Raw genomic sequence first — 57,671 nt, forward strand, 5'->3', positions numbered from 1 at the left:
AGGAAACCTATACCGCCGACCAGGTAGCCGGCAACCTTTCCGCCGAATGGGCCGAGCGTCTGGGCCTCACCACCGACACCGTAGTAGCCGTGGGCTCGTTTGATGCCCATGCGGGCGCCGTGGCCGGCGAGATTGAAGCCTACTCTATGGTGAAGGTGATGGGCACCAGCACCTGCGACATTGTGGTAGCGCCCACCGCCGAGGTAGGCGACAAGCTAGTGCAGGGCATTTGCGGCCAGGTAGATGGCTCCGTAATCCCCGGCATGCTGGGCCTGGAGGCTGGCCAATCGGCCTTTGGCGACCTGCTGGCATGGTTCACGCAGATCATCGACTGGCCCCTACGTACCATGCTGCCCAAATCCACGGTGATTTCATCGGAACAGATGGAGGCGCTGCGGGAGGAGATGCGCGGCAACCTGATTGTGGAGCTCACCGCAGCCGCTGAAAAAATTGACCCCGAAGAGTCGGCCGTATTGGCGCTGGACTGGGTGAACGGCCGCCGCACGCCCGACGCCAACCAAGCGCTGAAAGGTGCCATCATGGGTCTGACCATGGGCTCGGGGGCGCCGCAGGTGTTCCGGGCGTTGGTAGAAGCCATTTGCTACGGCTCCAAACAAATTGTGGAGCGCTTCGAGAGCGAAGGGATTCCGATTAAGCAGGTGATTGGCATTGGCGGCGTGGCCAAGAAGTCGCGCTTTGCCATGCAGACGCTGGCTGACGTGCTTGATCGCCCCATTAAGATTGCTACCTCTGAGCAGGCCCCGGCTCTAGGCGCAGCCATGTACGCCGCCGTAGCGGCTGGCGTCCACCCCGATGTGCTCACAGCACAGCGCGCAATGGGTAGCGGCTTTGCCGAAACCTACACGCCCCAGCCCGACCGCGTGGCCGACTACGCCACTCGTTACAAGAAATACCAGGCCTTTGGGCAGTTCGTAGAAACGGCTACCCTGGGCGACAAACAGGCCGCAGAAACGGCCACTGCTACCGCATGAGTCAGTACCAAGACCTAAAGCAAGCCTGCTACGATGCCAACATGCAGCTCCCCAAGCTGGGGTTGGTGCTCTTCACCTTTGGCAACGCCAGCGTAGTCGACCGCGAAAACCGGGTGTTTGCCATCAAGCCCAGTGGCGTGCCCTACGACACGCTCCGGCCCGAGGACATCGTGATTGTTGACTTCGCCAATAAGATTGTGGAAGGGGAGAAGCGGCCGTCGTCGGACACCAAGACCCACGCTGTGCTCTACAGCCACTGGGAGCAAATTGGTGGCATTGTGCACACGCACTCCACCTATGCCACGGCCTGGGCCCAGGCTCAGCTGGATATTCCGGTGCTAGGCACCACCCACGCCGACCACCTCACCGCCGACGTGCCCTGCGCTCCACCCATGGAAGATGCCATGATTGCCGGTGACTATGAGCACCAAACGGGCTGGCAGATCATCAACGAATTTCAACGGCGTGGTCTGACGCCTACGGAGGTAGAAATGGTGCTGCTTAGCAACCACGCGCCCTTCACGTGGGGCAAAACCGTGGAAAAAGCCGTGTACAATAGCGCTGTGCTGGAAGAAGTGGCCCGCATGGCCTACCTCAGCAGCACCCTCCGCCCCGACGTGCCCCGCCTGAAAGACTCTCTCATCAAAAAGCACTATGAGCGCAAGCACGGTGCAAACTCCTACTACGGACAGAGCTAAAAATGGAGCTGTTAGCTATTGGCTGTTGGCTGATAGCTTTTCGCCCGTTTTTGCCCATTCTATTACGTCGCTTTCAACCTTTAAAAGCTATCAGCCAACAGCTAATAGCTAACAGCTAAAAACAATGCTTGACCTCAAACAATACGAAGCCTGGTTCATCACCGGCACCCAGCACCTCTACGGCCCCGAAACGCTAGAGCAGGTGGCCGCGCACTCCCAGCAAATTGCCGCTGAGCTGGATACCAAGCTGCCCATCAAAATCGTCTTCAAACCTATTCTGAAGACGCCAGAGGAAATTTACCAGCTCATCCAGGAAGCCAACGTAGCCGAAAACTGCGTGGGCCTGATTGCCTGGATGCATACGTTCTCGCCGGCCAAAATGTGGATCAACGGCTTGAAAATTCTGAAGAAGCCACTGGCCCACCTGCATACCCAGTTCAACCGCGACATTCCGTGGGGTGAGATTGACATGGACTTCATGAACACCAACCAGTCGGCGCACGGCGACCGGGAGTTTGGGTTCATCACGGCCCGCATGGGTGTGAAGCGCAAGGTGATTGTGGGACACTGGGAAGCCGAGGAAACGCAGCGCCAACTGAGCGTGTGGAGCCGTGTGGCCTGCGCCTGGGCCGACTGGCAGGGCGGCGCGTTCGTGCGCTTCGGCGACAACATGCGCTACGTAGCCGTAACCGAAGGCGACAAGGTAGAAGCCGAAATCAAGTTTGGCTACTCCGTGAACACCTACGGCATCGGCGACTTGGTAGCGGTAGTAAATGCCGTGACCGACGCCCAGATTGACGAGCTGCTGGCTACCTACGAGCGCGAATACGAGCTGGCTGATACGCTAAAAGAAGGCGGCAGCCAGCGCGAGAGCCTGCGCGAAGCGGCTAAGATTGAGGCCGGAATGCGCCAGTTCTTGCAGGATAAGAAGGCGAAAGGCTTCACCGATACTTTCGAGGACCTCCACGGCATGGCCCAATTGCCCGGCATTGCTACCCAGCGCCTAATGGCCGAGGGCTACGGCTTCGGCGGCGAGGGCGACTGGAAGACTTCGGCCCTGGTGCGCGCCATGAAAGTGATGGGCGCCGGCCTACCCGGCGGCAACTCCTTTATGGAAGATTACACCTACCACTTCGCACCCGGCAACAACCAGGTGCTGGGCTCGCACATGCTCGAAATCTGCCCTACCATTGCGGAGGGTAAGGTGCGCGCCGAGATTCATCCGCTAGGCATTGGCGGCAAAGCCGACCCCGTGCGCCTGGTATTCAACTGCCCCGCCGGCGAAGGCCTGAACGCGACCATCGTGGATATGGGCAACCGCTTCCGCATGATTGTAAACGAAGTAGAAGCCGTAGCGCCCGAGCACGAACTGCCCAACCTGCCCGTAGCCCGCGTGCTCTGGAAAGTGAAGCCGGATATGGCTACTGGCGTAGCTGCCTGGATTCTGGCTGGTGGTGCTCACCACACGGGTTTCAGCCAAAACCTGACGGTAGAGTACTTGGAAGATTTTGCGGAAATGGCTGGCATTGAGTTTCTCGTAATCGATGCCGATACAAAATTGCGCAATTTCAAGAATGAATTACGCTATAATGAAGTAGCTTTCGGGGGGCGTTAGGCCCCTCGGCTATTCACTCACTTTCCTACCCGTTTTTAAATCCGCATGCAGAACACCTTTAACACGTTAGATTTATCCATCTTTCTGCTCTACATAGTGGGCATTGCGGCCTATGGCTTCTATGTCTACAAGAGCAAGCAGAAAGCTCAGATGACCACTCAGGACTACTTCCTAGCGGAGGGTTCGCTCACGTGGTGGGCTATCGGGGCGTCGATGATTGCCTCCAACATTTCGGCAGAGCAATTTATTGGTATGTCGGGCAACGGGTTCCAGGTAGGGGTGGCCGTGGCAGCGTACGAGTGGTTGGCGGCTATTACGCTGATTGTGGTAGCCGTATTCTTCATGCCGATTTACCTCAAGCAGAAGATTTACACCATGCCGCAGTTTCTGGAGCAGCGCTACAACGCTACTCTGAGCCTGATTATGAGTATCTTCTGGCTGTTCTTGTACGTGCTGGTCAACCTCACATCCATTCTCTACCTCGGGGCGCTGGCCATCAGCAACTTGGTAGGCGGTGGCGAAAGCTTCCACCTGATTATGGTAGCCCTAGCCGTGTTTGCGGTAATCATCACCCTTGGCGGCATGAAGGTGGTAGGCTATACCGACGTAATCCAGGTGGCCGTGCTCATTGTTGGTGGTCTGGCTACTACCTACTTGGCCCTCACGCTGGTAAGCGAGCGGTTTGGGCTGGGCCACGATGCCGTTGCTGGTTTCAACGCCATGATGAGCGATGCTGGTGACCACTTCCACTTGATGTTTGACAAGCCCACGGCCGACACGCCGCAGGTGGAGATCAACAAGTACCTGATGCTGCCGGGTATTGCCATGTACGCTGCTGGTCAGTGGATTGTGAACCTGAACTACTGGGGTTGCAACCAGTACATCACGCAACGCGCCCTGGGTGCCGATCTGAAAACGGCGCGTACCGGTATCCTGTTTGCCGGTATGCTGAAGCTGTTGATGCCCGTGATTGTGATGCTGCCCGGCATTGCCGCTTACGTGCTGCACAAAAACGGCGGTCTGCAAGGTGAAATGGCTCCCGGTGGCAACTTCAACGCCGATAACGCCTACTCAGCCATCCTGACTTTCCTACCCAACGGCCTGAAGGGCTTGTCGTTGGCGGCCCTCACGGCTGCCATTGTGGCCTCGCTGGCTGGTAAGGCCAACTCCATTTCTACTATCTTCACGCTCGACATCTACAAGCGCTACCTAAAGCCCGAAGCCGACGAGAAGCAACTGGTATGGATTGGTCGCCTGACGGTGATGGCGGCTACCGTGATGGCTATCGGCCTCACTTGGAAGGACTTGCTGGGTATTGGTGGTGAAGGCGGCTTCACCTACATTCAGAAGTACACAGGCTTTATCTCGCCCGGTATTGTGGCTGTGTTTGTACTGGGGATGTTCTGGAAGCGCACCACCGCCCAGGCTGCTATTGCCGGGATGTTGGCGGGCTTTGTCCTGTCGGTATTCTTCAACAACTACGCCGTATCCGTATTCGGCCCCGAAACCATTCTGTATTCAGCCTTCCCCAATGGGCATGGCAGCTACGAAATTCCCTTCCTGATTTGCATGGGCCTCTCGTTTGCCTTCACGGCTGCTCTGATGATTGGGATGAGCCTGCTCGGTCCAGTTATTAATCCGAAAGCTTTGCACCTGGATCGGAGCCTGTTCCGGGTAAGCCCCAGCATCATGACGCTGATTGTCATTACCTTGCTGATGATTACGGCGTTGTACGTCAAGTTTTGGTAAACTCCGCCTAGCTGTATAAAGCCCCGGCGAAACGACATTTCTCTTTATAGAATGTCGCATTGCCGGGGCTTTTGTATCTAAAAAAGTTGTAATATCGCTTTCAAGGAAACTAAAGCTTCTGCTTAACCCTTACTCACACCTATGACTGCTACTCCCACTCACTCTTTTTCTCGCCTCGCGAAAGCAGCCCTATTCGGCGGGCTTTTTTTTGTTGGCGCCACACAATCGATTGCGCAAGCACCGACTACGATTACGGTGCAGGTCAATAAGCCGGTAGCACCAGTGCCGAAGAATATGTTCGGCCTGTTCTTCGAGGACATCAACTTTGCGGCCGACGGCGGCTTGTACCCGGAGCTGGTGAAGAATAAATCCTTCGAAACCGACGACAAACTCATTGGCTGGAAGGCCATCAAAGGCGGCTCGGCCCTCACCGAGTATATCGTGCTTAGCGAGCAGCCCATCAGCAAATCGAACACGCATTATCTGCGCCTGACCGCTCGCACCAATAGCCCCGATGCCGGCCTCACCAACGAGGGCTTCCGGGGCATGGGCGTGAAGCAGGGCGAAGACTACAACTTCTCGGTGTATGCGCGGCGCGGCCCCGGCAGCATCAGCGGCTTGACCGTGACGCTGGAAGATGAGAAAGGACAGGCCCTGGCTCAAACCAAGGTAGGCGGCCTCACAAACGAGTGGAAGCAGTATACCGGCGTGTTGCGCCCCAGTGCCACCAGCGGCAAAGCGCACCTGAAAATCACCGTGGAAGGTGCCGGCACCGCTGATCTGGACGTGGTATCGGTGTTTCCGAAAGATACTTGGATGAAGCGCCCCAACGGCTTGCGCACCGACTTGGTGCAGCTGCTGAAGGACATGAAGCCTGGCTTCCTGCGCTTTCCCGGCGGTTGCATCGTGGAGGGCCGCACGCTGGCCCAGCGCTACCAGTGGAAGGAAACTATCGGCGACGTGAACTCCCGCGCTTCGCTGATTAACCGCTGGAACACCGAATTTACGCACCGCTATACACCCGACTACTACCAGTCCTTTGGGCTAGGCTTCTTCGAGTATTTTCAGCTGGCCGAAGACCTGGGTGCCGAGCCCCTACCCATCCTGAATATCGGAATGGCCTGCCAGTTCAACTCTGCCGAGCAGGCGCCCCTGAGCGCCACGACGCCCGGCGGCCCAAGTGCTGTAGTAACTGGCGCCGAAGCCCACAACCACGCCGACGACATCGACCTGGATACCTTTATTCAGGATGCGCTGGACTTGGTGGAATTTGCCAATGGCCCCGTGACGAGCCCCTGGGGGGCCAAGCGCGCCGCCATGGGCCACCCAGCGCCCTTCAACCTGAAAATGATTGGCGCTGGTAACGAGCAGTGGGGCCCGCAATACATTGAGCGCTACAAGCCATTCGTAAAAGCACTGAAAGCGAAGTATCCAAACATTCAGCTGGTAGCCAGCTCTGGCCCCGATCCGGGAGACGAGCGATTCAAATTCGCTACCGCACAGTTTCGGGAGCTGAAGGCCGACCTGATTGACGAGCACTACTACGCTAAGCCGGAGTGGTTCCGCCAAAATGTGGGCCGCTACGACAACTACCCTCGCACAGGTCCCAAGATCTTCGCTGGTGAGTATGCCGCGCAAAGTGTAGCCATTGCCAGCCCCGAAAACAAGAATACCTGGGATTGCGCCATTTCTGAGGCTGCATTTATGACGGGCCTGGAGCGTAACGGCGAGGTAGTGGAAATGGCGTCCTACGCGCCGCTGTTTGCCCACGTAGACGCGTGGCAGTGGACGCCCGACATGATTTGGTTCGATAACCTGAACTCTTATGGCACGCCCAGCTACTACGTGCAGAAGCTATTTAGCCTCAACAAAGGCACCACTATTCTGCCTGTGCAGCTGCCCGGCAACGCCAAAAACGGCCAAGACAACCTGTTCGTGAGTGCCGTGACTGACGACCCGGCTGGCGACGTGGTAGTAAAGCTCATCAACTACTCCACCACCGCCCGCCCCGTGACCCTGAACCTGGCCGGAGCCAAGAAGGTAGGGAAAACCGGCAAGGCTATCGTAATGGCTAGCAACGATTTGCAGATGCAAAACAGTCTGAAAGAGCCCATGAAGCTGGCTCCTAAAGAGGAAACCTTCCGGGTAAGCTCGGGTAGCGCAGTAAGCTACACGCTGGCGCCCAACTCCTTCACGGTGTTGCGCATCCCTGGCAAAAAGTAAAGAGGGTAGGGGCCAGCATCTTATGCTGGCCCCTTCTTTTTTCCTCGCAGTATATCTGTTACTTTCCGCAATCCACCAGCCCTAGTGATTCATTCCACCAAACGTATCCTAACTGCTTTGCTGTTGACTGGCAGCACTGCGACTTTCGCTCAGAAAACAGCGCCTACTTCCGACTTCCATCAGTGGGCGCCTACCCCACCCATGGGCTGGAACAGCTGGGACTGCTACGGCCCTACCGTGACCGAAGCCGAGGTGAAGGCCAACGCCGATTACATGGCCCAACATCTGAAAAGCAGCGGCTGGGAGTATGTGGTAGTGGACATTCGTTGGTACGTGAGCAACGACAAAGCCCACGGCTACAACGAGAAAGACCCCGATTTCAACATTGACGAGTACGGGCGGTTTGTGCCGGCCGTCAACCGGTTTCCATCGGCGGCGGGCGGCAAAGGCTTCAAGCCGCTGGGCGATTATCTGCACGCCAAGGGACTGAAATTTGGCATTCACATCATGCGGGGCGTGCCGGTAGTGGCTGTGCAGCGCCGCCTACCCATTCTAGGGAGCAAGGCCACCGCGGCTGATATTTACGCCAAGGAAGGGCAAGCCGCGTGGCTGCACGATATGTACACGGTGGTGGCGGGCCGGGCCGGTGCGCAGGAGTATTACGATTCCCTATTTAAGCTCTATGCCAGCTGGGGGCTGGATTTTGTGAAGGTAGACGACCTCTCGGAGCCCTACCACGCACCGGAAATAGAGATGATCCGGCGGGCTATTGACAAGTCGGGTAGGAAGATCGTGCTGAGCATGTCGCCGGGCGAAACACCCGTTGCCAACGCCAAGCACGCTCAGCAGCATGCCAATATGTGGCGTACCGTGGGCGACTTCTGGGACAGCTGGGAGCAGCTGAAAGAGCATTTTGACGTGTGTAACCGCTGGAATCCTTACCGCCAGCCTGGTGCCTGGCCCGATGCCGATATGCTGCCGATGGGCCGCCTGGGCATTAGGGCCGAGCGCGGCGACGACCGCATGACGCGCTTCACCCGCGACGAGCAGTATACGCTGATGACGCTGTGGAGCATCTTCCGCTCTCCACTGATGTTTGGCGGCGACCTGCCCAGCAACGACCCGTTTACGCTGTCGTTGCTGACCAACAAGGAGGTATTGAATGTGCTGAACACCAGCACCAACAACCGCCAGCTATTCCGCCGCAACGACCTAGTGGCCTGGACCGCCGACGACCCGAAAACCGGCGCGAAGTACCTGGCCGTTTTCAACGCCCAGGACCAAGACTTGCTGCCAGCCAGTGCTGCCGCGTGGAACAGCGGCACCATCAGTCGTCAGACGCCCGGCCAGAGCAAAGCGCTGGATGTGGACCTGAAAGGTGCCCGCACGCTCTACCTCAACGTGCGCGATGGTGGCGACGGCAGCGCCTGGGACCACGCCAACTGGCTGGCGCCTACCCTCACTGGCAATGGCAAAACGCTGGACCTCAATGCCGTGCCGTGGAAAACGGCATCGGCAGGTTGGGGCAAAACCACCGTCAATAAAAGTGTGTCGGGTGGAGAATTGGGGGTAGGAGGGAAGACCTACGCGCGCGGTATTGGCACGCACGCCAACTCCATTATCGAATACGAAGTGCCGGCCGGCATGACGCGCCTGACGGGTAGCGTGGGACTGGATCAGGCCGGTGCCATGCAGAACACGGGCGGCACCATGCAGTTCCTGATCTTCACCCAAAGCCCCTACCAGCCCGCCCCCGCCGACTCGGCACAGGTGCGGGTGTCGTTGCGCGAATTGGGCCTCACAGGCACCTGCACGGTGCGCGACTTGTGGTCGGGGCAGGAACTGGTACCGGCGACGGGCGAGTTTGCGCCGTACGTGCGGCGGCACGGTGCCAAGTTGTATCGAATCGAAAAGAAATAACCCAAACATCGACCTGTCTATAAGGTAGAACGCCCGGCCGACTTGGCCGGGCGTTTTTGGTGCTAGGAGGGCGTTGTGATGCGTAATGTGAGTGCTTGTTGTTTTGCCGGGTGTATTCTCTTTACATTAACAACAAAACGGTAGCGGCTTGGGCAGATATAGTGAAACGTTTCAACACAATGATAACTACCCGGCTGGCTTCTTTTCGCATCAATTTCTAACTCTCTATAGCACAACCATGCGCACTGTTATCTGCTTCGGCGAAGTTCTCTGGGATATTCTGCCTACCGGTCAGCAGCCGGGTGGGGCGCCCTTCAACGTGGCCGTGCACCTGCACCAGCTGGGGCAACCCGTGCAGCTCATCAGCCGCGTGGGCGACGACGAACTGGGCCGGGAACTGCTGGCATTTATCAAATCGAAAGGCCTGAGTACGGCCCATGTGCAGCAAAGCCACACGCACCTGACGGGGGTAGTGAAAGCCAACGTAGACGACGCCCACGAGGTGGTTTACAAGATTGTGCAGCCCGTGGCCTGGGACTATATTCAATACGAGACGGAGCTGGCCGACCTGGTAGCCGGGGCCGATATGCTGGTGTACGGCAGCCTGGCCGCCCGCCAGGAGGATAGCCGCGAGACGCTGTACCGCCTGCTCGAAAAAGCCCGCTTCCGTGTGTTCGATGTGAACCTGCGCCCCCCGCACTATACTCCGGAAACCACGCTGCATCTGCTCAGCAAAGCCAACTTAGTAAAGCTGAACCACCACGAACTGGCCGAAGTGATGCAGTGGCTGGGCCAGGAAACCCGGCAGGACCGCGCCGACGCCATGCAGTGGCTGGCCATGCACTACCAGTTGCAGGCGGTGTGCGTGACCTGCGGCGCCGAAGGAGCGTTGCTCTACACCGGCGGCCAGCTTTACCGTGCTCCCGGCCTACCCATCACAGTGCGCGACACCATCGGGAGCGGCGATGCCTTTCTGGCTGCCCTGCTGAAAGGCTGGCTGGCCGGCGACGAGCCGGCTACTATGCTGCGCTTTGCCTGCGCCGCCGGGGCGCTGGTGGCTACCTTCCAGGGTGCTACTCCCGCCATTGGGGAGGCCGATGTAGCGGCGCTGCTGAAAACCCGCACGGAGTAGCTTGCTCGTTCCCACCCACTCTCCAAACCTGCTTATGAAATACTCGCTCTTTCTATTGCTGGCCTTTGCCGGCTTGGCGGCGTGCAGCTCCGATTCCAGAACCACGACCAGCGCTGCCACAGCTTCCGCTGCGCCAGCATATTCTGCCGCCGTGCCGCTAGCCACGCCACAATACCGCCCCGCCTACCACTTCACGCCGGCCGCGCACTGGATGAATGACCCCAATGGGATGGTGTATTATCAGGGCACCTATCACTTGTTCTTTCAGTACTACCCCAAAGGGATGGTATGGGGGCCCATGCACTGGGGCCACGCCACCAGCCCCGATATGGTGCGCTGGCAAGAGCAGCCTATTGCCCTGTATCCCGATAGTCTGGGCTATATCTTCTCGGGCTCGGCGGTGGTAGATGCCAACAACACAGCAGGTTTTGGTAAGAACGCTATGGTAGCCATCTTCACCCATCACGACCCCAAAGGCGAAAAGGCCGGCACCAGTACCTACCAGCATCAAAGCCTAGCCTATAGCCTTGATGGGGGTAAAACCTGGCAGAAGTACGCGCAGAACCCGGTTCTGAAAAATCCTGGTATCAAGGATTTTCGTGACCCGAAAGTGAGTTGGCACGAAGCCACCAAGCAGTGGGTGATGACTCTGGCTACCCTGGATCGCATCACGTTCTACTCCTCCCCAAACCTTAAGGACTGGACCAAACTCAGTGAGTTCGGTGAAAAGCTGGGCGCCCACGGCGGCGTGTGGGAGTGCCCCGATCTATTTCCGCTTACGCTCAACGGCAAGACGTACTGGGTGCTCATCGTGAACCTGAACCCCGGCGGACCCAACGGCGGATCGGCCACGCAATACTTTGTGGGCCAGTTTGATGGGAAAATCTTTATGCCTCTCAACGACAAAACCAAATGGGTCGACTACGGCCCCGACGAGTACGCCGGCGTGACGTGGAACAACACCGGCAACCGCCGCCTGTTTATGGGCTGGATGAGTAATTGGGAATACGCCAACCAGGTGCCTACCTCGCCCTGGCGCAGCGCCATGACCACCCCGCGCGAGCTGGGCCTGCGCCAGGTGGGTAGCGAAATTTACCTCACCTCGCAGCCGGCCGCCGAGTTGCGGAACATAACAGGCAAAACCACTACCCTGCAAAACGTAACGGCCAAAGCGCCCACCGACCTCACCGCCCGCCTCAACAGCACCACCGACAAGCACCGCCTGACGCTCAGCACCAAGCAGCTAGCCAGCTTTGAGTTGGTGATGAGCAACGCAGCCGGCGAGGAACTGGTACTGGGCTACGACCAGGCTGTCAAGCAGTATTTCATCGACCGCAGCAAGGCAGGCAAGAACAGCTTCAGTCCCAAGTTCGTGGGTAGGGCCGTGGCCCCGCGCCTGAGCACGGCCGTCGGCACCGAGCTAACGCTCTACTTCGATGCGGCCTCCGTGGAGCTGTTCGCTGATCAGGGCCTAACGGTGATGACCAGCATCTTTTTCGCCAATAAGCCCTTAACAGCTATCAAATTACGATCAGCAGAAGGCATCACATTTCAACAAATCAGCAGCACACCGCTGACTACTGAAGCAGCCAGCAAAGCGTCTACCGTTGGCGCACGGTAGGTAGGGTAGGCATGTAAAAGCAGACCGTCATTTCGAGCTTGCTGAGGAATCTCGCGTGCTGACAAAGGTTACTACCTATCAGCAGCACGCGAGATTCCTCGGCAAGCTCGAAATGACGGTCTGTTGCGCGGCGTCTTGTTGCGCGACGCTTTGCTTAACAGGTTTGCCGTGTACTCTACTTCGCTGGCTGCACGCCTTCCGAAGTCATTTGCACGCGCTTAAGCGTACCGTCTTTGTTGTAGTAGAGGTAGTCGATGCAGACGGAGCGGTGGTAGCTGCTGCCGCCGGTATTCACCCCGCCATTGTGGTAGATGAAGTACGATTTGCCCTTGAAATCGATGATAGCCTGGTGGTTGGTGTTGGAGTTTCCGGCTATTTCGTTCAGGATGCCCTTGTACTCCCACGGCCCGGTGAGGCTGCGGCTCATGGCATAGGCAATTTTTTCGGGGAAGCCAGTGGCGTAGCTCAAGTAGTACCAGCCGTTGTGTTCGTGCACCCAGGGTGCCTCCGTAAACTGCGGCACCTCAATGGTTTGGATGGGGCCGTCCAGCTCCGTCATGTTGGACTTGAGCTTGGCGTAGCGGCACACCGTATTGCCCCAAAACAGGTAGGCCTGACCTTTTTTGTCGATGAACACGGTAGGGTCGATGTCGTCCCAGGAGATTTTGCTCTCCGTCATGTTGTTGGTAATCAGCGCCGAGCCACGGGCATCTTTGAACGGGCCAATCGGGCTATCGGCCACGGCTACCCCAATGGCTTTGCCTGGAATGGTGCCGTGCTCTACGGCCGCATACCAGTAGTACTTGCCGTTGCGCTCAATTACCTGCGAGGCCCAGGCATCGTCTTTAGCCCAGGTAAACTCCTTCACGTTCAGCGGCGAAGGGTGTTCCTTCCAGTTCACCATGTCCTGAGAGGAGTAGCACAGCCATTCGTGCATCACGTAGCGCTCCTGCTGGGGCGGAGCCTCATCGTGGCCGGTGTAGAGGTACACGGTGTTGCCCTGCACCAGCGCGGCTGGGTCAGCGGTATATTTTTCGAGGATGATGGGGTTGCTGCCGGGTTTGCGCGGGGGTAGGGTAGCGGGGGCTTGCGCCAGGGCGCTAGTAGCGGCCAGCAGCAAGGGTAGAAAAGCGAGTTTCATGCGAGTTTTTTAGACGATACCTACTTCAGTTCCAGCACAACCACTGACTTGGGCGGTAGAGCCACCGTCAGGTTGCCGCCTTTTTTCTTAGCGCCCTTAAACTCAGCCAGCTTGAGGTTGTTCGGCTTCTCAAACGTGTTGTAGTCGCTCACGCTATTCGAAGTCAGGATACGGCCCGACACATTCTTCCAGTTCACGCCGGGTAGGGCGGTTTCCAGGTTGATGGTCTTTTTGGTGTCGAGGTTCACCAGCGAAATGTGCACCGCGCCGTTCTTATCCTTGGAGGCCGAAGCGTTCAGAGCCGGAATTTTCTCGTTGCCCATCACGTAATCGGGGCTCTTGAAGTCGAGGGGCATGTACTGCGCATCCTGGTGCACTTGGTACAGGTCGAAGACGTGGTAGGTAGGCGTGAGCAGCATCTTCTCCTTGTCGGTGAGCACCAGGGCTTGCAGCACGTTCACGGCCTGGGCCAGGTTGGCGCCCTTCACCCGGTCGCAGTGGTTGTTGAAGATGTTGAGGGTAGTGCCGGCCAGCAGCGCGTCGCGCAGGGTGTTCTGCTGATACAGGAAGCCGGGGTTGGTGCCGGGCTCCACGTCGGTCCAGATGCCCCACTCGTCTACCAGCAGCGCCACGCGCTTCTCTTTGTCGTACTTGTCCATGATGGCCGCGTGCCGGGTTACGATGTCGTCCATTTTCAGTCCGTTGCGCAGGGTGTTGAAGTACTGCTGCTCATCAAAGCCCGTGGCCGCGCCCTTGCTGCCCGTCCAGCTGCCGGTGGGTAGGGTGTAGTAATGCAGCGTGAGGCCCCACATCATGTTGGTGGGTATCTTCTTCATGCACACTTCCGTCCAGTTGGCATCGTCGCCGTTGGCGCCGCTCACAATTTTCTTCAGCTTGGTACCGGGGTAGTCGTGCGCGAAGGTGGCGTAGCGCTTATACACATCAGTGTAGTACTCGGGCGTCATGTTGCCGCCGCAGCCCCAGCTTTCGTTGCCAATACCCCACCAGCTCACCTTGTAGGGCTCGGCGTGGCCGTTCTTTTTGCGCTCCTGCACCATGGGCGTGTCCTCGTTGGAATTGAGGTATTCCATCCAGTTGCTCATTTCCTCCACCGTGCCACTGCCCACGTTGGCGGCCAGGTAGGGCTCGGTGCCCAGCATGTCGCACAGCTCCAGAAACTCGTGCGTGCCGAAGCTGTTGTCTTCCAAAGTATTGCCCCACCATAGGTTCAGCATTTTGGGGCGCTGGGCGGCTGGGCCTACGCCGTCGTGCCAGTGGTAGGTATCGGCAAAGCAGCCGCCGGGCCAACGCAGGTTGGGCACGTGAATTTTCTGCAACGCCTCCACAATATCCATCCGAATACGACCTTTCTTGGGCACATTCAGATCCTTGTCAACCCAAAAGCCCCCGTAGACGTTGCGGCCCAGGTGCTCGGCAAACTGCCCCTGAATGTGCTTACTAACAATGAGTTTGGGGTCGCCGGGCTGCACGGTCATTTGCACTGTTTGGGCAGAAGCAGCAAGAGCAGTCAGGCTAAGGCCCGCCGCCGATAATAGGTGTTTATAGCGCATGTGGTGGGTTGGTGATGGAGTAATGATTCACTGGCGAGTTTAGGTAGGCGCTACTTATTGTAAGCAGTTCGGAAAGTGCACAGTGGGCAACGCATATCGAAACTCGCCGCTGGTAAAGGTAAAACGATTTTACAATCGCGCAATCGATTGTGTAAAAAACAACCAGACCGCTGGCCGTTATTTGGTACTAACGACTGGCCAGCCGGCTGCGTCCCAGCGCATGGTTTCTATGCGCAGTTTGGGGTGTGCTTTGTCGTTCGCATCGTACCCGTGAAAAATGAGGTAGTCGGTGTTGTTGAAGGTAGCTACGGCGTTGTGACCTACGCCATACCAGTTTTTGTCGCCTTCCAATACCAGCGTGCCACCGCCTTGGTCGAGGCGGGCGCCGGTGCGGTCGAGGTAGGGGCCGCGCACGTCTTCGGCCCGGCCTACCATCATTTTGTAGGTGCTCTGCGGACCGCGACAGCAGTAGTCAAATGAGGTAAACAGGTAGTAATACTTGCCTTTTTTGAAGATAAAAGGCGCTTCAATGGCCCCGTCGCCGGGTAGGGAGTCGTTCAGCTTGGGGTCGCGGGGACGGTGCGCAATGGTGCGCCACTGTTGCGGCTCGGCGGGGCCTGTGAGGTCGGGGCGCAGTTGCACCAGCTTGATGCCGTCCCAGAAAGAGCCAAACGTCAGCCATGGCGCACCGGCCGCATCGCGCACCAGGTTGGGGTCGATGGCGTTCCACATATCCCTCCCCGGCACCGATTGCACTACTAGGCCGTGGTCCACCCATTTGAAGTCAGGGGAGGTAGGGTCTAGCGTTTTGTTGGTGGCCAGCCCAATAGCCGAGGTGTTCTTCCCGAAGGCCGACACCGAGTAGAACAAGCTGTATTGGCCGTTGGCGAATGAAATATCGGGTGCCCAAATGTGGTTCTTGAAGCCCGGAATGGCCTTCACAGCCCACGCAGGCGCCGTGGCAAACACCGGTTTCTGGGGTTGCCAGTGCTGCCGGTCTTTCGACGACCATACGGCAATGCCCGGCCCGGTACAGAACATGTAGTAGGTACCATTTTGCTGAATCATCACCGGATCGTGGGCCGGAATAAGCGGCGTTTGGGCCTGCAACTGGTGACTCAGTAGCAAAAACAGCCACAGTAAATGCTTTTTCATATATTGGTTGAGGTTTACATAAACGATTGTGTAAGGATGCTAGTTAAGTAAATTCGTTCGGGAATGCCAGCCGGCTCGCTACCCAATGTGCCGGCCAACCGGCGCCGGGGGTAGGGGCAAGTTTTACCCGCCAGCATTCCCGACATACCTATCTTTGTTTGATACAACCAAATAGGCCCCTACACCTGCTTGCACGCACGAAAGTGTAAAGTAGGTTGTATGGAACAAAACGCAGTGGCTTCAACTGACTGTAAACGCCGCAGTCACAAAAATTAGAACAGACAATAACGTATGGCCCCTCGCTCCAAGAAAATAGTGGATGCTACTAGTAGCCCCATATCCATGGCCGATCTGGCCCGTGAGCTGGGCGTGTCCATGACCACCATTTCGCGCGCCCTAAGCGACCATCACAGCATTGGCCCGGCCACCAAGCAGAAGGTGCTGAAGCTGGCCAAAAAGCTCAACTACCAGCCCAACCACTTGGCCGCCGCGCTGCGCAAGGGGCAGAGCAAGCTCATCGGCGTGATTGTGCCCTACATTGAGGGGCGCTTCTTTGCCACCGTGGTGCACGGCATCGAAACGGCTGCCAGCAAGGCGGGCTTCAACGTAATTATCTGCCAATCGAGCGAGGATGTGGCGCAGGAGCGCAAAAACGTGGAAACCCTGCTCAGTGCGCAGGTAGCCGGCATTTTGGTTTCGCTCTCACGGGATACCAATGACTTTCGGCACTTCGAGAAAGTGCGCAAGCGCGGTATTCCGTTAGTTTTCTTTGATAGGGTGCTGGAAAGTGACACGGTGAATGCCGTGGTGCTCAACGATTACGATGGAGGCTACCAAGTGACGCGCCATTTGCTGGAGCAAGGGTGCCGGCGTATAGGCCACTTTGCCGGCCCGCAGCACTTGAACATCTACCGCAACCGCCGCCAGGGCTACCTCGACGCACTGGAAAGCTACAACCTACCCCTCGACGAGCAGCGGATTGTATACTCCGATATGACGCTGGAAGACGGCTCCGAGGGCATGCGTCAACTGTTGGCCCTGCCGGATGGTGGGGTCGACGCGGTGTTTTCGGCCGGCGATACGGCTGTGCTGGGTGCCTTGCAGTTCCTGAAAAGCAAGCAGGTGGCGGTGCCGCAGCAGGTAGCGCTGGCGGGCTTTAGCAACGAAGCCTTTACGGCCATTACCGAGCCCATGCTCACGTCCGTTGATCAGCGCTGCGAGGAAATGGGGCAGGCGGCTGTGCGCTTGTTTCTGGAATTGGTGGAGTCGCAGGACAGCGCTTTTCTGCAACGGCAGGTGATTTTGCAGCCCCGGCTATTCATTCGTGAGTCGTCGTTGCAAGGCACCCCTTCTTTAGATACGCTATCAAAGCAGGCGACTAAGATACCTTGCTAAATGGTTTTAGCAGAGAATGAAGTAAGAACTTGCGGTGTATGCAAACGTTTGCATATATTGCCAGCGGAGCCTGTTGGGTTCCGTTGCCGCATCTTTCTTTATTCTCTACACCGTGACGTTTTCTCTTCTTTCCGCTGCCCGGCAGCATGCCATGTTACTGCTTGTAGGTGGCCTGAGCGTAGGCGCCTGTCAGCAGTCAACAGCGCCCACCACCGCAACTACTCCGGCGCCTGCCACTACTATTGCCAATCCCATTTTGCCCGGCGACTTCCCGGACCCCTCAGTGGTGCAGATAGGCGACACGTATTGGGCCACGGCCACTACCTCCAACTGGGGACCTGTTTTCCCGCTGTTGAAATCGAAGGATTTAGCTAAATGGGAGCTGGTGGGCCACGTATTTCCGGAGGGCCGCCCAGACTGGGCCGATTACTACTTCTGGGCCCCCGAAATCAGCCAGGAAGGCGGCAAAACGTACGTGTTCTATACAGCGCACCAGCGCGGCGGTAACTTGGCAGTGGGAGTGGCCTCGGCCGACACGCCGGCCGGCCCCTACCACGACCACGGCCCACTAGTAGGCCAGCCCGATGGCTCCATCGACGCTTTCCCGATGCGCGATGAAAACAACCAACTCTACTTGATCTGGAAGGAAGACGGTAACAGCATGAGCCAGCCTACCCCCATCTGGGCCCAGCGCCTCAACGACGACCGCACCGCGCTACTAGGCGAAAAACAGGAGCTGTTTCGCAACGATGCCGCCTGGGAAGCTGGCCTGGTAGAAGGCGTGAGCATGGTGCGCCACGAGGGCTATTTCTACGCCTTCTACGCTGGCAATGGCTGCTGCGGCAATGGCTGCACCTACGCTACCGGCGTGGCCCGCTCGCGCAACTTGTTGGGACCGTGGGAGAAATACAGCAAAAACCCGATTATGGTGAACAACGACACCTGGAAGTGCCCCGGCCACGGCACCGTGGTGCAGCGCGACGGCCGCTGGTTTTTGCTGCACCATGCCTATGATAGCCAGGGCTTTCAGAATGTAGGCCGCCAGGGTGTGTTGAGCGAGTTCACGTGGAATGCCGAGGGCTGGCCCGAGTTCCAGGGGCGCAGCACCACCGTAGGCGCCGCACCGGCCCTGACGGCGCATAACCTGACCGACGAGTTCACGAAGGCTACCCTGCTGCCTACCTGGCAGTGGCCGGTAGAGCACAAACCTACCTTTCAGGTGAAAGACGGCCAGCTACGCCTCACGGCCAGCCCCGAAGGCAGCGGTGCGGTGCTGGGTCAGCCTACCTACACGACAACCTATACCGTTACAACCACGCTGCTAAACCCGGCCGCCCTACCCACCGGCGCCACGGCCGGCCTCACCGCCCACGGCGACCCCGACAACGCCCTGGCTCTTACGGCCGGCGGTGGCCACATGCAACTGTGGCAGCGCATTAAAGGCCAGCAAAAGGTATTGGCTGACATGCCGTTGCCGGCTACCAAAACCCTCCAGTTGCGCATGCAGGTCGAAAAAGGGAGCCAGTACCGCTTCAGCTGGAGCATCGACGCGGGCAAAACCTGGCAATCGCCGCCAACCACTACCCCGGTGGATGGCACCTACCTACCGCCTTGGGACCGGGGCGTGCGAGTAGGGCTGGTGGCCCAGGGCCCAGCATCGGCCACTGGCACATTCGAGAATTTCACGCTGGTCAATCAATAAGGATAGTTGTCAGGTATGAGCGAAAAAACGCTGTCATCCTGCGCTTGCGAAGGACCTGATGCCAGTTGAAAGGCTGACGTAACAACAACTTGTTCTCCCGTGATAAGGTCCTTCGCTGTGCTCAGGATGACACCACTTCTCAACCTTAACGACCAAACTCTACCAACCAATAACTCACCTAACCTTCTTTCTATCTGTATGATGCGTATTTCCCGGATTATGCTGGTGCTGGGCAGCAGCTGGCTTAGCATTGGTGGCCTCCTGGCCCAGACCCTGCGCCCACCGGCTTACCCCCTCGTCACCCATGACCCCTATTTCAGCATTTGGGCCTTCAACGATACGCTGACGGCCGCGCCTACCCGCCACTGGACCGGCGAGCCGCAGGCTATGGAAGGCATGGTGCGGGTGGATGGCAAAACCTACCAATTTCTGGGCAAAGCCGCGGCCGAATACCGCGCCGTGATTCCGACGGCGCAGGAAAAGCCGTATGAGGCGCGCTACACCTTTACCAAGCCTGCCGATGGTTGGGAGAAAACGACGTTTGCGGCCGCCAACAGCTGGAAAACCGGCCCCGCGCCCTTCACCGACAACCGCAGCCTGAAAGGCACCAACTGGACAGAGGGCGACATTTGGGTGCGCCGAACAGTATCGGTGCCCGCGCCGCTGCCCACCGGCAAGCTCACGCTGCTACTCTGGCACGACGATGATGTGGAAGTGTACCTGAACGGTGTGCTGCTAACCAAGCAAGAAAAATTCAACGACAAGTACGCCTACTTTGCTGTGCCCGAAGCGGCGCGCAAGGCTCTGCACACCGGCGAAAACGTGCTAGCCATGCACTGCGTCAGCCCGCAGGGCGGCGAGCATCTGGATGCCGGTCTGTATATCGAGATGCCGCAGCAGCGCCTACCCACGGCCCGCCAGACGGGCGTGACGGTCACGGCCACCCAAACCAACTATACCTTCGAAGCCGGCCCGGTGCGCCTCACGGCTAATTTCCTCTCGCCGTTGTTGCTAGATGAGCTGGAAACCGTGGCCCGCCCCGTGAGCTACATCACGCTGGGCGCTGCTGCCACCGATGGCAAGCCCCACACCGTGCAGGTACTCCTGACCGAAGCCGGCACCGTGGCCGCCAACTCGCCTTACCAAAACATGCAAACCCAGGCCGGCAGCGACGCCAGCCTAACGTGGCAGGCGGTAGGCACCACGGCGCAGCCCGTGCTGGGCCAAGCCGGCGACAACGTACGTATTGATTGGGGCTACGCCTACCTGGCTGCGCCCAAAGGCGCACAAACAACCAGCGGCACCACCTCGGCCTTGCAGAGCGCCTTTACGCAGTCGGGCAAGCTCGCCGCGAATAGCAAGCCGCAAACCGGTGCGGCCCAGCGCGTAGCCTTAGCTACGGTGCTGGACATGGGCCGCGTAACGAAGCCCACCGAGCAGCACGTACTGTTGGGCTACGACGACCTGTACTCGGTGCAGTACTTCGGGCAGAACCTGCGCGGCTGGTGGCGCCGCGACCCGTCTATGACGATGGCGAAGGCCCTGCAAACGGCTGAGAAAGAATACACGCGCCTACGCCGCAAGAGCACGGAGTTCGACCAAAAGATGTATGCCGATGCCCAGGCCGCCGGTGGTAAGGAGTACGCCGACCTCTGCCAGCTGGCCTACCGCCAGGCCATTGCAGCCCACAAAATCGTGGCCGGCCCGAAAGGGGAGGTGTTCTTCTTATCGAAGGAGAACTTCTCAAACGGCTCCATCGGCACTGTGGACGTGACCTACCCTTCGGCACCCATGTTTCTGCTCTATAATAATGAACTGGCGAAGGGCTTGCTGCGCTTTATCTTCGATTACAGCGAGTCAGGCCGATGGAAGAAGGACTTTCCGGCGCACGATATCGGCACCTACCCTTTGGCGAATGGCCAGACCTACGGCGAGGACATGCCCGTGGAGGAAGCCGGCAACATGCTGATTCTGACTGCTGCCGCTGTTAAAGTGGATGGCAAGGCCGATTTCGCCCGCGAGCATTGGCCTACCCTCACCAAGTGGGTAGGGTTCTTGAAGCGCGATGGATTCGACCCAGCCAACCAGCTCAGCACCGACGACTTTGCCGGTCACCTGGCTCGCAACACCAACCTCTCGGTGAAGGCCATCATGGGTATTGCCTGCTACGGTCAGATGGCCCAGCAGCTTGGCGATAAGAAAACGGCCGACGAATACATGGCCCTGGCCCGCGATATGGCCAAGCGCTGGCAAACCATGGCCCGCGACGGCGACCATTACGCCCTTACCTTCGATAAGCCCGCCGGCTCCTGGAGCCAGAAGTATAATCTGGTGTGGGATAAGGTGCTAGACCTGAACGTGTTTCCAAAAGAGGTGGCCCAGCAGGAAATGGACTTTTACCTCAAGCACCAGCAGCGCTACGGCCTACCCCTGGACAGCCGCAAGACCTACACCAAATCAGACTGGATCATGTGGACGGCAACGCTAGCCGACCGCGAAGCCGATTTTAAGGCACTGGTAGCGCCGGTGTGGCAGTTTGCCAACGACACGCCCGTGCGTGTACCCCTCACCGACTGGCATGAAACCACCAACGCCCGTCAGGTTGGGTTTCAGGCTCGTTCGGTGGTAGGCGGTTACTTTATCAAGCTCCTGTCGGATAAGATGACGAAGAAGTAAAGGCGTGTTGGAGCTGGCTTACTGCGCGAAGTAGGCCGGCCCCGATAGGGTAGACCAATCGGTGGCCCGGCGGCGGCGGGCGGGCCGCGCTTTACGGCGGGTAGCGTTGCGGCGCGGCGTAGCGCGTTGCAGCCAGTAGCAAGGCGTGGGCTGCGAGGTGTCGACAGCAGGCCGGCGCGGACCACCAGTGGCCGTGCTCATAAACAAGGCCGGGTTGCCGTTGCGGTCATACACCCACCCTTGGTGCAGCCACCCCAAGTAGCGCCCATTTACGGCATAAAGCAGATCTTCTTCAAACCAGGCCAGCAGGCGGCCGTTGGCATCATATAACCCCTGGCAAGCCGGATCAACGTACACGACGGGCTGCCCGGTGGTATCGTACAGTGAAATCATGGTGCAGAGACGAAATAAAATAGTGATAGAATAAAGGCTGAAAAAATAAACGCAATCCGATAGGTTATCGGATTGCGTTTTGCATTAAATACGCTGTATTTTAATTGCAAATAGTTGATAATTAGATTTTTATATTACTGTAAGTAGGATTAAGTTATGTTGAAGCACGCCGTGTTACCAGACAATGCAGTAAGACGTGGGTTGTACTTAGTTATATTGAAATTATACTACAAACGATAGCCGAGTAGTAGGGGTAGGTAGGGTTGGTGATTAAGCAGGCGAAATAGCCTGTAAGCATTTGTTTTTGCGGCTACAGCTCCACTATGCTCACAACTCTGCCGGTCAATTCGTCGTAACGGCAAACTACTATTTACCCGACTCCCTCCAATGAGTGTTGCTCCTTTGCTTCCTATCTATTTCGAAAACGGTGCTGGCCGGATTTTGGAAAATGCATCCGGTCGTTATTTATACCTAAAATGGAGTGCTAATGAGCGCGATACCGAAACGTTTCGGGCACTGCTCAATCATGTGGCACGGGCCTTGGTACGGCATAAGTGGAGCAAGGTGTTGGCCATTCAACAGGTTATGCAGCCGCTGAATGAAGAAGAGTTGAATTGGATGTTGCAGGAGTGGCTACCACACGCCATGCACGAGGCCGGCTACCGGCACGGGGCCATTGTATTGCCGCACCAGGTAGACGCCCGCCTCACTACTAGTCAGCTCACCAACAAAGCCCAGCAGCAAGCCATGAACTACCAGACATTTGAGGAAGAAACCGAAGCGGCTACCTGGCTTATGCACCAACCCGATTAACTAAGTATCGTTTCCGCCTTTTCTTCACGAGCAACCCATCCACGCGCATCGTTCGGTAGTTGGTCTGCACGGTTTTGTTCTGCATATGACGTCTACCTCTACCGCCGAAGCTCCCATGATTGCTGAACCAACGGCCGTAGAAGCCGTGCTGGTACAACGCCTCTACCAGCGCGACGAAAATGCCATGCTACTGTTCTATAATCAGTACAGCGCCATGCTCTACGGGGTGATTTTGCGAATTGTGAAGCACACCCACCTAGCCGAGGATGTGTTGCAAGAAAGTATGCTGAAGATCTGGCATTCTTTCCCAAGCTACAATCCCATGCGGGGGAGGCTAGCTACCTGGGCACTCAATATCTGCCGCAACAAAGCCATTGACGAGCTGCGGGCCCAGCGCGCACGCGGTGCCGAGCGTACCACGTCGCTACCAAGTAAGCTACCGACGTCTCTTCAACCACTAGCCACAACCTTTCGCCCCGAGCATGTGGGTGTACGCGAACTGGTGCACGATTTGTCGCCGGCCGCGCAGGAGTTGTTGGATATGCTGTATTTCCAGGGCTACACCCAGCAAGAGGCTGCCGAGGCGCTGGGTGAGCCACTGGGCACGGTGAAGTCCCGCGCCCGCGCTGCCATTAGCCTTCTAGCGCGTCGGCTGCGCAATGCGGGGTAGGGGGTAAGACTACTCGGTGGGGGGCTGCATAATGAAGCTGCGCATCATGTGCAGCAGCAAGGAATCGGCGGCACTCAGGTTGAGCGGCTGCAAGTTTAGCTGGATGGGTTGAACATAACCCGCCATAGTTAGAAACTCTTCATCCGACACGGGGCGGAAAGCCATGGACCAGTCGGTGAAGCTGCGCTCAGCTACTTCTTTATCAGCTAGTTTCACTAGGCCCACGTGGCGCTTATCGGACAGCAAACGAGTGTAGAGGTCGTCTAGCGCGGCCTTATCACCTTCCACAATCTGCATGAAACGTCCGTCGCCATACACCAGTGCGCCCGTAATGTTATCTTGTTCGTTACGGAGGCGCGCCTGGTTGAGTAGGGCGCCCAGTTCAGCGTCGCTCAGTGGCTGCACGGCCGTGCTCATATAAATCAAATGGTGCATCGAAGGAAGGTAGGATCAAATCAAAGGTAGAGAAATAGATTCCCCATCCGGCGCCGGCTGCGTATCATTGCTCATGAAAATACTGCTGGTAGAAGACGAACCCAAGGTGGCGGCCTTCCTGCATAAGGGCCTCACCGAGCAAACCCACGCCGTCGATATTGCCTCCGATGGCCTGTTGGGCTTGCGCCTGGCCCTGGTCAATGGCTACGATCTGGTGATTCTGGACAACCTGCTGCCTGGCCTGAGCGGAATAGAAGTGTGCCGCCGCATCCGCGAAAGCCACTCCTCGGTACCTATCCTGATGCTGACGGCCTTGGGCGAAACCGACGACAAAATCCGCGGCCTCGATGCCGGTGCCGACGATTATTTGGTAAAGCCCTTTGCTTTCCAGGAGCTGCTGGCGCGCATCCGGGCCCTCACGCGGCGCCACCAGGAAGCGCCCGGCACGGCCGGCGTGGTGCTGCGCCTGGCCGACCTCACCCTCGACCCCGTAACCAAAATAGTGCAGCGGGCCGGGCAGGCCATTCAGCTCACTGCCCGCGAGTTTGCCCTGTTGGAGTTTTTGCTGCGCAACAAGGGTAGGGTAGTATCACGGGTAGATATTCTGGAGCAGGTGTGGGAAACCAGCTTCGACACCGGCTCCAACGTCATCGACGTGTATATCAACTTCCTGCGCAAGAAAATCGACCGGGATTTCACCCCCAAGCTCATCCATACGCTGGTAGGCATGGGCTATACCATGAAGGAGGAGTAATTGGCTGATGTGGTGATTGTTGAGGTGGTGATGCATTGTCATCCTGAGTTTGCGAAGGACCTTATCACGCTAGCACGAGTCGTTGTTACGCCTGTTGTTCACACGTGAGAAGGGCCTTCGTTGCGCTCAGGATGACAATGCATCACCACCTCAACAATCACCACATCAGCATATTAGCACATCAACATTATGTCTATTCGTCTTCGGTTGGCGTTGCAGTTTGGATTGATTGTAGGCTGCACGCTGCTGGTATTTTCGCTGGTGATTTATGCCTTTACCTACCAGGCCCGGCGGGCGTTATTCACCGAACGCTTACTAGGCCGCGCCCAGATAGTGGGGCACGTGTACCTGGATGGCACTAACCGCGCCGATGCCAGCCGGGTTTCGTACCGACGCTACCTGCGCCAGTTTTACCGCACGCTGCCCCAGGAAGAAGCGCGGGTGTACAACAACCAGGACTCTATTGTCTTTCATGAAGGCACTCTGCGGACCAAGCCTGCACCGGGCAAGTTGCTGGAAGATGCGCGTCGTTTGGGCCAGGGCATCCGGCACGATGCCGCCTATCACCAAACGGTTTCGTTGCGCTACCGCGATGCGCGGCGCGGCACCTTTATCGTAGTGGCTTCCTCCATGGACACGGAAAGCGAGCAGGAATTGAGCAATTTGCGGCTGATTCTGCTGGTGGGCCTGCTAGTGTCGTTTGGGATTGTGGGCGTGGGCGGCTGGTTTTTTGCCGGCCAGGCCCTGCGTCCCATGAAGCGCGTGGTGAACGAGGTAGACAGCATCACGGCCTCCGACCTGCACCAGCGCCTCTCCGAAACCGACGGGCAGGACGAAGTGTCGCACTTGGCGCAGCGGTTCAACAGCCTCCTAGACCGTCTCGAAACGGCATTTGCCGGGCAGCGCACCTTCGTCCGCGACGCCTCCCACGAGCTGCGGACTCCCCTCACGGCCCTCATTGGAGAGCTGGAAGTGGCCCTGATGCAGGAGGAGCGCCCGCCTGCCGAGTACCGGCGCGTGCTGCGCAGCACCCTCGATGCGGCTCGCCTCCTGAAAGACCTCACCAACGGCCTGCTCCAGATTGCCCGCGCCTCCGACGACCCCTCGCAGGTGCCCCTCACCTCAACGCGCCTCGACGAGCTGCTGCTACAGGCCCACGAGGAAATCAGGCGGCGCCACCCTACCCACCGCGTCGACCTGGAATTCAGCGAGTCGGATTCCGGCCATCCTGCCGACCCGTTTGTGGTGCGGGGCAACGAGGCGCTGCTGCTGTCGGCGGTGCTCAACGTGCTCGAAAACGCCTGCAAGTTTTCTTCCGACCCCACACAGCCCATTGTGGCCACGTTGTTGGCCGCGCCGCGCGCAGTACACCTGCTAGTGCGCGACAAAGGGGTAGGCATGACCCCAGAAGACCAGCAGCAAGTGTTTGTGCCTTTCTTCCGGGCCGATAACGTGCGTACGGTACCCGGACACGGCATTGGGCTGCCGCTCACGGCCAAAATTATGGAGCTGCACGGCGGCAGTATTCACGTGCGCAGCCGTTTGCACGAAGGCACCGAAGTGGAGCTGATTCTACCAGCCGCTTAATCAATCCCAAAAAGCATCTTCTCGCAGGCGTACTTCATAGTGCTAAATGCCGCTTTTGAAAAAATCAAGGAGCTGTTTGATAGATGGTTGTAATTGAAGGGAGCGATTTAATTCCTTTTTAATTCTCTTTTAACGCGCTCTTAATTACCTCCCCGTATTCTTGTAGCATAATAGTTCAGGCAAGTGTGTTGCCGGCAACGAGTAGACTGATGGATGCCGCAAACGACGGCTCACCAGTAGTCAGTTGCCCGAAATCAACGCATCTGCTTTAAAGTAAGAACTCATGCAGTATATGTGGCCAGCAAAGCCACTAAACACGGCATCACATAGTCTGCATCCGATTTGCTGTCGGCTACCTTGGAGGGGAGAATGCCGACGGCTACCAGAGCCATCGTACCAGTAGTGGTACGATGGCTTTTTGGTGTAAGATATCCGTCAATAGCTTCTCGCTGACAACTTTAGGGTAGGTCCCACGCGTACCCATCAAGAAGTATTTACTCTCACTTACTTCTGATGAAAGCAATATATTTCAATGAGTACGGCCCCGCCAGCGTACTGCAATACGGCGAGCAGCCAACTCCCAAGCCCAAAGCCAACCAGATTCTAGTGCGCGTGCAGGCCAGCAGCGTCAACCCCGTCGACTGGAAAATCAGGGAAGGCGGTATGAAGCTGATTATGAGCCCTGCGTTTCCGAAGCTGATGGGCCGCGATGTAGCCGGTGAGGTGGCTGCCGTGGGCGACGACGTCGTACGATTTACTCCCGGCGACCGGGTATATGGTATGGTAGCGGGCATGGGCGGTGCCAACGCCGAGTATGCCGTGCTGGAAGAGGTGGAAACTGCTTTCATTCCTGATAACCTGGGCTTTGAGCAGGCTGCGGCCGTGCCCCTAGTGGCCATTACGGCGTTGCAGGCCCTGCGCGACCACGCTCCCGTACTTTCCGGCGACCGGGTACTCATCAACGGGGCATCGGGTGGGGTAGGCGCCATGGCCGTGCAAATAGCCTGGGCGCTGGGCGCCGGGGAGGTAATTGGCACCTGCGGCCCCGATAACATGGAGATGGTACGCAGCTTGGGCGCTTCGCAAGTGTATAACTACAAGGAGCACGATTTTACGAAAGACCAAAGCCGCTACGACGTGGTGTTCGACGCAGCCGGCAAAAGCTCTTTCTTGGAAAGTAAAGCTTGCCTGCGCAACAACGGCCGCTACGTAACCACCATCCCCGACCCCAAAGCCATAGCCGCAGCGGTGTTATCGGCAGCTTTCTCGAGCAAGAAGCAGGCGGCCTTCATGGCCAAAAACAGCGGTTCTGATATGGCGCTTATCTCGGCGTGGCTGAAAGCTGGCACCATTCACCCAGTCATCGACCGCACGTTCCCGCTGTCTGAAACCAGCGCCGCCCAGGAATATGGCGAGCAGGGCGAGTCGAAGGGAAAGATTGTGCTGACGGTAGGGTAGGAAAGTAACGATACCGCTTAAGCCCATCTACCTCGCATAGTTCATAAACCGCTTTCCAACATAAGGTTACACCACTGTTGGGAAGCGGTTTATGTTTTTGTAGTAGATATATACCGAAGGCTCTTTGCCGATGGCTGCGGCCCATTGCGGGCAGTAGGGCGCCATCCAAATGGCATCGCCTTGCTGCACGGGGTAGTATTGCTGGTTGAGCATGTAGATGGCCTGGCCTTGCAGGTAGAGTAGGCCGTGCTCCATCTGGTGCGTTTCTACCAGCGGCAGAAACGCGCCGGGTTCGTAGGTGAAGATGTTGACGGCCATGTCGAAGGCGGGCTTATGGGGCAACAGCGCCTGTATGCGCAAACCCTCATCGTTGCAATGCACGCGGGCCTCGCTGTCGTCTTTCTCTCCAAACATTACCTCGGGCGCCAGGTGGCCAGCCAACGGCTCATACACTTTGTGAAACGTGAGCAGTTGAGTACCCGCATCAAATCGGTCGAACAGGTACTCTTGCTCTATCGGGACGTACACGAATTGGTCGGTTTTGAGCAGCCGCACCGTGCCCCCTACCGATACCTGACACTCGCCCCGCACCACGTAGAAGAAAATCTGTGCCGTAGCAGTGCGGCCCGTTACCTGGCCGTTTTCCCGTGCCGTGATAAGCGTTTGTCCAAAGCCAGCGCCCATGTGCTCGCTCACCAGCACGTTGACTGTGCAGCCTGTCCAGCCAGGCACGTTGCTGTTGATGTAGCCATCGGGGGTAAGAATGGCGTGATTGCGCGCAACAACGGAGCGGGTGAAAGCAGGAATTTGCATGGATAGAAAATCAGTGAGGCCAACTAGGCGCACCAGCGAGGCACGCACGTAATAAGGAGCATAAGACGAACGGATGAGGTCAACCAATGCAATAACTCGCTTCAGGATCAGGCAGAGCCTATGTACCGTGTACCACTCGTCTAACGCCAGAGCCCGCTGTGAGCCTCTTCTGTCTACGTAAAAACTCGTAGAAACGTGGTTGCAGAATGCAGTAAAAGCATAGGTAAATACTGATTTTGGAGGTCTGTGGCGGCAGGTATCACCGGCGAAACGTATGCTGTTTTAGCCTGCTAGTTCACCGCTGCTCTCTTTTCCACAACCCCTCACCTAGTGCCGTTTGTATGAAGAATGGTACGCCCTCCCGTCGTTCTCTTCGCTTTCTGCTAGGTAAAGCAGCCGAAGAACGCAACCTAGCCTTACCCGTGCGCCAACTACTGATGTACCCGGTAGCCAAAACGACCTGACTACCGCTTGCCAGAACTAGTACGCCGATGCCATGCCTTTAAGCCGAAATTGACCCGAGGCAAACTATCAAGCAAGCTCAAGGCTGCCAGCGTGCCCATCACCTACATGCTCTACTAAGGCACAAGAGCTAGCTGCCTCGCGGCTGCATACCGCTTTTCACTACTCAACCATTCACCACACAGACCAATGGAACAGCCTATTTCTCGCCGCCAGCACGGCTTCACCGACTACAGCTACATCCCACTGGCCCTGACGATTCCGAAACTAGCGGGGTTTGAAGCAGAACAAAAAGCCGTGACCATGACGCGCGTGCTAGCCGGTAATATTCTGTTGTCCAGTATGTTCACCCGCGCCGAGTGGGGCCTCTTCAAGAAAATGCCGTATAAAGCGCACTTAGTGCTGGATGTGGCAGTAGGCGTATTCGCTGCCAGCTCGCCCTGGCTGCTGGGCTTCGCTAAGAACAAGGCAGCCCGCAACGCGTTTTTGCTGCTAGGCACGTTTGGCATCCTGGCGGGCACGCTCTCCAAACCCGAAGAAATGCCGGAATTCGAACAGTAGAGTATCCGATACCAAACCGACCGGGGAGCGGCGCGTATAGTGAGTATACGCGCCGTTTTTATTGCAACGGTTTTCACTTACACGAGCCGGCTCACCGGCTCCTTTAGCATTACTAACATGGCCCAAGACCCCCAGCATAATCCCGAAGAAAGTACCCCCATTAATCCTACCATCACACACGACCAAGGCAGCCAGGAAACAGTGCGCGATGAGCGCGGCGACGGCACTACCGGCCTTGTGAACAACGGTAGCTACCAGCTGAAAACAGACCAGGGAGAAAGCGCCGAAATGGGCACCGCCCCGCTGCACCTGCACAGTGCCGCCAAAGGCGACGAAGACTACCTCAATGGCGACGACCACAAGCAAGTGCTACCCAAGCCAGAGCAGGACAAGCTGTAAAACTTGAGTTTACAAACACACAAAAGGCGCTACCTGAAGCAGGTAGCGCCTTTTGTGTGCTTACGGTAGAGGTAGATTATTCTAAATACCCCAAGTCCGCCAGCCTTAGTCTATAGGGGGTAGGCTGGCTTTGAGGCGGGCGCGTAGGTGCTCGTGTTGCTTGGGCAGCATCAGGTGAGTGCCCAGCTCGGCCAGGGGCTCATCCACGGTGAAACCGGGGTTATCGGTGGCAATTTCGAAGAGCACGCCGCCCGGCTCGCGGAAATACACGGAGTGAAAGTAGTCGCGGTCGATTTGCGGGGTAGGCTGCAAGCCTTTCTCGATCAGCTTTTTGCGGAAGTAGAGTTCGGCTTCGTCGTTTGCCACGCGGAAGGCAATGTGATGCACCGAGCCGCCGGCCGTCACGCTGCGCGCTTCGCCGGGCGCCTCTACCAAGTCAATGTAGGCGGCACCCTGCACCGTGTCGGTCACGTAGCGGTGACGGTTTACGTGGCTTTCCAGCAGCGTATAGCCGAACACATCAGTCAGGATCTCAGCGGTGGCTTTGATGCTGGCCAGCGTAAGCGTAACGGTATGGAAACCCTTGGTAGCTACCTCAGCGCCTACCTCGGCGGTGGTCCAGGGCGTGCGCGGGTCCTCGGTTTTGGACACGATAAGCTCCAGCTTCAAGCCATCGGGGTCGAGGAAAGTGAGGTAGGGCTCACCAAACTTCTCACTGGGCTTATTGTACGTAACACCGTACTGCTCAAAGCGCTTTATCCAGAAATCGAAGCTGCCCGCGGGCACAGAGTACCCTACCTCTGTGGTCTGCCCAATGCCGCGCCGGCCCTGGGTGATGTGCTCCCAGGGAAAAAAAGTGAGAATGGTACCCGCCGAGCCGGTTTCATCGCCGAAGTAGAAATGATACGTGCCGGGGTCGTCGAAATTGACGGTCTTTTTCACGAAGCGTAGACCGAGCACGTTGGCGTAAAAATCGTAGTTGCGCCGGGCATTGCCCGCAATAGCCGTCACGTGGTGCAAGCCAAGAATGCGTGGTTCCATGAGAAGTGGGTTAGAATTCAGAAGGGTAGAAAGGAGGTAACTTGTTTGCGCTAGTTTGCAGGGCTTCAGCCCTGCAAACTAGCGCAAATGGTTTGCTTTGTTTATTCGGTTAATTACTGAATATCAAATTATTGGCTAAATCTATTTCTTCCTGTGTGATGGTGTGGCCCATGTTGGGGTAGATCTTCTCCGTGACGTGGGCACCCAGCTTAGTGAGCAGTGCCGTAGAGGCACGCACACGCTCTACGGGCACGTGAAAATCAGGGTCGCTGCTACCGATGAATATGGGCGTGCCGCCGAAGTCGCCCGCGTAGGTAGTAGGATGCACTTCGTCGCCAATAAGGCCACCAGTGAAGGCCGCCACGCCGCCGTAGCGGGTGGCGTGGCGCGCCACGTACTCCAGCATAAGGCACGCTCCCTGCGAGAAGCCCATGAAATAGATATTTTTCTTGCTGATGCCGTTGTCTACCACCTCGGCCACTGCGTGGTCTACAGCGGCCAGCGCGGCTGAAAGCCAGGGTTCGTTTTGGGCGGTTGGCGCCAGAAAAGACTGTGGGTACCATGTGTGCTGCGTGGCCTGCGGGGCGAGCAGGGCGTAGGCGCCAACGTGCAGATGCCGGCCCAGCGACAGGATATCGGCGGCGCTGGCGCCCCGGCCGTGCAGCATAATCAGGGCTTTGGTGGCGGTGCCTAACGGCTGCCCCGCCGTGCGAATAGGTTCTTGATGCATACGGCCAATATAAGGGCTGCGCGAGGAAACCTTGCTGGTTGAAAGACAACGTCCTACCTAGCAGGCAGAAGCAGCCGGGGCTTGGTGTGTGGAACCACTCGGGAAAGCGAGACTGAATAATCGACCTTTCTGCGCCGTATCTTTGTTGATTATTCGCTGAGATTACCTCAGCAACATCTGCAAAATCGACGATGAAGGTTTGTATTGCCGAGAAGCCCAGTGTGGCCCGTGAAATTGCCAACGTACTAGGCGCCAACCGCAAAATGGACGGCTACTACGAGGGCAATGGCTACCAGGTCACTTGGACGTTTGGGCACTTCTGCCAGCTCAAGGAACCCGAGGACTACCGCCCCGAGTGGAAGCGTTGGAGCATCCACGACCTGCCCATGATGCCCGACAACTTCGGCATCAAGCTCATGCGCCGCGACGATGGCGTGGTGCGGCAGTTCAACGTCATCAAAAAGCTACTCGACGCGGCCGAGGAAGTCATTAACTGCGGCGACGCCGGGCAGGAGGGAGAGGTTATTCAGCGCTGGGTGCTGACGGAGGCTAAGTACCGCAAGCCCTTCAAGCGTCTTTGGATCTCGTCGCTTACGGAAGAGGCTATCCGCCAGGGGTTTGCCAACCTGCGCGAGGGGAGCGAGTTCGACCGGCTGTACCAGGCCGGCAAGAGCCGCGCCGTGGGCGACTGGCTGCTGGGGCTGAACGCTACCCGCCTGTTCACGCTGAAATATGCCCCCGGCCGTGGGCAGGTGCTGAGCCTGGGTCGCGTGCAAACGCCTACCCTGGCCCTGCTCGTCGACCGCTACCACGAGATTCAGAATTTCAAGCCGGAGCCCTACTGGGTGCTGCGCACGGAGTACCGCGGCACCATGTTCAGCCACGTGGCCCCGCCCAAAAAAGGCAAGGCCGAGGACGACGAGCCCGACGAAAAGGCCCGCCTGAAAGCTCGCGGCTATTTCGTGAGCGAGGAAGAAGCCAACACGGCCATGGCCGCCGTGAAAGATGTGCCGCTGACCATTACGGGTGTCGAAATCAAGAAAGGCTATGAGTCGCCGCCGGCGCTGTTCGACCTGACCTCGTTGCAGGTGCAGTGCAACAACCAGTTGGGCTTATCGGCCGAGGACACGCTGCGCACGGTGCAGAGCCTCTACGAGAAAAAAGTAGTGAGCTACCCGCGCGTAGACACTACGTTCTTACCCGACGATCAGTACCCCAAAATTGCGGGCATCCTGAAAGGCTTGGGCGCCTACCACAGTCTCACGCAGCCGCTACTGGCCGCCAAAATCCGCAAGAGCACCAAGGTATTCAACAACCAGAAGGTGACGGACCACCACGCCATCATCCCAACTGGCGCCAGCGCCGGCGGCCTGGGTAGCCAGGAGCACAGCGTGTACGACATCATCGTGCGCCGCTTCCTGGCGGCTTTTTATCCCGATTGCGAAGTATCGAACACCACCGTGACGGCTGAGGCGGCCGGCTACCCTTTCCGGGTGCGGGGTAGGCAGATTTTGAATCCCGGCTGGCGCGTGGTGTACGGCGACCCGGAGAAGCAACAAGCGCCCAGCGCCCCTAAAGCACCCGGCGAGGCCGACAGCGACGACGTGGTGAGCACCGTGCTACCCAACTTCGTGAAGGATGAGAGCGGCCCGCACAAACCGCGCCTCGACCAGAAAATGACCCAGCCTCCGCGCGAGTACACCGAGGCCATGTTGCTGCGCGGCATGGAAACCGCTGGCCGCAACATCGACGACGACGAGTTGCGCCAGGCCATGAAGGAAAACGGAATCGGTCGGCCCAGTACCCGCGCCAACATCATCGAAACCCTCTTCAAGCGCGGCTACATCCGACGCGAGAAAAAGCGCATTATACCCACACCCACCGGCGTTGAGCTGATTGGTCTGATTCGGAACCCTACCCTGAAATCGGCGGAGCTGACCGGGCAGTGGGAAAAGAAGCTGCGCCAGATTGAAGGCGGCGACTTGCAGCCCGACCATTTCCTGGACGAGCTGAAAAGTCTGGTGCGTGAGGTGGTGCACGAGGTAAAGCACGACGGTTCGCGCCGGCTGATTGCAGACCCTACCCTCCCAGCCTCGGGGGGGAGCCAAGCGCCAGCAAGAAGCCAACAGCCAGCAGTCAACAGTCAACAGCCAACCATTGGCCTCGGCCCATGTCCGAAGTGCCAGACGGGTGGCATCCTGCGCGGCAAAGCGGCGTTTGGGTGCTCACGTTTTCGCGAGAACTGCCAGTTTCGTATGCCCGTCGAGTTTGCCGGGAAGAAGCTCACCGACAAGCAGGTAAGTGTATTGCTTGCCAAAGGCCGCACGCCCGTTATCAAAGGCTACTTAGACGATGACGGGCAGAAATTTGACGCGGCCGTGCGTCTCACGCCTCAGTACCAGCTAGAGCTGGTGCGCGCCGCTGAGAGCAAGCCCACTACCTCCACCGACCCCGGCCAGATTCCGTGCCCGGTGTGCAAGCTGGGCACTATGCTACGCGGCAATGCTGCCTGGGGCTGCTCGCGCTTCCGCGAGGACTGCCAGTTTCGGGCGCCGTTTGAGTGGGGCGGCAAGAAGCTGAGCGACGTGCAGATGAACCAGTTGCTGCGCAAGGGCAAAACCGGCACGATTCGCGGCTTCGTGTCGAGCCGGACCGGCGAGCGGTACGCGGCGGCGCTGCAACTCAACGCCGAAGGTAGGATAGAGCCCGTGTTCGAGAAAGGGTAGGTGACGGCCGCCTACTTGCCATACTTTAAGGTGCCGCATGGCCCAAATCCTTCTGTTTACTACATTACGACTATCATCATTTTACTTTACCTATGAACGATCCTGCCATCCGTGCTCTGCTGTATCCGCTGCTCACCGAAGGCGTGTATATTGAAGAATTGCCCACCGGGGGCACCCGTGCCGACCTTGTGCACATCACCGAGCAGTTTATGCACTGCTACGAAATCAAAGGTGCCGGTGACACCATGCAGCGGGTTGTCCACCAGTTAGGGCACTACATGCTGGTGTACGATTTCGTCACGTTTGTGGTGACCGAAAAGCACCTACCCAAGTTGATGCCCCTGCTGCCAGAATGGGTAGGCGTGATGGTGGCCACAGAAGAAGGCATCGTTACGCACCGCAAAGCGGGCTACAACTCGGCCGTGGAGCGCACAGCCCTGGGTGGCCTGTTGATGGTGGACGAGCTGCGGCAATTTATGCTCGCGCGCGGGCTGCGCGGCGTGAGCACCATGCAGCGGCGCGAGGTGATGCACATCATGCGCCACGCGCACAATATTCCGGTGTCGCACTGGGCGCGCTACACGCGTGAGCGGCTCACGGCTCGCCTACCCGTGCGCACGCAAAAGCGGGCCGAGCGCAAAGCCCTACGCGAGTCGCAGCCACCTAGGGAGCCCTGGCGAAAAACCATCAAGCGCATCAAGCGGCGTAAACGACCCCGCGGATTGCCATAGCCGGATGTTCGCCTCTCTACATTTAAAAACAACCCGTTTTCTGCCATGCCCAATACTCTTTTTGCCGCGCGTTTGCTGGGCTACTTAATCGGGTTGCTACCCTTGGTAGCCTTGCTGCTAATGTTCCGACAGGTGATTCCGCAGGGGCTGGGGTTGGGGCTGACGGCCTTTGGCTTCCTGGCTTCCTACTGGGTGCAGCAGCGCGCCCGCACCCTGTTCCCCTACGATTTTAAGAACCGGGCCGAATGGCTGGCGCTGGGTATTTACGTGGCCGTGGTGGTGGCTATGCTTGTGTTGATACAAGTAGGTGGGTAGGGGAGGGACTGCTAATGCTGTCATCCTGAGCTTGCGAAGGACTTTCTCACGTGAGAATGACAAGCGCACTAACGACTCGTTCTCACGTGAGAAGGTCCTTCGCTCCCCTCAGGATGACAAGAGTTGATGAATGACAGAAGACGTTTAGGATAGCGCCCAAGCAAATGCTCTACCGATGGTCGGCTACGGCGGGGAGGAAATCGGGGCGGCTGCCCAGCAGGCTCTGGTCAGCGTACGACAGCTCGGCGCGAGTGCGGGGTAGGGCCTCGGGGTAGTTTTCGCGGATGAACTGCACCAGATGCTCGCGTACAAAACACCGTAGATCGAATGCGTCGGACGAGTTGCGGGCGCTCATCAGGGCTCTGATTTCCAGGGTGCTTTCCTTGGAATCGGTGACTTGCAGCGTATTCACGCGCTGGTCCCAGAGCGGGCTGGCTTTCAGCAGGCGCGTAAGTTCCTCGCGCAGGGCGGACACGGGTAGGGTGTAATCGGTGTAGATAAACACCGTGCCCAGAATCTCGGCCGAGATGCGCGTCCAGTTCTGAAAAGGTTTCTCAATGAAGTAGTTGATGGGTAAAATCAGGCGGCGCTGATCCCAGATTTGCAGGACCACGTAGGTGAGCGTAATTTCCTCTACCCGACCCCACTCACCCTCCACCACCAGCACATCATCAATGCGAATGGGTTGGGTGAAGGCAATCTGGAAGCCGGCCAGTAAGTTGGCCAACGACCGTTGGGCCGCAAAACCGACGATAATACCGCCAACTCCTACCCCCGTCAGCAGGCCCGCGCCGATGCGCCGCACACTATCGAAGCTGAGTAGAATGGCCGCCACCGCCAGCAGTCCAATGCCGATAACAGCCAGCCGCCGAATGAACTGGAGCTGCGTCCGGATCTTGCGCTCCTTGATGTTGTTGTCCTTGGTCAGGTCGTAGCTGTGGTACACGAATTCTTCGCCCACATACACCAGCCGAATGAGTACCCAGGCAAAGCCCGCCGTGGCCAGAATTCCCAGGACCCGCGTGGCCGTGCGGTGCGCGGGCGGCTCTAGCGTCATCAGCGGCAGAATCAGGACCAGAATCAGAACCGGAATGAAGAAATTGAGCGGTTGCCGCAGACGACGAATCAGCGAATTGACGATGAAGCCATCTGAAAAGCTGCGGTAGTAGCGCAGAGCCTTGGTAAGCAACCCGCGCAATAAGAGTCCGCCCGCAATGGCAGCAACGCCCAATAGCACGTTGCCGAGCCAGGCAGGTAAGGTATCCAGAAGTGTTTGAAAGTGTTGCATCAAAAAGCCGTTTTAGAACGCGGGGCCGCGGGTGGGGCTTCGGCAATGGCAGGCAGAAAGCAGAGCGGGGGAGGGAGAGGAATAGTACCTCGGAAGCACTCAGGGTAGCGATAAACCCGATGAGTATAGCCCCAACGTACGCAAGGTAACGGGTAGGGGTTGGCAAATAGTAAGTTTGTTATTGTATCAGCGGTTGCTGCCCTGCACGGGCAGCCGGTAGTGCAGGCGCAGGCTAAGCCGGTGCGTCCGGCTAAAACTAGTGGCCGCGTAGGGCTCTACCCACAAGCCACTATTGCCCAGACGCACGTTGCCACTCACAAAGGCTGTAGCTTTCTGGGTAATGCCCAACCTGGCTTCGTCGAATGCCACACCGCCCTGCGCAAAGCTGCCGTGGGTTTGGCCAAAGCCCGAACCCAGGCTGAAGGTGCTGCCGATGGTACCCAAACCATTTACACTACGGCCCATATCGGCTTGCACAAAGAATCGGTCGCGCCGTCCAATCCAGAGCATGAGGTCGGGTGACAAAATCATGTGCCGCTCGGTGAACGTGATATCGCGGGCATCGTCGGCCCGGTAGCCCAGGTTGCCTGCGTGAAATCCCAGGCGGTAGCCTATGCCCAAAGTGCCAGCGTTGCCTAGTACTCGGTCGCGCTCCGCAAATAGGTGCAGGTCGAACAGCGACTTATTGGCGTGGCCGGTTTCGTCGGAGGTGAGGAAGGAGCCGTTGAGGTCCAACTCGCGGTAGCCGATGCGCTCAGTACCCATCAGCACTTCTGCTCCAAACAAGCGGCGGTTGCCATCCGGGTCATCGGCATCGGTGTAGGAAATACCGCCACCGGCCACCTGGTAGCGGTGGTAATAGGCGCGCCGAATGGCGGGGCCGCCGCCGCCAGAACAGCCTCCTGAACTAGCAGCTTCCTGCAAATCCTGGTCATATTTGCCCTGCATGAAAGCGGGGCTGAAGGTGAAATAGCGGTTGCGCGTGCTGTCGGGCGCAGCTTTCTGGCTGGTCAGCACGCCAATCAACAGTACCAACGCCAGCGGCAGGTAGGCTACTCGGGGCTGATACCCGCGCAACAGACAAGCTGCTTCCATGCCCACTACCAGTAGTAGGGTTGCTTTCACGGATACTACCTCGGGTAGGGTGAGGGCGCCGGGACCCAATAGTGCGGTGAGTAGGAGCAGGCCCGCCACCGTTACTAGGTTTCGTGCAGGCTGCACCAATGGTGGGGTAGCAACTGTCATTTGATCAAGTTGGCGAATACGGATAGTCCACCAGCCCAGAGCCGTCAGGGCTATAGGTAGCAGTACCCACTGCACTTGTTTGAGGGCCACGCCCGCCAGCACCAAAGTAGCGCCGCCTACCTGCTCGCCGGCTGGGTCGCGCCAGTATTCGAGCACAAAGCGCCCAGCCAGCACCAAGCCCAGATAGAGCAGGTAGCGGCTACCACCAGGCCATACGCGCCGCCGCGTAGCCAGTACCACCACGCCTACCCCCACATACAGCAGCAAGGAATAGAGCTGAATAGGCACCACCGGCAACGACGCAGCAGCAGTGGCCGCGAGCTGGCCCCGCTGAAGCTGCCAGAGGTAGGGCAGGGTGTCGGGAGCGTATCGGATAGCGGGGCCGGCTTCGGCCAGCTCGCCGAAACAGCAGCCCGTGAGCAGGCACCCTACTCCCTGCACCGCCAGTGTGAGGCACATGGGCAAGGCAAACACATCGAACACGTGCCAGGAGAAACCCAGCCAGCGGCGTAGCGCCAGTAGGGCTAGCGTGCCTGCTATGGCGCCGCCCAGCACCGAGCGGGCGGGGTCGGTGGGCCAGGGTTGGCCCGCCAAAATGGCGGGCCAGTCGGCTAAGGGTAGAGCAATGAGCTTGGTGCCCAGAATGAAGGCCAGCGTAGACGCCGCCAGTAACACCAGCCACGGCCGCCATGCATAGCCGCGGCGGTAGCCGGCCCACAGCAGCAGCGCCTGCCCTAGGGCAAAGGCCAGCATATAAAACTGCGTGTAATAGACGTGCCCGTGTGGGGAGGGGAGCACAGGGGCCGGTAGGGGGTAGGAATACATCGATAGGATAAAAAGAGATGGCCAGGCAAGTGCGCCGACGAAGGCGGCGCGGACAAATGCAGAAATAAAGGCGCCCCGGACGGTTACTCGCCGGGGCGCTTCTGCATCGTGCGTAAGGATGAGCGGGGTACGATAGGGGTACCAGCCGCAACACAAGCTAACCCGATAGTGGATAGGAAGGTAACAGGAGTAAAGCTACCCGCCGGGTAGCACATACGCAGACAAAGAAACAGCCTGATCAGACTTTTAAAAAAGCTGATCAGGCTGCGTTATAATTTAATTATCAATGTATTACACGGAAAGAAAAGGACATCCTGCGTTCCAATTCTTTGTGACGTGCCTTAACCTGGCTGAGGTAGCAGGCGCGGAACGGGCTGCGCGGCCGGTGTAGTATCGCCGTACTGCACAATGTTTTCAATCATGCCTTTGAAGATGATGAAGTGAAACGGCACCAGCGCATACCAATACAGGCGCCCGGCCAGTCCCCGCGGTCGAAAGACCGCCAGCTGCTCCAGCGTGTGCGTGCCGTCGTCGTTGGGTAGGATGCGGAACTGGAGCCACGCTTCGCCAGGAAGCTTCATTTCGGCGTAGAGGAGCAGGCGCCGCGCCCGGCGGTCGGCTACCAGCACGCGCCAGAAATCGAGCGGGTCGCCGGCGCGCAGATCGGTGGGGGAGCGGCGGCCGCGGCGCAGGCCCACGCCGCCTACCAGCTTATCCAGCAGGCCGCGCAGGCGCCACAGCCAGTCTACCTTGTACCAGCCTCGGTCGCCGCCAATGCGCCACACGTTCTGGCGCACTTCCTCAGGGTCGCGCCAGAAACGGAGTTTCTGACAGTCGCGCAGCACGCCGTATTGGGGTAGCTGCATGTGGTCCATGAAGTGCCGTTCCATCACGCCGCTGCTCAGGGCATCGCTCCAACTGCTCACTACTTCGTTTTGCTCGATGCGCTGGAAAGCCAGCTGCAACGACTCCTCGTAGCTCATGCAGGTGTGGGGTACGGCCTTGGCAATGCTGCGTTTGGGGTCGGCCACTGTGTCATTGCGCAGGCTTTCCACCAGGCTTTGGGCCAGTGAAAAGGTAGTGCTGGTAACCAGGTACAGCCACCATGACGACAGCCGCGGCGTGAGCACGGGCACCGTGAGCACCAGCCGGCGGTAGCCCCGCACGCGGGCTAGGCCCAGCAGCATTTCGCGGTACGTCAGCACGTCGGGGCCACCCAGGTCGAACGACTTGCCCAGGCACGCCGGGTTATCCAGCACTGCCGTGAGGTAGAACATCACATCGCGCACGCCCAGCGGCTGGCAGCGCGACTGCAACCAGCGCGGCGTGACCATCACGGGCAGCTTCTCCACCAAATCCCGAATAATCTCGAACGAAGCCGACCCCGACCCGATAATGATACTAGCCCGTAGCACGGTGAGCTGGGCCGTTTGGGCGCTCTTTAGCACCTTCTCTACCGCCCGGCGCGAGCGAAGATGGGTGCTCAAGGCGCGGTCATTGGCGATGCCGGACAAGTAGATAACCTGCCGGGCCGGCGTGCGGTTGAGGTAGGCCACAAAGTGCTGTGCCGATTCCTGCTCGGCCCGGAAAAAGTTGGTATCGTGCCCACTCATGGAATGCACCAGGTAGTAGGCCGCGTCGATATCGAGGGGCAAATCGGACAGCGAGTCGGGCTGAAGCAGGTCGCCGGTGGCTACCTTCACCCGGTTTTTTAGCGACTCGGACAATTCGAAGCGGCGCCGGTCGCGTACCAGGCACACCACCTGATGGCCCGCATCAACCAGCAAGGGCAGTAGCCGCTGGCCAATGTAGCCGGTAGCGCCAGTGAGCAGAATTTTCATGGGTAGGAATGGCAAGAGTGATACTGAAGTAACGAGTTGTCAGATAGTTAGTTTGCCATAAAATAAGGGCTACTGTAGCCAAGGACTAGGGTAGGGCTGCCCCGTGCTACTAGCTCCGACACATTTTGCGGCTCATACCCGCGGCTTTTTGGGTAACATTGCAGTCTGATTCTGTTGCTTATGCCGCGTTCTATTGCTTCCCGCCTCTGGCTTTGGCTGTTTATTCTGGCCCTGGGGCTGGCCTTTTTGGTAGGGCTGAACAGCTGGGGGCCGCTGGAAAGCAGCGAGGCCCGCTACGCCGAAATCGGGCGGGAGATGCTCACGGGGCAAGACTGGCTGCACCCGCGCCTGCTGGGCATTCAGCACTTTCATAAGCCCCCGCTCACGTACTGGCTCACGGCTGCCGGATTGGCGCTGGCCAACCATTCGGCCCTGGGTGCCCGGTTGCTGCCAGTGTTGGCCGTGCTGCTGCAAGTGTACCTGGTGTATGCCGTGGGGCTGCTGCTCTTTGCCGGCGACCGTGCCCGCGCTCTGGGCGCGGCCGTCATCTACGGCACCCTACCCGTAGTGCTCATCTCGGCCCTCAACGTTACCACCGATGCCTACCTGGCTACGCTGGAGCTGGCCGCCGCCTACGGCATCTTGCGCTATTACCACGATGGCCGCCGCTGGGCGCTGTACCTGTTTTGGGTAGGGCTGGGGCTGGCCTTCCTCACCAAAGGCCCGGTGGGCTTTGTGCTGCCGCTGATGGCGGTGATTGGGTTTTACTTCAAGCGCCAACAGACCCGGCGACCTTTCACTTGGCACCACGCGGCGGGCATTGGGCTGTTTGTGTTGGTAGGGCTGAGCTGGTATATCTATCTGGTGATGGAAAACCCGGTGTTCGTGCGCTATTTTCTCTACGAGCACACCGTGGAGCGCTTTGCCAACGCCGCCACCTTCCACCGCAGCAAGCCTTGGTGGTTCTACCTGGTGCTAGCCCCCGCCACCAGCTTGCCGTGGTCGGTAGCTTTGGTGACGCAGGTGGTGCGCACGCGCTGGGGCACAGTGCCGCAGCAGTGGCGCAACGTGCTTATTTTCTGGGTGGTGGTACCGCTGGTGTTTTTCTCGCTGTCCAGCTCCAAGCTGCTGCTGTATGTGCTGCCAGTGTTTCCGGGGGTGGCGCTGCTTACGGCCTACTACCTGGGCCGCTGCACCGATGGCGCTCTGGAACGCTGGTACGGCGGCTTCGGTATTCTGTACGGCCTCATTCTGGCCGCGCTGTGCATACTGCCGATACTGGCCATCGACAGCAAGTTTCCGTTGGAAATTACACCCTTTACGGCCATCTGGCCGGCTGCGGGCGTAGTCCTGATTGTGGCTACCTTGGTCTTGTGGGATGAGGTACGTATGGCGCCACGGCTGCTGATGTTGCCGGCCTTATTCACGGTGGTGCTGCTACTGGCTGCCAAGCCCATTCTGCGGCAAAACGAGCTGCTGTTCAACGGTAGTCGTCCGCTGGCCGAGCTGCTGCACCAGCACCACCTAACGCAGCGTCCTGTGCTGGTCTACAATGAGTTACTACCGTCCCTGGCGTTTGCCACGGGCCGTCTACCCGTGTCCCTCTACGACGGCAACGATGCTCTGGCCCGCGAAACGCAGTTCGAGCCAACGAAGGCCTGGCAGCAAAACCTTCTCAACCTGCGCGACGCTCAACAGGAGCTCACCCTCGACAGCCTCCTCCGCCAGCACCCCGCCCTTCTCGTAAAAGGTGACCTGCCAGAAGGACGTAAACCCCTGCTCCGCTACACCCAGCATCAGGAAAAAGTAGGCAAGTGGACGTTATACTGGTGAAGTGGTGAATAGGAAAACGCGTGTCATCCTGAGCGCAGCGAAGGACCTTATCACGCTTGAATGAGTCGTTGTTACGATAGTCGTTCAAGCGTGAGAAGGTCCTTCGCTGCGCTCAGGATGACACGCGTTTTCTTATTCACCACTTCACAAACTCATCCCACATACACCGGAGTCGTTTTCTCGCGGAGGTTGTATTCGGAGGACATGACCTCACCGTAGGCGCCGGCTGAGCGCAGGGCTATCAGGTCGCCGCGCTTGGTTTCGGGTAGGAGGATGCCTTTGCCGAACGTATCCGACGACTCGCAGATGGGACCTACCACATCGTAGGTCTTCTCGGTTTCGGCGGTGCTGGTCACGTTTTGGATGTGGTGGTGGCTGCCGTAGAGGGCCGGGCGAATCAGCTCCGTCATGCCCGCGTCGAGGATGGCGAAATTGGTCTGCTGACTTTGCTTCACATAGAGCACCCGACTCACGAGCGTGCCGCACTGCGCCACCACCGAGCGGCCCAGCTCCACGTGCACCTGCTGGCCGGTGCGGCGGTGCAGGTGCTGATCGAAGGCCGCAAAATAGGCTTCAAAATCAGGGATGGGGTCGGTGTCGGGGTCGTCGTAGTTGATGCCCAGGCCGCCGCCCACATTGAGGTGGGGGAGGTGGTAGCCTTTTTCTTCCAGCCAGGTTTGCAACTCGTTGATCTTGTGGCTGAGCTTCTCGAACACACTCAGGTTGGTAATCTGCGAGCCGATGTGGGCGTGCAGGCCTATCAACTCCAGGTGGGGTAAGGATTCCAGCAACTCCACAGTGGCCGGCAAATCGGCTAGATTGATACCGAACTTATTGGCATCCAAGCCAGTGGTGATGTAGTGGTGAGTATGTGCATCCACATTGGGGTTCACGCGTAGCGCCACGCGGGCACGTCGGCCTTGTGCGCCAGCCAACTCATTCAGCACCTCCAGCTCTTGCCCCGACTCGGCGTTGAAGCACCAGATATCGGCCGCTAACGCCAGATTGATTTCGGCATCGGATTTTCCTACCCCAGCAAACACAATATGGTCGGGCGCAAAGCCGGCATCCAAAGCCCGCTGCACCTCATTGCCGCTCACGCAGTCGGCTCCGAAACCGGCCTGCCGCACGCGTTCCAACACGGGCAGGTTAGCGTTGGCTTTGAGGGCATAATGCACCTGCACGTTGTGCGCCTGGGCGGCTTGTTGCAGCGTGTGGAGCGTCCGCTCCAACAGGCTTAGGTCGTAGAGGTAATAAGGAGTAGGGCGGTCAAGCAAATCCGCCGGCAGGTGAAATGACATCAGGTCAGAAAGTTGTCAGTGGGTAGTTGTCAATTGCCACGGGGTAGTTTCACTCAAAGCATTCGCAGCTAACATCTACCTACCGACAACTAACAACTGTCCCACAAAGAACGGCATGGAAACGCTAGGATAAAACTGTTGCGTATACACAGGGTTTTACCAAGCACAGCGGAGTTATTTACCGCCGATTCATGTTCTTTGCCCGTGACTTATCCAACTGACCCAGCGCGCCGCCCCGACCTGCTTCGCCTACCCTACGACGACTACCGCGCCCTGCCGGCCGTGGCCAATTCCGATTTATCGCGCTTGCGCGACGCCCTGAATGGCCGCCTACCCCGCACGCCCGGCAACCAGAGTGCCCTCAGCTTTGGCACTGCTTTCCATACGGCCCTGCTGGAGCCTGAGCAGTACCAACCCGGCCAGCCTGGCCTCAACGACACGCTGGTGTGGTGGCTGGTGGAAGGCGTGAAGCTGCAACCCGAGTTGCGCCAGCTGCTGGAGGTAGGGGTGCCCGAGCCCAGCTGTCTGTTCACGGAGCCCACTACCAACACTCTATGTAAGCTCCGCGCCGATCTGGTGGTAGACCAGCCCAATCAGCCGTATACCATTATCGACTTTAAGACTACCGGTGCCCGCGACTACGAGCATTTTCGCGCCCAGTGTACCGGTTTCGACTACGACCGCCAGGCCGCCTTCTACCTAGATGCCCTGCACGCCGACCGTTTCTTGCTGGTAGGGGTGCAGAAATTTGAGCCATTCGGTGTGTTCACGGTGGAGGTGACGCCCGATATGCTGGCCGATGGCCGCCGTAAGTACCTCTACTTGTTGCGCCTGCTGCAACCTACTGCCGAGGTGCCCACGTATCTAAGCGAAGCTGTACGCACAATTGCCGACAATTTGGGCGCGCAGTAAGCGCCACAGTATCTCCTACTGTAACCTTATGCAAGTACGAGCGTAGGTAGCGCTCCTGCGCTTCTATTTATTGCCCTACCCCACCCGGCTGCCAAGACCGGCCTATTACTTGCTCCTCTCATGGCTGATATTACACTGGCTGCTTATTCTTATGGTTCCGTGCTGTTCGATCCGGAGGTGCCTTGCATCACCACCCAGTGGCATTCGTTCGCTAATCGACAGCAGTTTCAGTCTATGATGAACGAAGCGTTGGTCTGCTATGAAGAAGAGTCTAAGCGAACTTCTCCCTTGGGCTGGCTGGCCGACACCCGCCAGATGAGTGCCCTAACCTCCGACGACCAGCACTGGCTGAATACCGACTGGAATCCGCGTGCCTATGCCGCAGGTGTCCGCCATATCTGTATTGTGCAGTCGGAAAACGTATTTGGGCAGATTGCTGCGTCCAGTTACAGCGCTAAAACACTAGCAAGCCAAGAGTACGAGATACACCCTGTAACGCAGCCTACTATTGTCGAGGCCAAGCACTGGATACAAAAAAACCTACAACTCCATCCGGTGCTGCCATAATTGCAGGCAGTGTAAATTTGAGTGCCGACAATGAAGGTGGCAGGCTCCTTGCACATAAGGCGCAGTTCCTGGTATTCGCAGGAGGCAGTTGCAAGGTATGAACACACTGATACAGGCGCGTGGAACCCAGTTTTATCAAAACGAGGCGGGACGTTTGCTCTACAACACAATAGGGTATATGCATTTGGCTTGGAGTGCCGAGCGCATCACCCAAATGGCCTTGGAGGCATTCTACGAGCAGGTATTGCTATTATTGCTGCGCACTGGGGCCACCAAAATACTATCGGAGCACGGCGGCCGGCGGCCCCTTTCGGCTGAAGCTCAGCAGTGGATTGCTACCAATTGGGTGCCGCGGGCCATTGCAGAAGCGAATTTTGCTTACTGCGCCATTGTGGAGGGCGATGATCCAATTCACCGGTTATCAACGCAATCAGTGATTTCTATTTCACCAGCTCAGCTAACATACAAGCGTTTCTCGCTCATGTCGGAGGCCGATGCTTGGCTGCAAAGCCTGGGGTAGGCTACTACGCTAGCATAGCCCGCGCTACCTCCTGGCCGCTCACTAGCGCGGCTTCAACCGTTCCGGCTGCTGGGCCTTCGTACAACCCTTCGCCGGCAAAAAACAAGGTGTTGGCGATGGGCGTGGTCAGCAGGGCGCGAGCCGAGGTTGCCTGTACAGTAGGGTAGGAGTAGGCCCCCCGTGCCAGCGGGTCGGCTCCCCAGTTGGCTACGTGCCACGCTTGGAGCTGCTGGCGGAGCGCAGCGGCCGTAGTATCCAGCAAATATGCCAACGAATCCAACGCGTGCTGTAACAACTGCTCGTCTGAATGCTGACGCAGGCGCTCGGCGGCTGGTCCAGCCAGCCAGCCCGTTAGTAGGGGGCGTGTGTCGGGCTGTTGACTCCACCAGGTAGGTACGGAGGCATCGGAGAAGAGAAACTCCATTTCGGGCATCTTGGCCTCCCAAACAGGCTCCCGAAATTCCAGCGCAAACTTGGTAACCACGCCAAAGCCTAGTGCGGCCGCAGCTGCCCGGTACTCGGGTAGCTCGGGCGTGAAGCGCAGGTGACCTGCCTGATCTGCTGGCTGCTGCCACACCCCCAAGGGCACCGTAAGCAACAACTGGCGGGCCTGGTAGCGCTGACCTTGCTGATCAATAATCAGTACCTGCCCTGGCTGCCACTGGATTTCTTGCACCGGCCGCGACAGGTGCAGCGTAGCGCCGGCTTCCTGTGCTTGCTGGGCCAGCCAGTCCAGCAGCGGGCCGTAGCCGCCTACAGGCCGCGGCGAGTCGTCGGCGTCGCCCGTGGCCCACTCGTCGCGCAAGGCCCATGCGCTCACGCGTGTCGGGTCGGCTGCGTCGTAGCCTTCAGCAAATTGCATGGCCATTTCGCGCATACCACGGTGCTCCTCCCCCAAAAACTCCTGGTGCAGGAAGTCGGCCAGCGTCAGGTCGTGCGAGAGTGTTTGAAGCTTATCAAGCAGTTGCGGCAGGTGCTCGAAGAAGTTGTCGTCTACCCGCAGTTGCCCTTGCCGCACGGCGTAAGCCCGTCCGGTAGAATCATAACACGTCTGGCCGGCCTCGGCCAGCAAAGCACGCGTGAGAGGCACCGCGCCGTGCAAAAACTCGGCACCCATTTCTATGGGGGCACTGAAGCCCGCCGGCGTGCAAGTATGTACCCGGCCGCCTACCCGGTCGCGGGCTTCCAGCACCAGCACTTGCCGCCCGGCCTGAGCCAGCGTGCGGGCCGCTAGTAGTCCGGCTGCGCCTGCTCCTACAATCACAACGTCGGTAGAATCCATAAACTGAGTAACTGCAGAAAATTAATCTGCTACTGGTAATGGCAATATGAAGTGGATGTGCCTACCAAGAGAAAGGGGTAGGCTTTGGAAAGGTTGCTATTTGGCTTTCTATCAGATATACAAGTATTTATAGGTTGCCATGCGTAGAGGATCAATAGTATCTATCGAAGACAAAAAATGAAAAAAGGTGTGCCCTATACGTGTACTCTCGAAATCTGGGTGCTAAAAGTAAAACGTATCTTATGTAACGCTAATTAGGATGTCACGTATGGGTCTTGGAAATAGCTAAAATTATGCACTTGTGTTGTGTCGAGCCCCGTTACGATAGGTACGTGTGTTATCTCTTTGTTGCCTTAACATATACATATATTTTATACGATAAATAATAAATAGCAGCCTTTTGTGTCTTAACTTTGCTACATAAGCGATAAAGATAGGATGCTGTTATATTTAGAAAAATCCTACTAGTCTTCTTGCACATCATCAATCACTCCCTCATTTCGCAATTTTCTTACCCCGCGTTTATGCGTTTACCACTCCGCTCGAGTCTGCTTTTATTTCTGATTGTTTGGGCAGTAAGTCTGCAAAGCTGCGTGGTGCAGGAAAAGCTACCCTACTTGCAAAGCAGTAGCTATTCTGTGAAAGCCCCAGTGGCTGTAAGCAATCCCCGGCCCAACTACCGGTTGCAACCTGGTGATGTGCTTAGTATTCGGGTGCAAGGCGCCGATTCTAAGCTGACAGAGCCGTTCAATATCACGGGCACGCAAATCATGAACTCCGGTGACCCCGGCACGCTGTACCTGACTGGCTACCCTATCGGCGAAGACGGCAACATTAGCCTACCCACCGTGGGCAAGCTGAAAGTACAGGGCCTGGATATCAGTCAGGCGCAGACGCTGGTTCAGAAGAACATCAGCAATTACGTGCTCAACGTAAATGTGCTGGTAAAGCTGCTGAGCTTTAAAATTACGGTGCTAGGCGAGGTTCGCTCGCCAGGTCGCTATTTCATCTACAACCCGCAGGCTACCATTCTGGAAGGCCTAGGCATGGCAGGCGACCTAACGGAATTTGGCAACCGCGAAAACGTGAAACTGGTGCGGCAAACCTTAAACGGTCCGGAAGTTGTGCTCATCAACCTCACCGACCCTAAACTGCTACAGTCGCCCTACTACTACCTGCTCCCCAACGACGCGCTGTATGTGGAGCCGATGAAAGCACGTACTACCCGGGCCAATGTCGGCAACCTAGCCCTAGTTTTCGCCGGCATCTCGTCCGTTGTGCTGTTGCTGGGCTTCATTCTCAAGTAGAGAAGTTCGCTGGACTATCTACTTATTGCTACTAACCTAATAAGGACTATCTGGTATGGAAAACCGTTCTGCCTTCTCGGAGGAAATAGATTTACACGAGCTTTTTTTCAAGCTCCGCCGGCGTTGGGCGTGGTTTGTGGGCTGCTTGCTGCTGGCAGGCTTGGGTGCGTGGCTGTATCTGGCCGTGAAATCGCCGGTGTACGACTACCAGTCTACTATGCTGATCGGCGACCAGTCGACCGGCTCGAAACAAACCCAAGAGCTGCTGCAACTGCTTGATAACAATAAGCAGCGCGCGGTAAAGATTGAAGACGAGGTAGGCTTGCTTACCTCGGCCGATATGGTGCGCCGCACGCTGGAGCAGCTGCCGTTTGGGGTAAGCTATTACGCCGTGCCCGATTCGTGGCTGAACTCGGTGCGCAAGCTGAAGGTGCGTGAGCGCGCCATGGGAGGCGTGCCGTTTCAGGTGCAGGCCCTGGCCGACAAACCACAACTGACGGGAGTACCCATCTATGTAGAATCGCTGGCCGATGGTCGCTTCCGGGTGCATGCCGAAGCCGACAAAGGCGAGTTACGCCAGCTGTTTTCCGGTGAGCTGGTGCGCGAGGTAGAAGACGTAAAGTTCGATCAGACTATTGGTGCCGGCGATACGCTTCGCACGCCTTTGCTGTCGGTTGTTATCAACCCCGAGCCGGGCTACCCTGCCACTGGCAGCGAGCAGTATTTCTTCCGGATGAATGATATGAGCAGCCTGACTGCTGACTATCAACAGCGCCTGAAAGTGCAACCCACTGAGCACGAGTCGCGGATTTTGCTTTTGAGCATTCGGGGTAGTGTGCCCGATAAAGAGCAGCGCTTCCTGAACACGCTGATGACCACCTACGTGCAGGACGACCTGAACCAGAAGAACGAGACGGGCCGCAAGACGATTGCTTTTCTGGACAATGAGATTGGTAAACTGTCAAATTCTCGCTCCCGCTCCACAGCTAACCTCAGCTCCTTCCGGGCTTCGCGGAATGTAGTAGACGTAGGGGTGCAGTCGGGCGTAGATATTCAGCAGCAGGCACAACTGGGTACCATGCGTGCTCGTGTGGCCACCGATCAGAAATTCTACGAGAGTATGCTATCCTACCTGCGGCAGCACCGCGGCAAGTCGCAGGTGGCTACGCTCAGCAGCGCCGGCATTTCCGATCCTACGGTTACGCACTTGATTGAGCAACTCACAGAGCTAAACAATAAGCGCGCTGTGCTAGCTGTGAATGCCAGCGACATCAACCCGCAGGTAGTAGCGCTAGATGAGGAAATCAGCACCACTAAGGAGCAGTTGATTCAGACCCTGGGTAGTTTAACGCGCACCTCCGAAATTGCCCTGCGCGATCTGGACCAGCAACTGAGCGCCGTGCGTAGCCAGCTGAGCAGCACCCCCGAAAATGAGCGTCAGTTGAATTCGCTGCAAACCACGAGCGAATCTACCGAGAAGAACTATAGCTTCCTGGTACAAAAGCGCAACGAAGCTGCTATTGCTCTAGCTACCAACACTACCGACAAGAAAATAGTAGACCCGGCCCGGCAAACCGGCCTTGGCCCAGCGGCGCCCAAGCCGCCGCTGGTAGCCCTGCTGGCTCTGTTGGCTGGCCTAGCCATTCCTACCGGGCTGGTGCTGCTGATCGACAAGACCAACCGCCGCGTGCAGGGCAAAGAAGACCTAGCGCGCATCACGGATATTCCGCTGTTGGGCGTGATTCCTCACGGCACTAGCAAAGACCGCCGCGTACAGACCCAGGACCCACGCAGCCCCATTGTAGAGGCTTTTCGCTCGATTCGGGTGAACCTGCAATACCTCTCGGCTGGCCTCGATAAGCGCGTTATCGGCGTTACGTCATCGGTACCGGGCGAGGGCAAAACCTTCTGCTCTGTGCACTTGGCCGCCGAGTTGGCCCGTAGCGGCCGCCGCGTGATTTTGCTGGAATGCGACATGCGCCGCCCGGCCGTGGCTCCCTACCTGGGTATCGATGCCAGAGCCCCCCAGGGCCTGAGCACCTACCTGAGTGGCCAGAGCACGCTGGAAGAAGCTCGCATCGTAACGGATATTCCTAACCTAGATGTGCTGGCCTGCGGCCCGATTCCGCATAACCCCACGGAACTGCTGGAGTCCAAGCGTCTGGAAGATTTGATTCTACTGCTTAAGGAAGAATACGACTACCTAATGGTAGATATTCCACCGATGGGCTATGTATCGGAGTTCTTCGTGCTGCTTCAGCATCTGGATGCCAACCTATACGTGGTACGCCAGAACTACACCGACCGCGAGATGGTAGGGCAGATCGACGAGCTGTATCGCGACCAGAAGGTGAAGCAACTGTACACGGTCATCAACGACGTGCACTTCGCCAACACCTACGAATACCGCTACAAAACCAAAGCCTACAACTACGGCAGCTAGTGAGTTAAGTGGTTGTCAGTTATAAGTTGTCGTTGAACCTGACAACTTATAACTGACAACCACTGACTGACAACTATCTAATGCACAACTAAATGGCAGTAACCTCTAGCAATATAGCATCGGCGGCTGTGAAGGGTGTGCAGTGGACCACCGCTGCCACCGTGGCCAACGCACTGATGCAAATTGGCTACACGGCGGTAATGGCACGCCTGTTGGACCCGGCCGCGTTTGGTCTGGTAGCCATGTCGGGTGTGGTATTGCGCTTCGGTAGCTACTTTGCCGAAATGGGCCTGGGGCACGCGCTGGTGCAGCGCCCTGAAATTAGCAAGATGGATATCCGGGCGGCCTTCACGGCTTCCATTGGATTGAGCATTGGAGTAGCGGCGCTGGCCTGGTTGCTGGCACCATTATCGGTGTTCTTTCTAAAAAATGAAGCCGTAGTGCCCATCGTACGGATGCAAGCCTTAGGCTTTGTTCTGGTAGGCATTGGCACCACTGCCGCCAGCTTGCTCCGGCGCGAAATGCGCTTCGACTCTATTGCCAAAGTGGATGTGATAGCCTATATCTTAGGCTACGGCGGGGTAGGCATTACGATGGCCTGGGCCGGAATGGGCGTTTGGAGCCTGATTGCGGCCAGCCTGGCGCAGCAGCTGTTTGCTACCCTGATGAGCTACGCGCTGGTGCGCCACTCTATCCAGCTCATTTTCAGCCGCGAGCCATATGCCAAGCTGCTTGGCTACGGCAGCAAGGTGTCGGTTATCAGCTTCCTGGAGTTTGTGAATGGCAACCTCGACACGCTGCTGATTGGTCGCCTGCTAGGCAGTACGCTGCTGGGTATCTACAACCGCGCCTACATGCTGCTGTATCTGCCCATGTATTTCCTGACCAACAGCCTAGCGCGGGTAGCTTTTCCGGCGTTCAGCAAGATTCAGGAAGATGTGCCGCGCGTGCGGGCTCTCTACCTGAAAAGCAGCACGCTGGTGGCTACCCTCATCCTACCTATGTGCGCTGGAGTAGCCGTGGCTGCTCCCGAAATGGTGCGGGTACTGCTCGGTCCGAAATGGATGGATTCGGTGCCAATTCTGCGGATGCTGTGCTTCGCTATTCCGTTGAGCATGACCACTATGTTCGCGGGTATCGTGGCCGATGCGCGGGCCAACCTTCGCCAGAAAGTAATTCTGAACTTAGAGTTCATGGTACTGCTTACCAGCATGTTCTGGCTACTGCGCGACTACGGCCTGCTGGGCATTGCCGCCGCCATCGGCACAGGCGAAATTGTGCGGACGTTCTTGTACATGCGCATCACACACAATGATATTGGCATTCGATACCGGCAGCTGCTGGCCATGTATTTGCCTGGTCTGCTGAACGCTGCTGCCGTAGGGGTAGGAATTCTGGTCGTGTCGCTGGGGCTGCGCGCCGTGGGTAGCCCGGCACTGGTTACACTCATCGCACAGATTGCCATGGGCGGCCTGGCCTTAGGTATTGTGGTGCTGCGCTGGCCTTCCAGCGAACTGCATCCACACTTGCAGCAAGGTTTGAACCGCCTGCGTAACGTGGCGGGCCTGCCTACTCCCATCCATGCCAGCCTAGCGCGCTATGCTACCTTTTTGGAGCGTCAGCAGCCACTGTTTCCTTCTTTCGAGCCGCTTACCAGCTCCCTCACGCCATGAATATTCTGCTGACTTCGTTGATGGTTCCGGGAGCCCCTTCTGGGGTGCGCGTGCACTACGAGCGGTTGGCCGAGCAACTCCAGCGTGAAGGTCACACCGTCACGGTGGTAACGCAGGCCAGCCTGCGCCCCGCGGTGCGCCGCGCCATTGGAGCCTTCCGCCGTGCGCTGGGCCTATTTGGTCAGGCGGGTGCCCGAATGGGAATAGAGCTAGGCTTCGTGGCCGAAATCTATTTTGCCATCGACCGCACTGCCCGCTACGACGTGGTGAATGCCCAGGATGTGAGCAGCGGGTGGGCCGCCCGCCTCGCCCTGCGCGACCAGGCGCCGGTAGTCGTAACCGGCCATTTCAACGACCATCCGTCTGAGGAGTTGGTGCACCAACTGCACCTCTCAGGCCGCACGGCACGAGCCCTACACCGCTGGTACACGTTTCTGTTGCAGAAAACCCGGTATTTCATCGGGGTGTCTGATTACGTGCTGCAACGCACATTGCCCTGGTTACCGGCCGATGCGCAGGCCACCGTGGTCTACAACGGCGTGGACATGACCCCGCCCGCGGCGCCTGCCCTCCCAGCCGGCGTGCCCGACCTGCGGGCGATGTTCCCCGGCCGCGCTATCATACTAAACGTAGGGCAGCTAGAACCACGCAAAAACCAACGCTACCTAGTGCAGGTAGCCGACGCACTCCGGCAGCAATACGCTGACTTTGTGCTGGTGCTGGTAGGCAAAGGCGAGGACGAAGAGCATCTGCGTCAGCAGATTACCGCGGCCAGCCTAGAGCAGCACGTGGTGTTGCTGGGCTACCACCGTGAGATAATGGCCTTGCTGCGCACTGCCGACCTCTACGTACACGCCGCCACCCGCGAAAACTGCCCACTGGTGTTGCTCGAAGCCATGGCTACCGAGTGCCCGGCCGTGGCGCTGGCGGTAGGGGGCATCCCCGAGCTACTCGCGCCTACCCCCGAAGCGCTGGTGCCAGTGGCTACTCCGCCTGCCGAGTTGGCAGGCCGCTTGCAAAACCTACTGACGAATCCTGCCGAATTGGAGCAGTTGCGGCAGCGGCAGCATGCCTTTGGGCGCACGCACTTCGACGCCCACGTGATGCTTGCTAATACGCTGGCTTTCTTCAAGCAGGCTCGACAATTGCCTGACCCAACCGCCAACCGTTCGGCAAAAGCCACTACTCCTGCGCAACCCCTGCCCGCCGTCGAGGCGCACTGATTTGCCGGCATACTTCCGTACTCCATGAAAATCAAGCTAAACTTTCTTGCGCTCCTCCCCATCTTGGCAATACTGGCTACCAGTAAGGCCTTCTGGGAGTTTGCGTTCGGAGCTGATCGGGTGGACCAGGAGCCGGGAGAGCTGAAGTTTCTAGTATACGCTCTGTTGGCCGGGTCGCTGGCCAGCATCTGGTTCTACTGGCGCTACTTCGAGCCCTTGATGCGCAAGTGGTTGATAGCCGTATTGCTGGTGATTGGCGGGATGATGCTGGAGTCATACGCCGGCTGGGGCTCGGTGTTGGAGTACGCCCACGTATTCAACAAGCTGTTTGTGCTGCTGATGATTTTCGGCATCTACGGCTTCTATCGGCGGCACGGCCTGCCACCTATGCAGCAGCTTAGCACGGTTATCCTGCTGGTTTCACTTGGTAATCTTGTGTTGTTTCACCGGGAGTCGTTGAGCCTGAGTGCTTTTGTGGAGAATGAGCGGGGTTTCAATGCTGCGTCGGCCTACCTATTTGTGCTGGTAATTCTACTCAGTCTGAACAACTACTTGCTGCGCAACTCGCTTGCTTCGTTGTTGGTCGTGTTCGTGTGTATGCCGCTGGTGATTTTCTTGCAGCACCGCTCGGTCTGGATTGCCATGTTCATCGCCATTCCGATTGATGTATGGCTGCTGCGCCGTGCACGGCTAGCGCGGTTCTCCCCTGTCAAAATGGTAATGCTTCTCGTCATCCCATTCATCCTGGGGTCGTTGGGTATCACCATGCTGGTGCTAGATAATCCGCAGGTAGTCACCCGCTTTGAGCAAAGTATCGATGACATTGCTAACGCCGACAAGCAAGGCACCGGCAGCTGGCGCCTCAAGCAGATTGAGTCTTACATACCGTTGGTAGAAGAACGCCCCATAGCCGGCTGGCGCCTCGAAGGTTTCGAAGTGCCCATGCAATTCTACGACCCCAGCAGCGACATGCCCATGTGGAAAGACCGGACTGGTCATCACTTCCACAACTTCTACCTCGACCGCGCTTTTTACTTCGGCCTTGTGGGTGTTCTGCTGGTGGTGCTGGTGCCCATTGTGCTAATCACACGGCGTTTGCTTCGCTCCCGTGCTTTAGACGCGGATACGGCCGCGCTGGTGGCCTTCTTCATTAGCCTAGTGGTGTTCGGCACATCCTATGACTGGTCTACCTACCACTATGGCCTAATTGGCCTGATGTTAGCCGCTCTGGCCGAGCCCATGCCCGATGCCATTCCCATGCAGCCACGGTCTGCGGCGCAGCCACGCCGGGCACCCGCCCAGGCGCTACCTATCTAATCCCGCTGTCTGCCTATTATTTCGTTTTGATATGAAGATTCTCTGGCTTGCCCCTTACCCTCACCCTTCTGAGCCCGCGGCGCACCCCGTTCCATGGGTAGGCACGCTGGCAGAACTATTGCGTCGGCAGCCCGGTGTGGAGCTAACCATTCTGAACTGGACGCACCGCATCGACAAGCCCGTGGATGAATTCGACCGCGACGGCATGCATTTCATCTACCTGAAAGTGCCCAAGGTGCGCACCGATATTCTGACGCTCTACCAATGGCGCATTGCCATTGTGAAGAAGTACCTGCGCCAGCATTATAAGGAGTATGACGTGCTGCACCTGCACGGCTCGGAGCTGCAACTGCCCGCCATGACGGCCGGCCTACCTGCGCCCATGGTGCTATCGGTGCAGGGCATCGTGTCGGAGTACGCCAAGGTGGTGCCCAAGAAGTTTTCGATGCTGAAGTTTCTGTGGACGCTGGCAGGTTTCTACGAAAAGCGCTACCTGCCCACGGTGCACAACTTCTCCTGCCGCACCGATTGGGATAAGTCGCACACCAAGCGTCTGAGCCCCGGCGCCCGCATCTTTCATAACTGGGAGACCATTCGGCCCGAGTTTTTTGAGGAAGCCGACAAGCCCGCGCCGCCGCAGCCCGCCCGGCCGCAGGCGCTGTTTGTGGGGGGTAAGCAGGAAATCAAAGGCTTCAAAGAAATGCTGATGGGCTTCGACCTCATCCGGCAACAAGCCCCCGAATTGCGCTTGGTGATTGTAGGTCGCTTGAACCCGGCCGATGTGGCCGCAGTGGCTACCCAGTACAACTTACAGCACATCGGCCCCGAGCACGTGGAGTGCCGCCCGTTCCAGACGGGAGCCGGCCTGGCCCGTCTGTGCCGCGAATCGTTCTGTCTGCTGCATCCTTCCTACATCGATAACAGTCCCAATAGCGTGTGTGAAGCCCAACTGATGGGCCTGCCTGTGGTGGCTTCCGACGTGGGTGGGGTAGCCTCGCTGATTACCGAAGGCGAAACCGGCCTGCTCTGCGACCTGACGCCCGCCAGCCTGGCCCGCCAGACCCTGCGCCTCTACCACGATCCGGCTCTGCGCCAGCGCATTGTCACTCAGGCCCAGGCCGTAGCTCAGGAGCGGCATAATCCTGATACCATCATCCAGCGCACCGTAGCGATGTACGAAGCCGTGCGCGATTCGGTGCCGACGGCCGCTGCCGCACCCGCTGTGGCTGCCACTGCTTAGATACTGCCGACGTTGCTCTACCAGGGGCGACTGCTACTGCTACCTGTTCTGCTATGACCTCCTCTGCTACTCCGTCTGCTGATACGGCTTTGGATACACCGGTGCTGCTGCTGATTTTCAGCCGGCCCGATACCACCCGGCGCGTATTTGATACCATCCGTCAGGCGCGGCCTACCCGGCTCTATGTGGCCGCCGACGGCCCGCGCCCCAACCACCCCACCGACGCCGTGCGCTGCGCCGAAACCCGCGCCATTGTGGAGGAAGTGGATTGGCCCTGCGAAGTGTTCACACTGTTTCAGGAAAAAAACCTGAACTGCGGGGTAGGGCCTGTCACGGCCATCACCTGGTTTTTCAGCCACGAAACGGAAGGCATTATTCTGGAAGACGACTGCGTGCCCTCGCCCAGTTTCTTCCGGTTTTGCCAGGAACTGCTGGCTCGCTACCGCGACGATACCCGCGTGATGCACATTGGCGGCAACAACTTTGGCTCTGAGGCCCAACAGCCGCTCGCACCCGGTGCGCCTTCCTACTACTTCTCGGAGCAGCGCAACAGCTGGGGCTGGGCTACTTGGCGTCGTGCCTGGGACATGTACGATTACCACTTGTCGGGCTTCCGAGAGGCCGTTGCCAGCGGCGCTTTCGATGGTGTATTCAGCAGTGCGCTGGAAAAGCGCTACCGCCTGGGCAAGATGCGCGGTGTACTGGCCCTGCCCTCGCCGCCCGACGTGTGGGACTACCAGTGGGAGTATACCATTGCCATGAACTCAGGCCTATATATTGTGCCCGCCGTGAATCTGGTGGGTAATATCGGCTTCGGCAACAACTCCACCCACACCCACGACGACGGCGATATGATGGGTGCCCTACCCGCGCAGGAGCTGAGCTTCCCGCTACAGCACCCAGCCTACGTGCGCCTGGACCGGCCCCGCGACCGGAAACGCTTCAATGAATTTTTACGCAGCCGTTTGTCGGCCATTGTGCGGCGGGTTTTCGCCGGGCAGAAGCCCGTGGCCTCGGGCTTGCAAAGTCCCAAAGCAAAATCAGCGACGCCTACCCCGGAAGCCGTTCCTGCAAACACCCTGTCATCATGAACGTTCTGCTCTCAGCGTATGCCTGCAACCCCACTAAGGGCGGGGAAAATGGCATTGGCTACCACTGGACGCAGGAGTGGCTACGGCATGGGCATGAGGTATGGTGCTTTACCCGTCCCGATGAGCGGGCTGATATAGAAGCGTACCTGGCAAAGCATTCCACGCCGGAAAATCGGGACAGATTGCATTTCGTGTATGTAGCCGTGCCCAACTGGGTAGACTACCTCTACCGTTGGCAGTTTGGCGTGTACCTACACTACATGGTGTGGCAGTACCAGGCGTGGC

46 protein-coding genes (2 of these 46 running past the window's edge) are annotated in these 57,671 nt (G+C 58.0%); 33 read left to right on the plus strand and 13 right to left on the minus strand.

What is annotated here, in order from left to right; translation table 11 throughout:
* The 8 genes from J4D97_RS14060 to J4D97_RS14095 form a co-directional block, all read left to right on the plus strand.
* On the plus strand, positions 1-992 hold the 3' portion of the coding sequence (locus J4D97_RS14060; RefSeq protein ID WP_208308094.1) for a ribulokinase. It extends 715 nt beyond the left edge of the window; only the last 992 of its 1,707 coding nucleotides appear in the window; the start codon falls outside the window, past its left edge; its stop codon occupies positions 990-992.
* A complete protein-coding gene (locus tag J4D97_RS14065) occupies positions 989-1,690 on the plus strand; it encodes an L-ribulose-5-phosphate 4-epimerase (RefSeq protein ID WP_185282942.1) in 702 nt (233 codons plus the stop codon). Before J4D97_RS14060 ends, J4D97_RS14065 begins: the two co-directional genes overlap by 4 nt.
* A gap of 124 nt (positions 1,691-1,814) precedes the next feature.
* Positions 1,815-3,305, plus strand: a complete 1,491-nt coding sequence (gene araA / locus J4D97_RS14070) for an L-arabinose isomerase (RefSeq protein ID WP_208308095.1) — start codon at positions 1,815-1,817, stop codon at positions 3,303-3,305.
* 45 nt (positions 3,306-3,350) lie between these two features.
* Positions 3,351-5,054: a sodium:solute symporter family transporter gene (locus tag J4D97_RS14075; protein WP_208308096.1), complete on the plus strand. Its 1,704-nt coding sequence runs from the start codon at positions 3,351-3,353 to the stop codon at positions 5,052-5,054.
* A 141-nt stretch (positions 5,055-5,195) separates the two neighbouring features.
* Positions 5,196-7,277, plus strand: coding sequence for an alpha-L-arabinofuranosidase C-terminal domain-containing protein (locus J4D97_RS14080; protein WP_208308097.1), 2,082 nt, complete (start codon positions 5,196-5,198; stop codon positions 7,275-7,277).
* Between the two features lie 84 nt (positions 7,278-7,361).
* The gene (locus J4D97_RS14085) at positions 7,362-9,197 is read left to right on the plus strand and encodes an NPCBM/NEW2 domain-containing protein (protein ID WP_208308098.1); all 1,836 of its coding nucleotides are present in this window, start codon (positions 7,362-7,364) and stop codon (positions 9,195-9,197) included.
* Between the two features lie 238 nt (positions 9,198-9,435).
* A complete protein-coding gene (locus J4D97_RS14090; RefSeq protein ID WP_208308099.1) occupies positions 9,436-10,329 on the plus strand; it encodes a carbohydrate kinase family protein in 894 nt (297 codons plus the stop codon).
* A gap of 34 nt (positions 10,330-10,363) precedes the next feature.
* Entirely contained in the window at positions 10,364-11,950 is a 1,587-nt protein-coding gene (locus J4D97_RS14095) for a glycoside hydrolase family 32 protein (protein WP_208308100.1), read from the plus strand.
* Positions 11,951-12,125: 175 nt separating this feature from the next.
* Here J4D97_RS14095 and J4D97_RS14100 read toward each other — a convergent pair whose 3' ends face one another.
* The 3 genes from J4D97_RS14100 to J4D97_RS14110 all read right to left on the minus strand — a co-directional run bounded on the left by J4D97_RS14100 (position 12,126) and on the right by J4D97_RS14110 (position 15,817).
* Entirely contained in the window at positions 12,126-13,091 is a 966-nt protein-coding gene (locus tag J4D97_RS14100; RefSeq protein ID WP_208308101.1) for a glycoside hydrolase family 43 protein, read from the minus strand.
* Between the two features lie 20 nt (positions 13,092-13,111).
* Positions 13,112-14,662 (minus strand): alpha-N-arabinofuranosidase, encoded by a 1,551-nt coding sequence (locus tag J4D97_RS14105; RefSeq protein WP_208308102.1) that lies wholly within the window; start codon positions 14,660-14,662, stop codon positions 13,112-13,114.
* Between the two features lie 177 nt (positions 14,663-14,839).
* Positions 14,840-15,817 (minus strand): arabinan endo-1,5-alpha-L-arabinosidase, encoded by a 978-nt coding sequence (locus tag J4D97_RS14110; RefSeq protein ID WP_208308103.1) that lies wholly within the window; start codon positions 15,815-15,817, stop codon positions 14,840-14,842.
* A gap of 291 nt (positions 15,818-16,108) precedes the next feature.
* Between J4D97_RS14110 and J4D97_RS14115 the strand changes: the two genes are divergently transcribed.
* The 3 genes from J4D97_RS14115 (at position 16,109) to J4D97_RS14125 (ending at position 21,590) form a co-directional block, all read left to right on the plus strand.
* The gene (locus tag J4D97_RS14115) at positions 16,109-17,212 is read left to right on the plus strand and encodes a LacI family DNA-binding transcriptional regulator (protein ID WP_208308104.1); all 1,104 of its coding nucleotides are present in this window, start codon (positions 16,109-16,111) and stop codon (positions 17,210-17,212) included.
* A 112-nt stretch (positions 17,213-17,324) separates the two neighbouring features.
* Positions 17,325-18,914, plus strand: coding sequence for a family 43 glycosylhydrolase (locus J4D97_RS14120; RefSeq protein ID WP_347879347.1), 1,590 nt, complete (start codon positions 17,325-17,327; stop codon positions 18,912-18,914).
* A gap of 198 nt (positions 18,915-19,112) precedes the next feature.
* Positions 19,113-21,590, plus strand: a complete 2,478-nt coding sequence (locus J4D97_RS14125; RefSeq protein WP_208308105.1) for a glutaminase family protein — start codon at positions 19,113-19,115, stop codon at positions 21,588-21,590.
* 18 nt (positions 21,591-21,608) lie between these two features.
* On the opposite strand, the gene J4D97_RS14130 is transcribed toward J4D97_RS14125, so the two are convergent.
* On the minus strand, positions 21,609-21,983 hold the full coding sequence (locus tag J4D97_RS14130; RefSeq protein ID WP_185282953.1) for a 4-fold beta flower protein: 375 nt from the start codon (positions 21,981-21,983) through the stop codon (positions 21,609-21,611).
* Positions 21,984-22,370: 387 nt separating this feature from the next.
* Between J4D97_RS14130 and J4D97_RS14135 the strand changes: the two genes are divergently transcribed.
* Positions 22,371-22,796 carry an STAS/SEC14 domain-containing protein gene (locus J4D97_RS14135; protein WP_185282954.1) on the plus strand — a complete coding sequence of 142 codons (426 nt, stop codon included), beginning with the start codon at positions 22,371-22,373 and terminating at the stop codon, positions 22,794-22,796.
* An 85-nt stretch (positions 22,797-22,881) separates the two neighbouring features.
* The gene (locus J4D97_RS14140; RefSeq protein WP_243900315.1) at positions 22,882-23,466 is read left to right on the plus strand and encodes an RNA polymerase sigma factor; all 585 of its coding nucleotides are present in this window, start codon (positions 22,882-22,884) and stop codon (positions 23,464-23,466) included.
* 9 nt (positions 23,467-23,475) lie between these two features.
* On the opposite strand, the gene J4D97_RS14145 is transcribed toward J4D97_RS14140, so the two are convergent.
* Complete coding sequence (locus tag J4D97_RS14145; RefSeq protein ID WP_185282955.1) at positions 23,476-23,901, minus strand: BLUF domain-containing protein; 426 nt, start codon at positions 23,899-23,901, stop codon at positions 23,476-23,478.
* Positions 23,902-23,974: 73 nt separating this feature from the next.
* Between J4D97_RS14145 and J4D97_RS14150 the strand changes: the two genes are divergently transcribed.
* The 3 genes from J4D97_RS14150 to J4D97_RS14160 all read left to right on the plus strand — a co-directional run bounded on the left by J4D97_RS14150 (position 23,975) and on the right by J4D97_RS14160 (position 27,700).
* Complete coding sequence (locus J4D97_RS14150) at positions 23,975-24,655, plus strand: response regulator (protein WP_185282956.1); 681 nt, start codon at positions 23,975-23,977, stop codon at positions 24,653-24,655.
* A 189-nt stretch (positions 24,656-24,844) separates the two neighbouring features.
* Complete coding sequence (locus tag J4D97_RS14155; protein WP_208308106.1) at positions 24,845-26,242, plus strand: HAMP domain-containing sensor histidine kinase; 1,398 nt, start codon at positions 24,845-24,847, stop codon at positions 26,240-26,242.
* 513 nt (positions 26,243-26,755) lie between these two features.
* Positions 26,756-27,700 carry an NADP-dependent oxidoreductase gene (locus tag J4D97_RS14160; RefSeq protein ID WP_208308107.1) on the plus strand — a complete coding sequence of 315 codons (945 nt, stop codon included), beginning with the start codon at positions 26,756-26,758 and terminating at the stop codon, positions 27,698-27,700.
* 66 nt (positions 27,701-27,766) lie between these two features.
* Here J4D97_RS14160 and allE read toward each other — a convergent pair whose 3' ends face one another.
* Positions 27,767-28,513, minus strand: coding sequence for a (S)-ureidoglycine aminohydrolase (gene allE, locus J4D97_RS14165; RefSeq protein WP_208308108.1), 747 nt, complete (start codon positions 28,511-28,513; stop codon positions 27,767-27,769).
* 651 nt (positions 28,514-29,164) lie between these two features.
* Here allE and J4D97_RS14170 point away from each other — a divergent pair.
* Positions 29,165-29,536 carry an SPW repeat domain-containing protein gene (locus J4D97_RS14170; protein WP_185282961.1) on the plus strand — a complete coding sequence of 124 codons (372 nt, stop codon included), beginning with the start codon at positions 29,165-29,167 and terminating at the stop codon, positions 29,534-29,536.
* A gap of 117 nt (positions 29,537-29,653) precedes the next feature.
* The gene (locus J4D97_RS14175) at positions 29,654-29,935 is read left to right on the plus strand and encodes a hypothetical protein (protein WP_185282962.1); all 282 of its coding nucleotides are present in this window, start codon (positions 29,654-29,656) and stop codon (positions 29,933-29,935) included.
* A 105-nt stretch (positions 29,936-30,040) separates the two neighbouring features.
* Here the strand turns inward: J4D97_RS14175 and J4D97_RS14180 are convergent, their stop codons facing one another.
* Positions 30,041-30,976, minus strand: coding sequence for a ring-cleaving dioxygenase (locus J4D97_RS14180; RefSeq protein ID WP_208308109.1), 936 nt, complete (start codon positions 30,974-30,976; stop codon positions 30,041-30,043).
* A gap of 109 nt (positions 30,977-31,085) precedes the next feature.
* Positions 31,086-31,706 (minus strand): alpha/beta hydrolase, encoded by a 621-nt coding sequence (locus J4D97_RS14185; RefSeq protein ID WP_208308110.1) that lies wholly within the window; start codon positions 31,704-31,706, stop codon positions 31,086-31,088.
* Between the two features lie 191 nt (positions 31,707-31,897).
* Between J4D97_RS14185 and J4D97_RS14190 the strand changes: the two genes are divergently transcribed.
* The 3 genes from J4D97_RS14190 to J4D97_RS14200 all read left to right on the plus strand — a co-directional run bounded on the left by J4D97_RS14190 (position 31,898) and on the right by J4D97_RS14200 (position 35,478).
* A complete protein-coding gene (locus J4D97_RS14190) occupies positions 31,898-34,432 on the plus strand; it encodes a type IA DNA topoisomerase (protein ID WP_208308111.1) in 2,535 nt (844 codons plus the stop codon).
* A gap of 92 nt (positions 34,433-34,524) precedes the next feature.
* Positions 34,525-35,163, plus strand: coding sequence for a sce7726 family protein (locus tag J4D97_RS14195; protein ID WP_185282966.1), 639 nt, complete (start codon positions 34,525-34,527; stop codon positions 35,161-35,163).
* A gap of 45 nt (positions 35,164-35,208) precedes the next feature.
* A complete protein-coding gene (locus tag J4D97_RS14200; RefSeq protein WP_208308112.1) occupies positions 35,209-35,478 on the plus strand; it encodes a hypothetical protein in 270 nt (89 codons plus the stop codon).
* 169 nt (positions 35,479-35,647) lie between these two features.
* On the opposite strand, the gene J4D97_RS14205 is transcribed toward J4D97_RS14200, so the two are convergent.
* From J4D97_RS14205 to J4D97_RS14215, 3 genes are all read right to left on the minus strand, one after another.
* Positions 35,648-36,766, minus strand: a complete 1,119-nt coding sequence (locus J4D97_RS14205) for a mechanosensitive ion channel family protein (RefSeq protein ID WP_185282968.1) — start codon at positions 36,764-36,766, stop codon at positions 35,648-35,650.
* A gap of 186 nt (positions 36,767-36,952) precedes the next feature.
* On the minus strand, positions 36,953-38,836 hold the full coding sequence (locus tag J4D97_RS14210; RefSeq protein ID WP_208308113.1) for a prolipoprotein diacylglyceryl transferase family protein: 1,884 nt from the start codon (positions 38,834-38,836) through the stop codon (positions 36,953-36,955).
* A 341-nt stretch (positions 38,837-39,177) separates the two neighbouring features.
* Positions 39,178-40,677 carry an SDR family oxidoreductase gene (locus J4D97_RS14215; RefSeq protein ID WP_208308114.1) on the minus strand — a complete coding sequence of 500 codons (1,500 nt, stop codon included), beginning with the start codon at positions 40,675-40,677 and terminating at the stop codon, positions 39,178-39,180.
* Positions 40,678-40,857: 180 nt separating this feature from the next.
* Here J4D97_RS14215 and J4D97_RS14220 point away from each other — a divergent pair, with 180 nt between their 5' ends.
* Positions 40,858-42,510, plus strand: coding sequence for an ArnT family glycosyltransferase (locus J4D97_RS14220; protein WP_208308115.1), 1,653 nt, complete (start codon positions 40,858-40,860; stop codon positions 42,508-42,510).
* A gap of 152 nt (positions 42,511-42,662) precedes the next feature.
* On the opposite strand, the gene lysA is transcribed toward J4D97_RS14220, so the two are convergent.
* Positions 42,663-43,811: a diaminopimelate decarboxylase gene (gene lysA / locus J4D97_RS14225; protein ID WP_208308116.1), complete on the minus strand. Its 1,149-nt coding sequence runs from the start codon at positions 43,809-43,811 to the stop codon at positions 42,663-42,665.
* Positions 43,812-44,015: 204 nt separating this feature from the next.
* On the opposite strand from lysA, the gene J4D97_RS23550 reads away from it, so the two are divergent.
* The 3 genes from J4D97_RS23550 to J4D97_RS14240 all read left to right on the plus strand — a co-directional run bounded on the left by J4D97_RS23550 (position 44,016) and on the right by J4D97_RS14240 (position 45,810).
* A complete protein-coding gene (locus J4D97_RS23550) occupies positions 44,016-44,723 on the plus strand; it encodes a PD-(D/E)XK nuclease-like domain-containing protein (protein WP_185282973.1) in 708 nt (235 codons plus the stop codon).
* Positions 44,724-44,843: 120 nt separating this feature from the next.
* Positions 44,844-45,290, plus strand: a complete 447-nt coding sequence (locus J4D97_RS14235; protein ID WP_208308117.1) for a hypothetical protein — start codon at positions 44,844-44,846, stop codon at positions 45,288-45,290.
* Between the two features lie 97 nt (positions 45,291-45,387).
* The gene (locus J4D97_RS14240) at positions 45,388-45,810 is read left to right on the plus strand and encodes a hypothetical protein (protein ID WP_208308118.1); all 423 of its coding nucleotides are present in this window, start codon (positions 45,388-45,390) and stop codon (positions 45,808-45,810) included.
* Positions 45,811-45,814: 4 nt separating this feature from the next.
* Here the strand turns inward: J4D97_RS14240 and J4D97_RS14245 are convergent, their stop codons facing one another.
* Positions 45,815-47,092: a flavin monoamine oxidase family protein gene (locus tag J4D97_RS14245; RefSeq protein ID WP_208308119.1), complete on the minus strand. Its 1,278-nt coding sequence runs from the start codon at positions 47,090-47,092 to the stop codon at positions 45,815-45,817.
* A 524-nt stretch (positions 47,093-47,616) separates the two neighbouring features.
* On the opposite strand from J4D97_RS14245, the gene J4D97_RS14250 reads away from it, so the two are divergent.
* From J4D97_RS14250 to J4D97_RS14285, 8 genes are all read left to right on the plus strand, one after another.
* Positions 47,617-48,399 carry a polysaccharide biosynthesis/export family protein gene (locus tag J4D97_RS14250; RefSeq protein WP_185282977.1) on the plus strand — a complete coding sequence of 261 codons (783 nt, stop codon included), beginning with the start codon at positions 47,617-47,619 and terminating at the stop codon, positions 48,397-48,399.
* A gap of 55 nt (positions 48,400-48,454) precedes the next feature.
* The gene (locus tag J4D97_RS14255; protein ID WP_185282978.1) at positions 48,455-50,842 is read left to right on the plus strand and encodes a polysaccharide biosynthesis tyrosine autokinase; all 2,388 of its coding nucleotides are present in this window, start codon (positions 48,455-48,457) and stop codon (positions 50,840-50,842) included.
* 92 nt (positions 50,843-50,934) lie between these two features.
* Positions 50,935-52,515, plus strand: a complete 1,581-nt coding sequence (locus tag J4D97_RS14260; protein ID WP_208308120.1) for a lipopolysaccharide biosynthesis protein — start codon at positions 50,935-50,937, stop codon at positions 52,513-52,515.
* Entirely contained in the window at positions 52,512-53,738 is a 1,227-nt protein-coding gene (locus J4D97_RS14265; protein WP_208308121.1) for a glycosyltransferase family 4 protein, read from the plus strand. Before J4D97_RS14260 ends, J4D97_RS14265 begins: the two co-directional genes overlap by 4 nt.
* Positions 53,739-53,762: 24 nt before the next feature.
* The gene (locus J4D97_RS14270) at positions 53,763-55,055 is read left to right on the plus strand and encodes an O-antigen ligase family protein (protein ID WP_208308122.1); all 1,293 of its coding nucleotides are present in this window, start codon (positions 53,763-53,765) and stop codon (positions 55,053-55,055) included.
* Between the two features lie 31 nt (positions 55,056-55,086).
* The gene (locus J4D97_RS14275; RefSeq protein ID WP_208308123.1) at positions 55,087-56,295 is read left to right on the plus strand and encodes a glycosyltransferase family 4 protein; all 1,209 of its coding nucleotides are present in this window, start codon (positions 55,087-55,089) and stop codon (positions 56,293-56,295) included.
* Between the two features lie 53 nt (positions 56,296-56,348).
* A complete protein-coding gene (locus J4D97_RS14280) occupies positions 56,349-57,386 on the plus strand; it encodes a nucleotide-diphospho-sugar transferase (RefSeq protein ID WP_208308124.1) in 1,038 nt (345 codons plus the stop codon).
* On the plus strand, positions 57,383-57,671 hold the beginning of the coding sequence (locus tag J4D97_RS14285) for a glycosyltransferase family 4 protein (protein ID WP_208308125.1). The gene runs 965 nt beyond the window's last position; only the first 289 of its 1,254 coding nucleotides appear in the window; it begins with the start codon at positions 57,383-57,385; its stop codon lies off the right edge, out of view. The genes J4D97_RS14280 and J4D97_RS14285 overlap by 4 nt, the downstream gene beginning before the upstream one ends.

This window comes from Hymenobacter defluvii (genome assembly GCF_017589435.1).
Classification (GTDB): Bacteria; Bacteroidota; Bacteroidia; order Cytophagales; family Hymenobacteraceae; genus Hymenobacter; species Hymenobacter profundi.

Excerpts from the sequence above, each read along its gene's own strand:
- allE (WP_208308108.1), bottom strand. The coding sequence starts at position 28,513 with ATGCAAATTCCTGCTTTCACCCGCTCCGTTGTTGCGCGCAATCACGCC.
- J4D97_RS14160 (WP_208308107.1), top strand. The coding sequence starts at position 26,756 with ATGAAAGCAATATATTTCAATGAGTACGGCCCCGCCAGCGTACTGCAA.
- J4D97_RS14150 (WP_185282956.1), top strand. The coding sequence starts at position 23,975 with ATGAAAATACTGCTGGTAGAAGACGAACCCAAGGTGGCGGCCTTCCTG.
- J4D97_RS14270 (WP_208308122.1), top strand. The coding sequence starts at position 53,763 with ATGAAAATCAAGCTAAACTTTCTTGCGCTCCTCCCCATCTTGGCAATA.
- J4D97_RS14260 (WP_208308120.1), top strand. The coding sequence starts at position 50,935 with ATGGCAGTAACCTCTAGCAATATAGCATCGGCGGCTGTGAAGGGTGTG.
- J4D97_RS14255 (WP_185282978.1), top strand. The coding sequence starts at position 48,455 with ATGGAAAACCGTTCTGCCTTCTCGGAGGAAATAGATTTACACGAGCTT.
- J4D97_RS14125 (WP_208308105.1), top strand. The coding sequence starts at position 19,113 with ATGATGCGTATTTCCCGGATTATGCTGGTGCTGGGCAGCAGCTGGCTT.
- J4D97_RS14130 (WP_185282953.1), bottom strand. The coding sequence starts at position 21,983 with ATGATTTCACTGTACGATACCACCGGGCAGCCCGTCGTGTACGTTGAT.
- J4D97_RS14220 (WP_208308115.1), top strand. The coding sequence starts at position 40,858 with ATGCCGCGTTCTATTGCTTCCCGCCTCTGGCTTTGGCTGTTTATTCTG.
- J4D97_RS14100 (WP_208308101.1), bottom strand. The coding sequence starts at position 13,091 with ATGAAACTCGCTTTTCTACCCTTGCTGCTGGCCGCTACTAGCGCCCTG.
- J4D97_RS14205 (WP_185282968.1), bottom strand. The coding sequence starts at position 36,766 with ATGCAACACTTTCAAACACTTCTGGATACCTTACCTGCCTGGCTCGGC.
- J4D97_RS14155 (WP_208308106.1), top strand. The coding sequence starts at position 24,845 with ATGTCTATTCGTCTTCGGTTGGCGTTGCAGTTTGGATTGATTGTAGGC.
- J4D97_RS14135 (WP_185282954.1), top strand. The coding sequence starts at position 22,371 with ATGAGTGTTGCTCCTTTGCTTCCTATCTATTTCGAAAACGGTGCTGGC.
- J4D97_RS14215 (WP_208308114.1), bottom strand. The coding sequence starts at position 40,677 with ATGAAAATTCTGCTCACTGGCGCTACCGGCTACATTGGCCAGCGGCTA.
- J4D97_RS14080 (WP_208308097.1), top strand. The coding sequence starts at position 5,196 with ATGACTGCTACTCCCACTCACTCTTTTTCTCGCCTCGCGAAAGCAGCC.
- J4D97_RS14140 (WP_243900315.1), top strand. The coding sequence starts at position 22,882 with ATGACGTCTACCTCTACCGCCGAAGCTCCCATGATTGCTGAACCAACG.
- J4D97_RS14250 (WP_185282977.1), top strand. The coding sequence starts at position 47,617 with ATGCGTTTACCACTCCGCTCGAGTCTGCTTTTATTTCTGATTGTTTGG.
- J4D97_RS14275 (WP_208308123.1), top strand. The coding sequence starts at position 55,087 with ATGAAGATTCTCTGGCTTGCCCCTTACCCTCACCCTTCTGAGCCCGCG.
- J4D97_RS14240 (WP_208308118.1), top strand. The coding sequence starts at position 45,388 with ATGAACACACTGATACAGGCGCGTGGAACCCAGTTTTATCAAAACGAG.
- J4D97_RS14145 (WP_185282955.1), bottom strand. The coding sequence starts at position 23,901 with ATGCACCATTTGATTTATATGAGCACGGCCGTGCAGCCACTGAGCGAC.
- J4D97_RS14090 (WP_208308099.1), top strand. The coding sequence starts at position 9,436 with ATGCGCACTGTTATCTGCTTCGGCGAAGTTCTCTGGGATATTCTGCCT.
- J4D97_RS14115 (WP_208308104.1), top strand. The coding sequence starts at position 16,109 with ATGGCCCCTCGCTCCAAGAAAATAGTGGATGCTACTAGTAGCCCCATA.
- J4D97_RS14095 (WP_208308100.1), top strand. The coding sequence starts at position 10,364 with ATGAAATACTCGCTCTTTCTATTGCTGGCCTTTGCCGGCTTGGCGGCG.
- J4D97_RS14185 (WP_208308110.1), bottom strand. The coding sequence starts at position 31,706 with ATGCATCAAGAACCTATTCGCACGGCGGGGCAGCCGTTAGGCACCGCC.
- J4D97_RS14195 (WP_185282966.1), top strand. The coding sequence starts at position 34,525 with ATGAACGATCCTGCCATCCGTGCTCTGCTGTATCCGCTGCTCACCGAA.
- J4D97_RS14235 (WP_208308117.1), top strand. The coding sequence starts at position 44,844 with ATGGCTGATATTACACTGGCTGCTTATTCTTATGGTTCCGTGCTGTTC.
- J4D97_RS14265 (WP_208308121.1), top strand. The coding sequence starts at position 52,512 with ATGAATATTCTGCTGACTTCGTTGATGGTTCCGGGAGCCCCTTCTGGG.
- lysA (WP_208308116.1), bottom strand. The coding sequence starts at position 43,811 with ATGTCATTTCACCTGCCGGCGGATTTGCTTGACCGCCCTACTCCTTAT.
- araA (WP_208308095.1), top strand. The coding sequence starts at position 1,815 with ATGCTTGACCTCAAACAATACGAAGCCTGGTTCATCACCGGCACCCAG.
- J4D97_RS14245 (WP_208308119.1), bottom strand. The coding sequence starts at position 47,092 with ATGGATTCTACCGACGTTGTGATTGTAGGAGCAGGCGCAGCCGGACTA.
- J4D97_RS14105 (WP_208308102.1), bottom strand. The coding sequence starts at position 14,662 with ATGCGCTATAAACACCTATTATCGGCGGCGGGCCTTAGCCTGACTGCT.
- J4D97_RS14200 (WP_208308112.1), top strand. The coding sequence starts at position 35,209 with ATGCCCAATACTCTTTTTGCCGCGCGTTTGCTGGGCTACTTAATCGGG.
- J4D97_RS14280 (WP_208308124.1), top strand. The coding sequence starts at position 56,349 with ATGACCTCCTCTGCTACTCCGTCTGCTGATACGGCTTTGGATACACCG.
- J4D97_RS14190 (WP_208308111.1), top strand. The coding sequence starts at position 31,898 with ATGAAGGTTTGTATTGCCGAGAAGCCCAGTGTGGCCCGTGAAATTGCC.
- J4D97_RS14210 (WP_208308113.1), bottom strand. The coding sequence starts at position 38,836 with ATGTATTCCTACCCCCTACCGGCCCCTGTGCTCCCCTCCCCACACGGG.
- J4D97_RS14110 (WP_208308103.1), bottom strand. The coding sequence starts at position 15,817 with ATGAAAAAGCATTTACTGTGGCTGTTTTTGCTACTGAGTCACCAGTTG.
- J4D97_RS14075 (WP_208308096.1), top strand. The coding sequence starts at position 3,351 with ATGCAGAACACCTTTAACACGTTAGATTTATCCATCTTTCTGCTCTAC.
- J4D97_RS14180 (WP_208308109.1), bottom strand. The coding sequence starts at position 30,976 with ATGGAACCACGCATTCTTGGCTTGCACCACGTGACGGCTATTGCGGGC.
- J4D97_RS14065 (WP_185282942.1), top strand. The coding sequence starts at position 989 with ATGAGTCAGTACCAAGACCTAAAGCAAGCCTGCTACGATGCCAACATG.
- J4D97_RS14170 (WP_185282961.1), top strand. The coding sequence starts at position 29,165 with ATGGAACAGCCTATTTCTCGCCGCCAGCACGGCTTCACCGACTACAGC.
- J4D97_RS14175 (WP_185282962.1), top strand. The coding sequence starts at position 29,654 with ATGGCCCAAGACCCCCAGCATAATCCCGAAGAAAGTACCCCCATTAAT.